The sequence below is a fragment of the Actinospica robiniae DSM 44927 genome (genome assembly GCF_000504285.1).
Lineage (GTDB): Bacteria > Actinomycetota > Actinomycetes > Streptomycetales > Catenulisporaceae > Actinospica > Actinospica robiniae.
This window is the reverse complement of the sequence record NZ_KI632511.1, coordinates 3,044,202-3,101,711: the sequence shown is the minus strand read 5'-3', so window position 1 is coordinate 3,101,711 and position 57,510 is coordinate 3,044,202. Positions and strand designations below refer to the sequence as shown.

Below are 57,510 nucleotides of genomic sequence, written 5' to 3'. Positions count from 1 at the left end.
GAACCTGCTCGGCTCGGCCATCTGGGTGTGGAAGAAGGCCTGCGGCGACCCGCAGACCGGCCGATCCGACCAGTCCTCCGGTGGTCTGAACCCGGTCGCCTGCCCCGCCGGCACCGAGCTGCCCGCCTCCGCCACCGAGACCGTCGCGCTCAGCCAGGCCTACCCCCGCTCCGCGCCAGGACGTCTAAATACCCTGACGTCCTCCGCCACCGGCGTGGACCTGCGGCTGGCCGGCAGCGGATCGGGAACGCTCGACGTGTGGATCCCGGGCTCCGCCTCGGCCCGGCCCGCCGTCGCCGTCCACGGCCTGACCGGTCTCGCCCTGGCCGCCCAACCCGGCGGCGGCTGGCGCCTGACCGCGCAGGCTGCCGGCGCCTACGACCTCACCGCGACGGCGTGAGCGGAGCAAGGCAGTAATCTGCGGCTTCCTCTCGTGTTGTATGGCGACCGAGGGAGGAAGCGTTGGACGCAGAGCACGAACGCGAGTTCCGCGACTTCGTGGCATCGCGCTCGAAGTCGCTGCTGCACACGGCTTATCTGCTCACCGGGGACTGGGAGCAGGGCCGCGACCTGTTGCAGACGGCGCTGGCCGGCACGGCCCGGCGGTGGGCGAGGCTGCACGACCGGCAGTCGCCGGAGGCGTATGTGCGCCGTGCGCTCTACCACGCGCACATCGACCGCTTCCGGCGGCCCGGCTGGGGACGGGAGACGGCAACCGCCGAGCCGCCGGAGCGCGCGCCGTCGGGGGCGGGCCTGGATCACGCGGATGCCGTGGCGCAGCGCCGGGATCTGGTCGCGGCGCTGCGCCGGCTGCCCAAGCGCCAGCGCGCGATCGTGGTCCTGCGCTACTTCGAGGACCGCCCGGACGCCGAGATCGCCGACCTGCTCGGCATCAGCGCCGGGACCGTACGCAGCCAGACTCACAAAGCCCTGACCACGCTGCGGGTGAGCATGCGCGACGAGATCCGGATCGAGGGATGAGGGAGATGGATGAGATGGAGACGATCACCGAACACCAGCTGCGCGAGCGGCTGTGGGCCAGTGGAGACAGCGTGGACCCCGCGAGCCTGGCCGGCCTGGCCGACGACGCGCTGCACCAGGCCCGGCGCCACCAGCGAGCGCTGCGCACCGGCGTGACGGCGTCCATGGCGCTCGTCGTGGCCGCGGTCGGAGTGGGCGTGAGCACCTTGGCCGGAAGTGCGGATCGACCGGCCTCCCAGGCCACGGCCGGCCTGGTGCGGCTGGCCACCCCGATCCTGATCGCGCCCGTGGTGTCCTCGACGGCAGGAGCCTGCGGCGGCGGCGGCTACCCGTCGATGGACATTCTGGGTTCGTCGGGCCCGGTGTGCTATCGGGTGGATGCGGCGCGGGAACTGTCGATCACCGAGGTCGAAGCCGTCTACGCGACACCGCAGATCGTGGAAGGACCCGACGGGAGCACCCGGACGGGAGCGGCGGGGAAGGGTGGCGTCGAGCAGTGGGAGGTACCGGTGACCTTGCTGAGCGACGACAAAGCCGCCTTTGCCCGCTTGACCGGCGCTGAGACCGACCAACAGGTGGCCGTCATCATCGATGGCAGAGTGCTGAACGCACCGGAGGTCATGGGCACGATCACCACCGGGACGTTCTCGATCGTCGGTGTCTCGCAGCAGCAGGCGGCCAGCCTCGTCAGGGAGCTGACGGGAAAATAGCCGCGACGAGCGGTGCGCGTCTCGCGATAATTCCGACATGAGTGCAGACAAGAAGGAAGTCAAGGTCGTCGTAGCCCATCAGGACTGTGCCACGCTGCGCGTCGGCGACGTGTTCCTGAAGATCGACGCCGATCAGACGCGCACCGACGTCGAGGTCGAGGCGATGGCCTTGGCACCGCTCCCGACACCCGAAGTCCTGTGGCGCAAGCCGCCCGTGCTCGCCATCGCCGCGGTCCGGGGCACTCCACTCGCCCGCCTCGGTGAGCCGTCGACCGCGTCGCCGACGGCTTGGGCCGCGGCCGGTGCCGCACTGCGAAAGCTGCACGACGCGCCACTGCCGCCCTGGCCCGGCCCGACGGTCGAGAAGGTCGCGGCAGACCTCGAACACGAATGCGACTGGCTCGTCTCGAACGATGTCCTGCCCGCCGAGTTGGTCGCGCACGCCCGCAGTGTCGGCGAGGTCGCGCTTCGGCCGTGGACACCCGTCTTCATCCACGGCGACCTGCAAGTGGCCCACGTCTTCATGGAGAACGACGAGGTCACCGGCGTGATCGACTGGTCCGAGGCGGCCCAGGGCGATGCGCTCTTCGATCTCGCCATCCTGACCCACGGGCATCAGGAGCACCTCGGCGACGTCCTCGCCGGCTACGGCGCCGACGTCGAGACCGACGTGGTGCGCGGGTGGTGGTCGCTGCGCAGCCTCCTCGCGATCCGCTGGCTGCTCCAGCACGGCTTCGACCCCTTCGATCCAGGATGTGAAGTCGATGTGCTCAAGACCGCTTACGCGTCTAGCATCTCCCGGTGACAGCATTCGTGCACGGTGGGTGAAGGGTCGTCGATGCGCTTCGCGTTGCTCGGTCCGGTACGGGTCACCGGTGTAGACGGACCGCTGGAGATCAACGGGACGCTGCGGCGAACGCTCCTCGCGGCGTTGCTGTTGCGGGCCAACGAAGTCGTCTCAGCTGATCAGCTGGCTGATTTACTGTGGGGCGACCAGCCCCGGCCGGCGACCGGGTCCCCGCTGCACAACCAGGTGACGCGGCTGCGTCAGGCGCTCGGATCCCATGGCGGCCGGATCAGGGCAGTGCCACCGGGCTACGTCGTCGACGTCGGTCCGGGCGAGCTCGACACCGCCGAATTCTCTGAGCTCTGCGATACCGCTGCGAAGGCCGCCGGTCAGGGCGATTGGGCCACCTCGGCCCAGGAGTACACCGCCGCCCTCGCACTCTGGCGCGGCGAGCCCTTCGCCGACGTCCCGGCGCTGCAGACGTTCGCGGCGGTCGAGCAGTTCGCTGAGGAGAGGCTCCTGGCTCTGCAGGGTCGGATCGAGGCCGATCTGCAGCTGTCCCGGCACGACCAGGTCATCGGCGAACTACGTACCCTGATAGCTGCGCATCCGTGGCGCGAGGCTTTCCACGCTCAGCTGATGCTCGCGCTGTACCGCTCGGGCCGCCAGCTCGAAGCCCTCGACGTCTATCGCGACCTGCGTCGTGCCGTCGCCGACGCATTCGGCGTGGAGCCGGGCAACACCATCCGTTCGCTGCACGACCGGATCCTGCGCTCCGACGCGACTCTCACGCCGCCGACCGCGGTCCTTCCGCCGGCCCGCGCCCGCCAACTGCCCGCCGACACTCGCGCCTTCACCGGCCGCGAGGCCGAGCTCGACACGCTGATCGCTGCCGCGCGTGGAGAAGCCGAAACGGACGCGGCCCCCACCGTCGTCATCTCCGCCATCAACGGCATGGGCGGGATCGGCAAGACCGCACTGGCGATCCGCGCCGCCCACCGCCTGGTCGCCCACTATCCCGACGGCCAGCTGTTCATCGATCTGCACGGCCACTCCGCCGACCTCGACCCGATCGCCCCACCGGACGCGCTCGACTATCTGCTGCGCTCCCTCGGCGTGGAACCGCGGGCGATCCCGCAGGATCCGCACGAGCGCGCCGCGCTCTACCGGACCAAGCTCACCGGTACCAGGACCCTGATCGTGCTGGACAACGCCCGCGGCCCGGCCCAGATCAAACCACTGATTCCAGCCGAGCCCGGCTGCCTGGTCCTGGTCACCAGCCGCAACCTGCTGACCGGCCTCGACGACGCGGAATTCCTCAGCCTCGACTCCCTGCCGCCGGCCGAGGCCGTCGCCCTGCTCGCCGCCGCGGCCGGCCCGGGCCGGATGGAGGTGCACGACCCGGCAGCCGCCGAGCTCGTCGAGCTGTGCGGAAGGCTCCCGCTCGCCATCCGCATGCTCGGGGCGCGCCTGCGCCATCGTCCGAAACTCTCGCTGAAAGCGCTGCTGGCCACACTCCAGACCGGGCGCGACCCGCTGGCGCTGCTCAAGGACGACGACCGGGACATCACCCGCGTCTTCGCCTCCTCCCTCGACGTCCTGCCCGAAGCGCAGCAACGTCTTTTCGCCCGCCTCGGCCTGATCCCCGGCCCCGACTTCGACGCGCTCGCCGCCGCGGCACTCGAGGACATCGACGTCGCCGAAGCCGAACGCCGGCTCGAGTCGCTCTACGATCACAGCCTGCTGATTCAGCACACGGAAGGCCGCTACCGCTTCCACGACCTCCTGCGCGCCTACGCCCGCACCCGCGCGGCCGAGGGCGACCCGGTCGAGAACCAGGCAGCGACGGAACGGCTGCTGGACTATTACGTGGAGACTGCGGCCAGCGCGAACGCGGCGTGGTTCGGCCGGCCGGCTGGCCCGCGGCCGGTCGGCCGCGTCGCCCCGGCCGCTGCGGGCGCCGTCGATGCCAAAGGCTGGTTCGCGGCCGAGAGCGCCGCTCTGCTTGCCGTCGTCGAGTCTGAGTCAGTCGAGCCACGGCGTAAGTTCGAGCTCGCCAAGAGCATGACGCCGTATCTTCACGAAAGCGGCCCGTGGGACCGGTTCATCGCACTGCAGTTGGCCAGGATCGAGATCGCCCGGGCCGAGCACGACATCTCCGCCGAGGCGGCAGCGCTGCGGGTGCTGGGGAATTCGTACAACGAGCGCGGCATGTCTGAAGAAGCTGTCGACTGCCTGCAGAGGGCGATCGAGGCCTTCCGTACTTGCGCCGACCTCATCGGCGAGGCGCACGCGCTCAGAAGCCTGGGTCACGTGCTCTCGTCGAGGCACGCCAACCTCGCGCTCGAATATACCCGGCAGGCAGAGCGCATCACACAGGCGGTCGGCAGCCCGTTCGATCATGCCTCGGTACTCAACGTGCTCAGCATCCTCGCTAACCACCACGGCCGGTTCGAAGACACGGTGGAACACAGCCGGATGATGATCGAACTCGGCCCTCAAATGAACGACCGGTTCCTCGAGGCCAATGCGCACTTCCATCTCGGCCACGCGATGTACGCGCTGGGTAGATTCGACGAGATCGAGCCGTGCCACCATGCAGCTCTGAAGCTGCTGATGAAGTCGGAGCAGTTCACGGCAAGCTTCCTGCAAGAGTTGGGGCGCCTGCGCATGATGCAGAACCGATACGCCGAGGCCACCGAGTACCTCGAGCAGGCATTGCAGAGCTTCGCCGGCTTCAGGCACGCGCTCGGCCTCGGCTACGCGCGTGGGGAACTCGGCCGCATCCGGCTCAGGCTTGGTGATCCCGAGGCGGCGATGGCGTTGCAGCAGTCAGCGCTCAAGATCTCCCTGGACTCCCGACAGTCCTATCTCGAGGCTTTCATCCGCACGAATATCGGCCACATCCATATTGCGAACGGACAGTTCGATGCTGCGGACGAGCAGCTGCGCAGCGCGCTTGAGCTCAGCGTGCGCGGTGGCTTCATGTTCTCTCAAGTGGAGGTCCGCGTCGGCATCTGCGCGCTCATCTTCGCCAGAGACGGAGCGGCTGCCGCGTTGGCGCACTACCGGGAAGCGGTCGAGTTCGCCCGCAAGGTACGCCACCCGCGTGAATTGGCATCAGCGCTCGTCGGACTCGGGCGCTGCGAGCTGGAGACCGGTGCTCAGGACTCCGGGGTCGCGCACCTCAACGAGGCGATCGACCTCTACCACCGCATGGGTGCGACGATGGACGAAGCCGAAACTCGGGCCCATCTGCCCGCATCAGAACACGATCGGTAAGACGAGCCGTGACGGGCGGGCCGGGTCACAGTGGACGGTCTGGCGTGCCGCAGGGGTGAGATCCCAGCGGGGGAAGCAGCTTCCTGTTACCTGCAGGCGGATGCGATGCCCGGCTGCGAACATGTGCGCGATAGACCATAGGTCGATCACGTGCTCCTGCGCGTCCGGTTGATGCGTGCGCAGGATGCCGTCGCTGATGTTGCGCGAGACGCCGTCGCTGTCGACGTCGCAGAGCCTGGCCACCCAATCGGTCACCGGCGCAGTGGATTCTCCCGTCAGGTATACGCGGACGCGTCCGATGACCTCCAGCGGCGCTTTCAGCGGCTCGCTCGTATATACGAGCACGTCTTCGCGCTCTTCGACCTGTCGCTGGTCGTGTGGACCGGCCGGAAAGTCCTGCGTCAGCAACACTGCGCCGCCGTGCGTGACGACAGGATCGTCGGGGTCACGCAGGAAGACGCCGCCGTCGTGCAGAAACCACGAGGTCTCGGCGGATTCCGGGGGCCAGTGCGGCATCCGGCGCCAAGCGTCGGCGCCCGTGACGTACACCAGGACGTACTGCTCCGGTGCAGGCGTCTCCGGCCCGAGCTGCTGGAGGACCCAGTCCAGCTCATGGTCCAGCAGCGGGTCTCCGCACACGCGGTGGGCCTGGCTGCCGTGCGCCCAGGGCCCGACGATGAGCGAGACCGGTGTGCCGTTCGTATGTGCCCTGATGTATCGGTCGAGACTGCCTTGAAGGAAGCAGTCGTACCAGCCGGCCACGATCAGCGCGGGGACTCCAGCTACATCTGCTTGTTCAGTGGGACGCGGCCGCGGCAGAGGCAGCCGCAGCTCGCGAATCGCGTCCTCGGAAGGGAATGCGGCGAACGCGGCATCCACCTGCGCGAGCGCTCGACGAAGTTCGCCTGGCCGGCGTGCGAATCGCCGTTCCAGAACATTGACTCCCAGCCCCAACGTCCACTGCGTCACCAGGCCTATCTCCTTGGTGCCGCCGCGCGCGAGTAGGCCGTCGAACGGGTCGTCCCAGGTGAATTCGGGTACGACGACGCGCAACGCGGGCGGCCCGGCCGAGGCGGCCGCCCACTGGGTGTGGCCGAGGTAGCTGGGCCCGTACATCGCGACCCGGCCGTCCGCGTCCGGCAGGCGGGCTGCCCAGGCGATGGTGTCGTAGCCGTCCGCGGCCTCGTGCGCGAGCGGCGTCCAGTCGCCTTCGGATCCGAACCGACCGCGGCAGTCCTGGATGACCACCAGGAAGCCGCGGCCGGCCGCGCGATCCGGGTCGAGACGTTCGAGCACGCCGGCGTCCGAACGCCCGTAGGGCGAGCGGGCCAGCAGTACCGGCCACGGGCCGTCGCCCGTCGTCGGCCGGTACACGTCGGCACGCAGGACCGTGCCGTCGCGCATCCTCGTCTCGACCTCGGATCGCGGCATCGTCAGCTGATCGTCAGGTCGTCGAGGTAACCGCGGTAGCCTCCGGTCGCGTTGGGATCGTCGAAGCCGACCAGGATCCTGCTGATCTGCTTGTTGGCGTTGTTGGTGCCCAGGTTGACGGTGACGTGGTTCCACGCGTCCAGCGTCAGGTGCCCGCATTGCGACGCCGGATGGATCTTGTTCCCGTTCTGGTCCACGGCGCCGGAGTCCCGCAGGGTGCTGCCATCGGTGAAGATCAGGTCGACGGCGACGCACGTGCTGTTGGTGGAGCCGGCCGAGACCCAGGTGGTGGTGGCGTTGCTCTGCGGGTAGATCCAGTAACTCAGGGTTTTGCCGCTGCCGACGGCCAGCGGGCTGCCGCTCAGGTCGTAGACCTTGAGGTAGGCGTGCACGTTGGTGCCGCCCTGCGCCAGGCCCGAGTACATCAGCGAGCCGCTGCCGGTGTGCGAGGTCTCGCCGGTGCGGATACCCGCCTCCGGTCCGGTCAGCCCGCAGCAGATGCCGGCGACGCCGGCCGAACCGCCGCCGGTGGTGTCGACGGTGTCGGTCCAGGTCGGCGCCGGGCCGGTGGACTCGAAGCCGGAGCTGAAGCTGCTGCTCGTGGTCTGCTGCAGCGGCTGGGACAGCTCGGTCTGGATGGTGGGGAGTGATGTGCCCGCCGGCGCGAGGTCGACGGTGTCGCCGGCCGAGGTCGCGATGGTGAGCTTCGCGCCGGAGACGGCGCCGGTGTCGGTCCCGTTCTTGTAGACCTCGACGTTCGAGCCCGACCACGGGTTGGTCACCACGAGGTTCCCGCCGTGCTGGCTCACCGCCCGGATGTACTGGACGCTGTTGGCGGACATGCTGCTGGAGATCAGGAAGTCACCGTAGGCCAGCAGGTCGCCGAACTTCGCGTTCGTCCCGGTCGGCCAGTCCGCGAACACCTTCACGTCGTTCTGGAACGACTGCAGCAGCATCTCGTCCAGGCCGGAGGTGGTGACGTTCAGGTTCTCGATGCCGCCGCCGCTGTGGTGCACGGCCATGTTCGGGTAGCTCTGGTTGGCGGCCTCGTCGTGCAGGTTCGTCAGGATCGTGTTCGGGTTGTATCCGACCCGGGCGGCCGCGGCGTAGAACGTGGCCGGGGCGTTGCCGCCGTCCCAGGCGTTGGTCAGCGCGCCGATGGTGTTGCGGCCGTCCGTCAGCAGGGTCGAGCTGCTGTCCAGCCCGATCAGGCTGCCGGGGTAGATCGCCTGGGCGTCGATGTCGTTGCCGTCGTTGATGAAGTCGCTGCCGGTCTGCGTCTCGCGCAGGATGGTCTGGCCGTTCTCCGTCATCGTGGACAGCGGGCTGAGGTGGGTCTCGATGTTCTGCCAGGTGGTGCGGGTGCTCGAGTCCTGGCCGAGGGCCGTGCTCATGTCGATCAAGCCCTGGAAGAGCAGGTGCACCAGGCCGATGGACATGCCGCTGTCGGTCTGCGGATAGCTCTGGTCCTCGTGCGGCGCGTCGTTGAGGATGTCGTAGGTGCCGGTGGTCGCGTTATAGCTGAGGTAGTTCTGCCAGAACAGGCCCACCTGCTTGAGCCACGGATAGACCTCGGCCGCGTACGTGCTGTCGTCGGTGTACTCGTAGCGCATCACCATGTCGCTCGCGAGGTTCACCGCGTCCGACTTCTGGTTGTGCAGGTTCATGTCCGCGCTGGTGCCGCCGGGTGAGATCCCGACCGGGTAGAGCACGCCGGTGTACCCGTTCTGCGTCGCCAGGCTCTGGCCCCCGGACTGCCAGTCGAGGACGGCTTTGTCGTAGGAGTCCATCTGCGCGATGTGGTTGGTGGACAGCGCCGAGTAGAACGGCGCCTCGTAGTTGTAGTTCGTGTGGAAGTCGCCGTTCCAGCCCATGGAGCCGGTGATCCAGTCGCCCCAAAGCCCGGGCGCGGTCTTCCCGGACCGGGACACGCACGCGAGCAGGTAGAGCGAGCCGTACCAGCTCTTCTCGACGGACTTGTCCGGGATCTCGACGTACGACTGGTTCCAGTAGGTCTGCCACCAGGAGCGGTGCGCGGACTGATGGGTGTTCACGTCGCTCTGGCTGAGGCTGCCGACGAGCGAGTCGGCGCTCGACTGCCAGCTCGAGCTGTCGATGCTCGAGACGATCCCGGTTACCAGGGTGGAGGTGGTGCCCGGCTGGATGGTCAGGTTGATCTTGTTACCGGAGATCGACTGGGTCTGGCCGATGGTGCGCGCGGCGATCCGGGCGTGCGGGTCGCTGCCGGAGCCGGTGTCGGCGTAGACGTCGGCGTCGAGGTCGCTGCCGGTGGTGGTGACCGTGGGCGTGCCGCCGGAACCGTTCTGCAGGGTGATCCCGATGGTCTGCGCGCTGCCGCCGGTCAGGGTGAAGGAGGTGACGAACATGCCGGCGTTCGCGTCCACCCAGCTGCTGGTGGCCAGGGTCTGCGCGCCGAGCGTGTAGGTGCCGTCCACCTCGGCCTGGGCGATGTTCTGCACCACGTGGTAGGACGAGCCGGACATGGCGGAGTCGGTGACGACGATCCGGCCGAGCGGCTTGATGGCGTGGGTGGAGGAGGAGAAGAAGTCGTTCTTGCCGATGTACATCGTCTGGTCGGCGATCGAGCCGCCGACCGCCACGCCGATGTCGCCGTTGCCCAGCATCGGCGCGTCGACGGTGTTGCCGTTGGTCAGGTTGGTCGGCGGGCTGGTCCAGACACCGGTGTACTGCTGGACGATCCGCCAGGCCTGTCCGGCGGTCACCGAGTCCGCGCGGGCGGTGGGCGCCAGCGCGGTGCCGAGCGTCGTCGCGGCGAGCGCCGCGACCATCATCGTGCCCACGGTCCGTCCGGACCGCGCACCTCGTATCATCTAGCTGACCTCTCATCTTTGAGATTCAGGTCCGCGTCGGTATTCTCGGGCAGGGGGCAGCGAGCCCGGACCCTCACGCGGGCGGGCGGCTTCGACGGACCCTGGGGCCCGTTCGAAATAACGTTATCCGGAAGAGTGGGGGCTGGCGTTGGCGTCTGTCAAGGGCCCGCGGGGTTCCGGAACCGGCGCCGCGAGCGCGCCCGCCCCGCCGGGCCGGGGATCAGGCGCGCACTTCCCCCGAGCCGCGCACCTTGAGCTCGAGCGGCACCACCACGTTCTGCACCGGCCGGCCCGGCTCGGCCATCCGCTTGCGCAGCAGCTCGACCGCGGTGCGCCCGATGGTCGCGGTGTCCTGGGCGACCACGGTGAGCGCGGGCTGGAGCAGGTCGGCCAGCGGCACCTCGTCGAAGCCGACGATCGCGATCCGGCTCGCCGCCTCCCGCCCGAGCAGCCGCAGCACCGCGATGGTGCTGTCCATGTTGCCGGTGACCAGCGCCGTCGCCGGCTGGGCGCCGTGCAGCGCGCGCTCCAGCGCCGCGCCCACCCGCTCGGTGGTCAGCTCGCCCGGGTGCACCAGGTCCTCGACCGGCTGGCCGTGCGAGCGCAGCGCGGCCCGGAAGGCGGCGGCCCGCTCCCGGCCGGAGAAGACCCGCTCGCCGTCGCCGATGTAGGCGATCCGCCGGTGGCCGTGTTCGTGCAGGTGGTGGAAGGCCATGCCGATGCCGGAGGCGTTGTCGGAGATGACGCAGTCCACCGAGATCCCGCTCATCGGCCGGTCCATCGAGACCATCGGCATGCCCGCCTCGAGCTCCGGCTCGAGGTAGCTGTGGCTCTCCCCGATCGGCTCGAGGATGATCCCGTCCAGCCGCTGGCGGCACATCGAGATCAGGATGTCGCGCTCCCTGGCCTCGTCGAAGTCCGTCGAAGAGGCGAGCAGGGTCAGCCCGCACTCGCGCGCGGTCCGCTCGATCGCGGCCAGCTCCGGGTTGACCTCGGCGATCCGGCGCACGGCCGCGCCGATCGTGCCGGTGACGCCGGTGCGCAGCTGCCGGGCCCGCTCGTCCGGGCGGAAGTTGAGCGCCGCGATCGCGGCCTGCACCTTCACCACGTACTCCGGGCCGACGGTCGGGTCGTCGTTGACCACGCGCGAGACCGTGCGCAGCGCCACGCCCGCCTCGCGCGCGACGTCGACCATGGTCGGGCGCTTGGGCCGCGCTCCGGCTCCGCTCCCGCCCCGTGCTGGGCTCATCCCGGTCCCTCTCTCGTCCCTCGTGGCGGCGCCGTTATCGGATCGACTCTTGACACGTTCCGGCGTTCTGACTCTATCCTCGCGATAACGTTATCTCGGTCGGTGGCCCGGCGTCGAGCCCCACACCGTTCGGGTCACATCATCCCCCAGGAGACTTGAATGAGGCATCGTCGCCTTCTCGCAAGCACTCTCGTCGCCGCCGGACTCGCCTTCTCCGCCGGTTGCTCCGCCGCTGCGCCCGCAAGCCCCAAGGGCGATGTCACGCTGACCTACCTGACCTTCGAGACGCCGGACCTGACGGCGTCCTTCTGGAAGACCTCCATCGCCTCCGCCCAGGCCAAGGTGCCCGGGCTGAGCATCAAGGACGTCGTCTCGCCCAACACCGACCGGGACGCGTACGCCAAGCAGCTGCAGGCCTCCGGCCAGTTCCCGGACCTGCTGCAGTCGATCACCCCGTCCACCTTCGCCCAGGCCGGCCTGATCCAGCCGTACCCGCAGAGCTGGGTCAACGCCAACTTTCTGCTGCCGATGGGCAACGCGTACAAGGGCAAGGTCTACATCCCGCCGACCAACTCGCAGATCATTCCGATGGTCTTCTTCAACAAGTCCCTGTTCGCCAAGGCCGGCATCAGCGGCACCCCGAAGACCTGGTCCGACTTCATGGCCGACTGCGCCAAGCTCAAGGCGGCCGGCATAACCCCGATCGAACTCGGCGGCGGCGACTCGTTCGCGGCCTCGATGCCGCTGGTCGGCATCCTCTCCGCGGACGTGCTGGGCAAGGACCCGAACTGGCTGCAGGAGCGGTACCAGAACAAGGTCCACTTCACCGACCCGAACGTGGAGACGGCCGTCGCGAAGTACCGCACCATGGTCACCGACGGGTACTTCGAGCCCGGCGCCCTGAGCGTCAGCTACGCCGACTCGATCACCAACTTCACCTCCGGTAAGACGGCCATGTACATGATGGGCAGCTGGTTCCTCGGCTCCGTGCCCAAGGCCACCGCGGACGACTTCGGTTCGTTCATGACCCCGACCGACGACGGCACGCTGGTGGTGCCCTTCTCGGTCGGCGGCTCGATGGCGATCAGCGCCAAGACCCCGGACCCGGCCAAGGCCACCGCTTTCGCCGAGGACTGGTCGCTCGACCCGGCCAACCTCAAGACCCTGATCGAGGGCGACGGCGCGTTCCCGATGCTCAAGGGCAAGACGCTGGACGACTACGACGTGAACGTCACCCAGGTGTTCAAGGACTCGTACTCGTACGTGACGCAGGACAACACGAAGGTGTCGGCCATCGGCTGGGCCACCAACGACGACTCGATGCCCTCGGGCCTGAACGACGACTTCTACGCCGCCTCACAGGCGCTGTTCAACTCCAACGACGTCGCCGGGCAGATGGCCAAGCTCGACGGCGAGTGGAACACCGCGACCCAGTGATCCGGCCGCCGGCGCCGGGCTCGCGCAGCCCGGCGCCGGCGCCTCGTCCCCGCCCAGCCGATCTCCAGCCAAGGAAAGCGCCATGACCACCCGAGCCCGTCGCCGCCGCGGCGACCCCGCCCTCGGCGCCATAGCCGCCGTCGCTTTGGGGCTCTACGCCCTGTTCATCATCGTCCCGGTGATCATGAGCGCCTGGAAGAGCTTCACCGACGAGAACCCGCTGATGGCCCAGGCGAAGTTCGTCGGCCTGGCCAACTACCGGGAGATGACCCACGACAGCACGCTGGCCGCGAGCCTCGGCTTCACCCTGGCGCTCGCCGCGGGGGTGACCGTGGTGGCCAACGCCGCCGGCATCGGCTTCGCGGTCCTGCTGAACAAGACCTCGCTCAGCTTCCGGATGATGCGCACCGTCGCCTTCCTGCCGCAGGTGCTCTCCGGCGTGATCGTGGGCTTCGTCTGGCGCTACATCATGGCCGAGGACGGCATCCTCAACCACCTGCTGACCGGCCTCGGAATCATCTCCCGGCCGATCTCCTGGCTCGGCACCCCCGATTTGGCCATGTTCTCGGTCGGCGTGGTCGCCGCCTGGGTGCTGACCGGCTTCACCACGGTGGTGCACCTGGCCGCGCTCCAGTCCATCCCGCTGGAGATGTACCAGGCCGCGCGGGTGGACGGGGCCGGGCGCTGGCAGCAGTTCCGCCACATCACCTTCCGGATGCTGGCCCCCGGCACCACGATCAGCGTCACCATCTCGCTGATCACCATGCTCAAGCTCTACGACATCATCGCCGCGCTCACCGGCGGCGGACCCGCGTTCGCGACGCAGTCGACCGCGCTCTACATCATCAACCTCGCCTTCACCGACGACCGCTTCGGGTACGCCTCGGCCGTGGCCATGCTGCTGCTGGTCGTCTCCGCCGTGATCGCGCTGTCCGTGACCAGCCTGCTTCGCCGCCGGGAGGTGGACCTGTGACCGTCCTGACCACGCAACAGCGCCGCAGCGCGCCGCCCGCCGCCCCGGCTCCGGGCGCCCGGCGCCGGCCCTGGGCCTCGCGCGGCCACCTCATCGCGGCCGCGATGCTCACGCTCGCCTTCGTCAGCCCGATCTACCTCACCATCGTCAACGCGTTCAAGAGCCAGTCCCAGATCCTCGGCAACCCGGTGGCGCCGCCCGCGCCGCCGACGATGGCGAACCTGACCGACGCGCTGGCCCGCCCGGACCGGATCGTCCAGATCGGCCTGGCGAACTCGGCGGTCACCGTGATCGCCTCGCTGCTGCTGATCGTCCCGCTGGGCGCCGCGTTCAGCTTCTGGCTCACCGGCCGCTCCGCCCGGCTGCGCCGGATCGTGCTGGCGGTGTTCGGCGCGGGCCTGATGATCCCGCCCGCCGTGGTCCTGCTGCCGACCATCAGGATCCTGACCTTCCTGCACCTCGACCACAGCTACCCGGGCCTGGTCCTGGCCAACGTGGGCGGCGGCTACCTTTCCTTCGCGGTGTTCGTCTACTCCGGCTTCCTGCGCGCGGTCCCGACCGAGATCGTGGAGGCGGCGTCCATGGACGGGGCCGGCTCGCTGCGGATCTGGTGGAAGATCGTCATGCCGCTGCTGCGCCCGGCCACCGCCACCGTCACGATCTTCCTGTCGCTGTGGATCTGGAACGACTTCATGAACCCGCAGTTCATCCTCGGACCGCTCAAGGGCCAGACCATCACCACCGGGCTCTACCAGTCCCTGGGCCAGTACTCCACCAACTACGCGCAGCTGTTCGGCGTGATGTTCCTGGCCGCGGTGATCCCGGTCGCCGGATACCTGGCCCTGCAGAAGCAGTTCATCGCCGGCCTGACCTCAGGGGCCACCAAGTGACATCGAACCAGAGCACCGCGATCCCGAAGCAGGACACGGCGATCGAAGAGATCCTGGTGCTGCACCACAGCCATCTCGACGTCGGATACACCCACTCCCAGCCGATCCTGTGGCGGCTGCAGACGGAGTACATATCCCAGGCGATCGACTGGCTGGAGCGTACCGCCGACCTGCCCGAGGGCGCCCGGCCCAAGTGGACCTGCGAGGCGACGGAACCGGTGCGGCGCTGGCTGGCCGACGCCTCCGCCGAGCAGGTGGCCCGGTTCCAGGACCTGTGCCACCAGGGCCGGATCGGCCTGTCCGCGCTCCGCTGGCACGTGAGCTCCACCATCGACCGGCCGGGCATCCGCCGCCTGCTGGCCGGCAAGCGCGAGCTCGAGGACGTCGTCGGACGGCCGATCCCGGTCGCCTGCCAGCACGACGTCAACGGCATCCCGTGGCCGATCGCCGACGAGCTGCTCGACGCCGGAGTCGACCTGTTCGTGATGGCGGTCAACCGGCACCTCGGCGGGCCGGTCACCCCGAGGCCGGGGCTGTTCGCCTGGCAGACCCCGTCGGGCCGGCGCCTGCGCGTGTTCAACGGCAGCCACTACACGATGTTCGACCAGCTGCTCAACGCCTGGGACGACTCGGTGGAGCGGATGGCCGTCGGCTGGGACGCCTTCCACGAGCGCCTGCGCCGGGCCGGATACCGGCTGCCGTTCGTCTACCTCACCTCGACCTGCTCGCCGATCATGTGGGACAACGCGCCGCCGAACCCTTATCTTCCAAGCCTGATCCAGCGCTGGAACGAGCAGCAGCTCGGCCCGCGCATCCGCTACGCCACGTTCGACGATCTCAGGGAACGTGTACACGCGGTGCCCGAGGACGAGGTCCCGGTCCTCGACGGCGACTGGACCGACTACTGGAGCTTCGGCGTCGGCAGCATGCCGGCCGAGACCGCGCTGAACCAGGGCACGAAGTCGCTGCTGCGGACGGCGGAGGCGCTGCGGGCCGAGCCCGCGGCGATGGCCGAGGCGGCCGAGCGCGCCGACGCCTTCGACGAGCACACCGCGAGCCACTGGAACTCCGACCCGGCCAACCCGCAGGCCCGTTCGATCGAGGCGATGAAGCAGGCGTCCGCGCACGAGGGCCACGAACTCGCCGCGTTCGCCGTGATGGACGGGCTCGAGCGGCTGGCCGGGAATCCGGTCGCGGACAAGGGGATCGCCGGCGTCCTGGTGGTCAACCCCACGCCGTTCGAACGCACCGTCGCGCTGGATCTGCCGGAGAGCTGGTTCGCCGAACCGACCCCCGCCACCGAGCGCACGTACCGGGCCAGCCGCATGGCGTACGAGAACCGGCCGTGGCGGGTGCCCGGACCGGATGAGGCGCGCCGAGCGACCGGCCCGATCACCCTCGCACCCGACAGCTGGCGGATCCTCGACCTCGACCAGCTGCCGACCCCGTCGTTCGCCGGCCAGCCGACGCACGAGCTCGTCCGGCACCGGCACGCGGCCCGGGAGTTGAACTTCGCCACAGCGGTCAACCGCGTCGCGGCCATCGGCCGGATCGAGTCGCCGTTCCACGTGCTGACCTACGACTCCGACTCCGGGCGGATCCTGTCCCTGCTCGACCGCGGCACCGGACGCGAGATCCTGCGGCCCCGGCCGGGCATGGACCTGCTCTCGTTCGTCCAGGAGCGCCCGGACCCGCTCGTCGACGGCTCCCGCCGCGCGTTCTACCGGCGCGACCTGGACCGGGAGATGATCGACGAGTCCTGCTGGGAGCCGTGGACGCCGCGGCACGAGCCGGCCGAGCGGATCCTGAGCTGCACGGTCGAGCAGCGGGCCGGCCGGGTGCTGCTCGAGCGCCGGTTCGAGGCCCCCGGCACCCGCGGCGTCGTCCAACGCATCTGGCTGGACGCGCTCGACCCGCTCATCCGCGTCGACATCGAGGTGGATCTGGTCGGGGACGCCTCGCCGCGCGGCGTCTACTTCGCCCTGCCGCTGGCGCTGGAAGCGGGGTGGCAGGCCGAGTTCGACACCGCGGGCCAGGCCGTGCGCCTGGACGAGCAGCAGCTGCCGGGCGCCTCGCGCGGTTGGGTGACGGCGCAATCCACCGCGGCCATGTGGGACGAGACCGGCGCCGTCGCGCTGATCACCCCGGACGCGCCGCTGGTGCAGTTCGGCGGCTTCCACTTCGGGCCGCCGCCCGCCGCCGTCGACCGGGGCTCGGATCCGCTGCTGCTGAGCTGGGCGGCCAACAACTACTGGGACACGAACTTCCCGCAGATACAGCAGGGCACTGTCAAACTCCGCTACGGGCTGCTGACGCTCGCCGGGCCGGACCGGGCCGTGATCGCCGAGCACGCCGAGAAGCTGCGTCGTCCGGTGCTGGCCTGGCCGGTGACGACGGGCGGCAACCAGCCGTCCGAAGGAGAACTGTGACACCGGTGCCGAAATACGAAACAGAGCCCTGTCACGTCGTGGACGAGGCGGCGGTCGGGCTCGGCTATGCGACGGCCTCCGCGAGCCTCGCCCGCGGATCCGTCCTGTGCGTGGACGGGCCCGCAGCCGTCGCCTGGGACCTCGTCGCCGGCGAGATACGCGACGCGCTGGAGTATCGCGGCCTGCTGGTGAACCTGCTGGACATCCGCGAGCACTTCGCTCCCTGGCCGGAGATCCTCGCCGGCACCGCGTCCGCGGTGCTGGAGGAGGATCCCGACTTCGCCCCGCTCGCCGAAGCGGGCCTGGCCGATCTCCTCGGCCAGGTGCCGCCGGTCGCGGTCGAGGACGACGCGGTGACCATCGTCTTCGGCCCGGGTGCGGCCCTCGTCCGGCACGACCGGCTCTGGTACGCCGATCTGCCCAAGAGATACGCCGAAGCCGAGATCACCGCGGGACGCGGCCGCAACCTGGGCCAGCCGATCGGCACCGGCCCGGGCACGACGCGGCGCCTGTTCTACATCGATTGGCCCGTCCTGGACCGGCATCGGGACGAGATCGCCGGCGACATCGACCTCTGGCTCGATACGCAGGACTCCCGCACTCCGGCCTGGATCGAGGGCCCGGCGCTTCGTAAGGCACTGGCACACCTCGCGAACCGGCCGTTCCGTACCCGCCCCACGTTCAACACGACGTCCTGGGGCGGGCACTGGGCGCAAGAACGGCTCGCCTTCAACCGAGCCGCGCCCAACACGGCGCTCGGCTACGAGCTGATCGCCCCGGAGAGCGGCATCCTCGTCGGCAACCCGGACGGTCCGCGCGTCGAACTGCCGCTGCAACTGCTGGTGGCGCTGCATCCCGAGGAAGTCCTGGGCGGCGACGTCCACGCGATGTTCGGCACGTCGTTCCCGATCCGGTTCGACTACCTCGACACGGTCGGCGGCGGGAACCTCTCCGTGCACTGCCACCCGCAGCCGGACTACATGCGCAGCGTCTTCGGCTGGCCCTACACCCAGCACGAGACCTATTACATGATGGTCGGCGGACCGCAACGCCGTGTGTTCCTCGGCCTGCGCGAAGGAGCGGATCTCGAGGAGTTCCGGCAGGAAGCCGACCGCGCGGTGCATGAGGCAGTGCCTTTCGACATCGAGCGTTACGTCCAGACGTTCCCCGCCGAGCAGCACCAGCTGTTCCTCATCCCCGCCGGAACCCCGCACGGCAGCGGCGAAGGCAACGTCGTCCTCGAAATCAGTGCCACGCCATACCTCTACAGCCTCCGCTTCTATGACTGGCTGCGGACGGACCGCGAAGGCAGGCAGCGCCCGGTGCATGTCGGGCACGCGTTCGAGAACCTCAACCCGGACCGGACCGGCGACGCCGTCGCCCGAGACCTCGTCCAGCAAGCCAGGGAACTGCGTGCGGGCCCCGGTTGGCGCGAAGACCTCATCGGCCGGCTGCCGGAGATGTTCTTCGAGGTCCGCAGATTCGAACTTGATCCGCAGGCCACCGCGAGCGATGCGACGGCTGGGGCGTTCCATATCCTCAACGTCGTGCACGGAGACGGCGTTGAAGTGGAGACAGACAGTGGACATCGCTACGTTCTGGCATACGCCGAGACGCTGACCATGCCGGCGTCGGTCGGCGCGTACCGTGTAAGGGCCCTTGGTCATGGGCCGGTCCGCTATGTCAAGGCCCTCGTCCGGTGAACGCGGACGCTGATTCGGTCGTCGCGACCATGGACATCGGCGGCACGCACGTGACCGCCGCGCACGTGGCCGTCGGCAGCCGCGCGGTCGTGCCCGGCCGGAGCTGCCGCCTGCCGCTCGACAGCCATGCGGCTGCCGAAGAGATCGTCGGCGTCCTCGTCGAATGCGCATCGCGCCTGCCCGCGCTGCCGGGAAACCGTTGGGCGATCGCATTGCCGGGGCCGTTCGACTACGAAGAAGGCATCGGCCGGTACACCGGCGTCGGCAAGTTCGACGCGCTCAACGGCTACGACCTGGGCGCCGCGCTGGCGGCACGGCTGCACACCGACGCGTCGGCGTTGAGCTTCCACCACGACGCGGAGGCGTTCCTGGCGGGGGAGTGGTGGGCAGGGGCTGCGAGCGGGCACGAGACGGCCGCGGGCTTCACCCTCGGCACCGGCGTGGGCTCGGCCTTCCTGCACGAGGGCCGAAGCGTGCGCGAAGGCCCCGGCATCCCGCCGGGCGGACGCGTCGACCTCCTGCGATTCGAAGGCAGGCCGCTGGAGGAGACTGTCTCGCGCCAAGCCCTCCGGCAGGCTTACGCCGAGCAGACGGGCGAGCCCGAACCGCCCGACGTGCGCGGGATCGCCGAGCGGGCGCGCCGGGGAGAGCAGGCCGCGCGCGTCGTCTTCACCGAGACGTTCCGGGTGCTCGGCAGCGTCCTCGCGCCCTGCCTCGCCCAGTTCCAGCCCTCGATCGTCGTCGTGGGAGGGTCCATCGCGAGGGCCTGGGACCTGGTGGCCGGCCCGCTGCGTGCCGGCCTTGAGACCGGCGGCGTGGTCGGCACGCAACTTGAGCTCGCACAGCTCGGGGATGCCGCGGCGTTGCTCGGCGCGGCCGCCATGGCGCGCGAGGCCGTGCTCGGTTGAGGCCGTTCGGCGGCGGCTCAGGGCGCGTGTGTGCTGTCCGCGACCACTGATGCCGCCGCCACGGTCTTGCTCAGAGCCTGCTGGTCGGCGAGGGCGATGGCCAGTTCCCCGGCCGTGTCGGGGTGCATCGGGGCACTGTCGTGCAGACCCTGGACGAAGGGCTGGGCGGTGCACAGCTCGTGGCCGGTGAACTCGGGCTTGACCGCGGTGAACCCGAAGGTCTTCGCGCCGTCGCCCAGCACCTGGTTGAGCGTGCCCAGCCGGGCGAGCAGGGTCGCGGCCTTCGCCGACGTCAGCCCCTCCGAGCTCAGGCAGTCCAGCTTGGCGCCGAAGGGGGAGAAGTACTCGTTGATCAGCACGCGCGGATGTGCCGGCAGCGCGGCCAGGTCGTGCAGCAGCTGGTAGTAGTCCTGGGTGAAGGTGTTGAGGTTCGCCTGGAACATCGCCGCGGTGGCCTGGTCGTCGCAGCTCGGACCCATCGCGCACATCGCCGCCATCGCCTCCCACTGCAGGTCGTTCGCGCCGATCCCGACCACCACGACGGACGCGTGCGAGGCCTGCTCCAGGACGCCGAACTGCGGCGCCGCGATGCCGCTGCCGAGCTGCTGCGGGCCGAGGATCCCGTCCGCGACGGTCGCGCCGCTGCAGGCCAGGTTCAGCACGTTCCAGGCGTTGACCTCGGCCAGATCGGCCGCGTAGGAGTCGCTGCTGCGCCCGCAGGCGCGGTCGAGCGCGCTCGGGTTGCGCACCAGCGGGTTGCCCAGCCCGGCCGCAGTGGAATCCCCGAGCACCACCGCCTGCACGCCGGGCAGGCTCGCGCCCACCGGCTCAGGGGCGGCCCCGACCGGGGTGCTCCCGACCAGGTCGTCGAGCGAATGCACCTGCCGCAGCGTGCCCGGGGTGCCGGCCGCGAACGCGACGACGAAGCCGACGTTGAGCACCACCGCGGTCAGCGCGCCGAAGGCGACCAGCTTGATCGTGGTGCGGTGCGGATAGCGGCGCACCCCGGCCACCGCGAGCAGGAGCAGCACGGCGAAGGCGCCGGCGATCAGCGTCTGCCAGAGGAAGTAGTGCTCCCAGCCCTTGATCAGCGCGGAGGCCAGGTCGCCGGTCGTGCTGTGCTTGGCCGACGAGGTCTGGACGAACTGCGCGAGCTGGTTGTCCAGCGAGATGTGGGTCAGCTCGAGCTTGGGCCGGATCAGGCCGTGGAACTTCAGCGTGGTCGGCATGGTCTGGCCGAACAGGTCCAGCTCGCCCGGCCCGGACAGCGAGAAGTCCGGGTCGGCCGCGCCCACCTGCACGCTCTGGCCCGCGGTGGAGACGGTCTGGGAGGGGGTGACCAGCAGCGCGAGCCACGCGGAGGTGGTGCACAGGACCAGGATCGCGGCGGCGCCGAGCAGCCGGGCCCGGACGCGCCGGGGCGCGCGGGTCTCGGAGCGGGGCGGGCGTCGGCGGCGGAGGTGGAGTCTGGGGGGTCGCTTCACAGCGTTCGCCTCCCGTTCGTGCGTACAGCGGGCGGCCCCTGCGGACCTGAGGTCCAGTCAGCGCAGGGCAGCTCATCATCTCATAGACCGTGCGAAATCTGAACGATCTTCTCGAGCGCGGTTTCCCGGGCCAAAACGGTCCGGCCCCCCGATATCAGACGTTTCCCGCGCCGGCCGGCCCGGCCGGAAACAGCATGCGGAGTGCGAGGACTGCCACGCGCTGCAGCTGGGCGCGGGTGTGCCCGCTCGCGGCCTGCACCGCGATGCCGTCGGTGACGGTGTGGACCAGACGGGCGAAGTCCCCCAGATCGCAGTCGGGCGGGAGGTCGTCGGCGCGCTCGAAGCGCCGGCGCAGCGCGGTTTCGCCCGCCATCCGCCGGGCGACCGCCTCTCGGCGGATCGGTTCGGCGTCGGGGGCGCAGGCCTGCGCGCTGTCGACGCACAGGCACCCGGGCGGAGTGCGCGGCCCGGCGGTCAGCCCGACCGCCCCGAAGAGCAGCCGTTCGACGACTTCTCGCGCCGTGGGAGCCGCCAGTGCGTCGGCCGCGTATGCGCCGGGACCGGCGAAGTAGCGGTCGAGCGCGGCGCTGAACAGCTGCTCTTTATTGCCGAACGAGGCGTAGAGACTCGGCCGGTTGATGCCCATGGCCGCGGTGAGGTCGGCCAGCGAGCTCCCTTCGTAGCCCTGCCGCCAGAACACTTCCAGCGCCGCGTCGAGCGCCGCGTCCGGATCGAACGCGCGCGGACGGCCTCCGGGCATGGCGCTTCCTCCTCGGGTTTTTTACCTATCGGTACGTTACCCCTTGCGCCGGGGATCCGCGGCCCCTAGTTTTGTACCGTTCGGTATGAATCTAGCTCGGACGGAGCCCGGGGAGGGCACGTGATCAAAGTAGGAGTCGTCGGTGCGAGCGGTTGGGCGGGCGTCTCGCACCTGCCCGCCCTGGCCGGACTGCCGCAGTTCCAGGTGACGGCCGTGGCGACCACCAACCAGGCCACCGCCGAGCAGGCGGCGGCCGCCCACGGCGCCAAACTGGCTTTCGCGGACGCCGCCGCCCTCGCCGCCCATCCCGAGGTGGACCTCGTCGTGGTGTCGGTCCGGGCCGCGCGGCACGCGGACGCGGTACGGGCGGCGCTGGCCGCAGGTAAGCACGTGCTCTGTGAATGGCCGCTGGGTGTGGACGCCGCGGAAGCCGAGAGTCTCGCCCGGGAAGCCGACGCGGCCGGCGTCGCGCACGCCGTGGGTTTGCAGGGCCACTGGTCCCCGGACGCCCGGTTCGTGGCGGACCTGCTCGCCGACGGCGCGATCGGCCGGCTCGAATCGGCCGTGCTCGTCGCCGCCGGAGACCCGTTGGGCGGCCCCCGCATCGCGCCGGAACTGGACTGGTCCACCGACCCGGCCGGCGGCACCTCGCTGTTGACCGTCATGGCCGGCCACTTCCTGGCCACCCTCGCCCGGATCACCGGACCGCTGGTCGAGGTCTCCGCCCGGCTGCCCCGCGCCCACGACCGGGTCGAAGTCACCGGGACCGGCGGCCGCACGGTGCCCAACGCCGTGCCCTCGCAGGTCCTGCTCCACGGCGTCCTCGAGAGCGGCGCCACCGCCTCCGCCGTCGTGCACGGAGGCAGCGGCTCGCCCGACGGGTTCCTGATCAAACTGGTGGGTTCCGCCGGTACGGTCACGGTGACTCAGCCGAGGCCCGGTACCTACCTGCACTGGACGGACTGGGACATCCGCGTCGACGGCGAGCCGGTGAAGCCGCCCGAGAGCTACCGGACCGTCCCCTTCGACCCGGCCGCCGGGCCGATCGCCAACGTCGCAGCCCTCTACCGGGGAATCGGCCAAGCGCTGGCCGATGGACGCCGTCCGCAGCCGGACTTCCACGTCGGCGCGGCCCACCACCGCGTGCTCGACGCCATCGAGCGCTCCGCGCTCACCGGCGCCACGGAGAAGATCGCGGAATCCCTGCCTATGGATAAGTAGTGGATGCCTCGGCCGGCGGTTCGGGCTCGCCGCAGGACGCGTGCCCGGACGAGCAAAGGCGCACGCAGCACGCTTCCTCGTCGGGGTGCAGCACGGCGGTGGCGGCGCCGTCCGCGCCCAGGCCGCGCAGGAAGCCGGTGAGAAAGCGGTGGTTGATCCCGCAGACCAGGTCGGTCGAGGTGATCGCGAGCGGGTGGAACGGGCAGTTGCGCAGTAGCACCTGGTCGGGCGCGGTGCGTTCGGGTTCGAAGCCGAACTCCTCGAGGCTGCACGCGGCCAGGCTCAGTGCGCGTTCCGTGCCGAGGCGCCCGGGCCGGTGGCGTTCGCGTTCGTGCGAGCCGAACGCGTGGCCGCGGCGGTCGGCGACCTCCAAGGCCGCCTCGCGGGCCGGGCGGTCGGGCTCTTCTGCGGTGACCGCGGCGGCAAGGATTTCGGCGAGCAGTTCGTGCCGACGTTCGGGGATCGAGACCCGGATCGCGTCGGGCGCGGGCTCGTAGAGCTTCGGTGCGCGCCCCACCTTGCGCGTGCGGCCGGGGGCGTCGAAGCGGGTGCGCAGCAGGCCGACGTCCACGAGCTTGTCGAGGTGGAAAGCGGCGAGCTTGCGCGAGATCCCGACGCTCTCGGCCGCCTCCTCGCGGCTGACCGGGCGATGGGCGCGGCGGATGAAGGCGTACATGCCGCGGCGGGTGTCGTCGCCGAGCGCGCCGAGTGCGGCGAGCGCGTCGTTCTCTTCGGGGGCCACGGGATCAGGGTAACGCTTACGGGTGTATCCGGAACCGGCCTTTACAGCCGATGAGGGCTGGCCCCTGACTGCATTGGCAAATAAGGCCAACCCTCATTCGCGAAATGACGGTCAGCTGGCGGCGACCTGGTCCAGGGGCGTGTCGGCGTCGGCGAGCTTCGCCGCGTCGACACGACCGCCAGTCTGCACCAACTGCTGGATCTGCTTGTTCACATCCCAGATGTTGACGTTCATACCGGCCTTGACCCGGCCGTCCGCGAGCCAGAAGGCGAGGAACTCGCGGCCCTCGAGGTCTCCGCGCACCACGACGTCGTCGTAGCCGCCCGGCTCGATGTACCCGGAGTATTCCATGCCGAGGTCGTACTGGTCGGTGAAGAAGTACGGCACCCGGTCGTAGACGGCTTCCTCGCCGAGCATCGCTCGCGCGGCCACGGCGGGCTGCTTGCGGGCGTTGTCCCAGTGCTCGACCCGGATGTGCTTGCCCAGCAAGGGATGGAACGCGTTGGCCACGTCGCCGGCGGCGAAGACGTGCGGGTCGGAGCTGCGCAGTGAGGCATCGACCCGGACGCCGTTGTCGATGGTCAGGCCGGCCGCCTCGGCCAGGCCGATGTTGGGCGCCGCACCGATGCCGACGACCACCGCGTCCGCACCGATGCGCGTGCCGTCGGCCAGCAGCACGCCGCTCGCCCGACCGCCCTCGCTCAGGATCTCGGTGACGTGGGAGCCGGGGCGCAGGTCGACGCCGTGCTGCCGGTGCATGTCGGCGAAGACGCGGGCGATCTCCGGGCCGAGCACCCGCCCGAGCGGCAGCTCGTCCGCCTCGAGGACGACGGCCTCGATCCCAGCCTCGCGGGCCGCCGCCGTCACCTCCAGCCCGATCCAGCCTCCGCCGACGAACACGACGCGCGAGGCGGTCCGGAGTGTGGCCTTGATCTGCTCGCAATCCGGGATCCGGCGCAGGTAGTGCACGCCCTCGAGGTTCCCGCCGGGCACCGGCAGACGGCGCGGGCTCGAACCGGTGGCCAGCAGCAGCGCGTCGTACGCCACCCGGGTGCCGTCCGCGAGCGTCACGCTCCGCCCGTCCCGGTCGATCGCGGCGGCCGTGGTGCCGAGCCGGAGGTCGATGTCGTGGTCGCCGTACCACTCCGCCGGGTGGACGAAGGCCTTCTCAAGCTCCTGCTTGCCCTGCAAGTACTGCTTGGACAGCGGCGGCCGCTCGTACGGCACCTCGGTCTCGTCGCCGATGAGCACGATCCGGTCGCTGTAGCCCGCCTCTCGCAGCGCCTCGGCGCCCTTGGCGCCCGCCAGGCTCGCCCCGATGATCACGAACGTCGTCGATGCCATCCCCGTTCATCTCCCTCGCAGCGCTGCCCCCTGCGGCGACCCGCTACCACCCAGCCAAGCCCCCGCGGCCGCACCCGGCAACCGCAATGGCCCCGGTCCCGGCATGATCGCCGCCGACCGGGGGTAGCGCGCACACGTGAACGCTCACCACCACCCCGAGACGCCGACGGTCGACGGAATGGCCGGAGACGACGTCGGCTACGACAGCACCGAGTGGACGGCCGTGCACCCGCGCCGCATCGACGACGAGCAGTGGCAGCGCTACGAGGGCTACCTGCGGGAGATCTTCAGCGCGCTCGGCCTGCCGGGCGGCACCATCGCCACCGACCTCACCCCGCGCCGGTTCCTGCGCGCTCTCTACGACGCGACCAGCGGCTACGAGGGCGACGACAAGCTGGTCACCGCGTTCCCCACGGAGTGCCACGGTGGATCCGACTGCCGGATCAGCCAGGTGGTCGAAGGCCCGATCCCGTTCTTCTCCCTGTGCGAGCACCACAGCCTGCCGTTCTTCGGCAGCGCGTACATCGGCTACGTCGCGCACGAGCACATCCTCGGCCTGTCCAAGCTCACCCGCCTGGTCAGGCTCTTCGCCCGCCGCTTCTCCGTGCAGGAGCGCATCGGCCAGCAGCTCGCCGACGGGCTCGAACGGATCCTGCAGCCGCACGGCGTGGCCGTGCACCTCGAGGCCGTGCACCTGTGCACCCAGATGCGCGGCGTGTACGAGCTGAACTCGAGCACCCGCACCACTTATTGGCGCGGCAACTACGACGGCGACGCCCAGCTGCGCAACGACTTCTTCGAGCTCTGCAGTTCGGCGAGCTCCCACCGCGGCCGGTTCTGAGACGCCGTGGACGCCGAGCCGCTGGTCCGCCTCTATGAGGACCCTGATCTGCTGCGCGAACCGCTGCCGGCCGAGCTGGCCCGGCTCTACGGCGGCGAACTCGGCTTCACAGAGCCCTGTCTCTACGCCAACTTCGTCTCCTCGCTCGACGGTGTCGTCGCCCTCGGCCCGGAGTTCCCCTCGTCCGGATCCACGATCAGCGGCCACGCCCCGGCCGACCGGTTCACCATGGGGCTGTTGCGCGCCTGCGCCCATGCCGTGCTCGTCGGCGCCGGCACCCTGCGCGCCTCCGCCGACCACCGCTGGGTCCCCGAGTACGTCTACCCGGCCGCGGCCGACGCGTTCTCCGCGCTGCGCCGGGCACGCCGCCTGCCCGCCCAACCCGAACTCGTCGTCGTCACCGCGCGCGGCAATCTGCCCACGGACCATCCCGCCCTGCAATCCGGCGCCTTGATCGCCACGACCGCGAAGGGGGCCGCCGAACTGCGCGGCCGGTTGCCCGCAGGGTGCACAGTCGTGGAACTGGGCGCCGGGGAATCCGTCGACTTCGCCGCGCTCATCCAGGTCCTGCGCGAGCGCGGCCACACCACCGTCCTGTCCGAAGCCGGGCCGCACCTGCTCGCACAACTCATCGGCGCTTCGCTGCTCGACGAGCTGTTCCTGACCGTCTCGCCGCTCCTGGCCGGGCGCGACCGGATCCCGCGCGAAGGGCTCGTCGCAGGACTCGAACTGCTGCCGAAGTACCGTGAGCAGGCCGAGCTGATCAGCGTCCGCAATCAGGGCTCGTATCTCTTCCTGCGTTACCGCTTCCGCGGCCGGCCCGTCGAGACCGCCTGACGCCGCGGGCGCGGACGGCGACGAACGCTCCCCCGGTCTCAGCACGTGTGTGCTCGGCCGCTGGTCCCGTGGCCGGACCGCCCCGTTCCGGCTGGTACCCTGGTGCCAGCGAAGGGGAGTAGCCCCGCGCCGGGACGTCGACATACTGACCAGAGCCTTCGGGCGCGGTCCGGCCCCCGGGGGCGCCGGAAGTCGGGCGCTGGGCGAGACCTTCGGCACCTGCAGCCGTTCCACCGCTGCCGGGCCGAGGCGTCCCCATCCCGCGGGCCGGTTCGGCGCGGCCCGCCCCCGAAGGATCCATGTGAGTCTCGCCCTGATCGCCACCGTCTTCGGCCTGGTCTTCCTGGCCGAACTGCCGGACAAGACGGCACTGGCCAGCCTGGTGCTCGGCACCCGCTACCGCCCCTCGTACGTGTTCACCGGCGCCGCCGCCGCGTTCGCCGTGCACGTCGTCCTCGCCATCGCCGCCGGCAGCCTGCTCACGCTGCTGCCGCACCGCGTGCTCGAAGGCGTGGTCGCCGCCCTGTTCCTCCTCGGCGCCGTGCTCATGCTGCGCGGACGCCACGGCGAGGAGGAGGAAGAGCACATCGACATCAAGGGCGGCAAGGCGCCGACCTTCGCGCGCGTGGCCACCACCGCGTTCGGCGTGATCCTGGTCGCCGAGTTCGGCGACCTCACCCAGATCCTGACCGCCAACCTCGCCGCGCGCTACCACGACCCGATCGCCGTCGGCATAGGCGCGGTGGCCGGCCTGTGGGCGGTGGCCGCGCTCGCGATCGTCGGCGGCCGCGGGCTGCTCAAGCTGGTGCCGATGACGGTGATCACGCGGGTGGCCGGCCTGCTGATGCTGCTGCTCGCCGGCTTCAGCCTGGCCCAGGCCATCCGCGGCTGAGCGCTCGTCCCGCGTCGCCTCCCTGACACAGAGTTCTGACGCGTGGCCGGCTCGAACCGCCCGGGCCCGGCCGCCGTGTATCAGGACGCGGATCCGCGCGGCTCGCTTCGCCTCCCCGGCGCGGTCGCCGTCAGTCTTCTGCCACACTCGCGCCGAACTTCTCAGGCAATTCTCACATATCACAGTGAACCGGACGTCCGGTCGCGGCCGTGTGGAGGATGGGGCCCCACCCATCAGACCTCTCATTCACGGGAGACACGCAGATGACCAGCACCCTGACCCGGTCGCCGCACCGCCGGGCCGCACGTCTGGCCGCGGCCACCGCCGCCGCGGCGTTCACCGCCGCGCTGACCTTCACCGCCTCGCCCGCCTTCGCCAGCGGCGGCGGCGGTGGCGGGAACGGCGGTGGCGGCAACGGCGGCGGCAGCGTGACGCCGGCGCTCAAGTCGATCACCTTCACCCCGGCCTCGGTGACCGGGGGCGGCGGCGAGACCGCGACCGTGACCTTCGCCTCCTCGGCGAGCCAAGGCGCGGTCGTCCAGCTCGCCAGCAGCGACCCGGCGGTGGCCGGGTTCGACCCGAACACCCAGGACGAAGCCGTCGTCACCCCTGGCCACTCCAGCGTCGCCGTCGCGATCGACACCACCGCCGTCACCGCGCCGACCGCCGTCACCATCACCGCGACCGCGTTCGGGAACTCGATCAGCGCCACCCTCACCGTGAACCCCGGCAGCGCGCCCGCCCCCGACACCGTGCGGATCACCGAGTTCCGCTGGGACAAGGGCGTGCAGACCATCGCCGCCACCGACTCCAACCCGAACGCGATCCTGACCGTGTTCGACGCCGACGGCACCTTCACCGGCATCACCCTGACCAACCAGGGCGGCGGCCGCTACCAGGACCAGCGCGGAGAGGTCTTCGAGCCGGACCAGCCGATCATCGTCGAGAGCAACTTCGGCGGCTCCGCCACCGCGACCGTCACGAACTGATCCACGGCGAGTCTCCCCCGGCGGCCGGTGCGCGCTCGCGCACCGGCCGCCGGCCGCGCCGCACCGACTTACACGCCGGCTACCGGTGCCCTCGTTCGGGACGTCCCCCTTCGAGGTAACCTCCCGCGTGGCGAGACTCCGGCGAAGCAACCCCATGTGATGCTCGCGTTGCCATCAGACCGCTCGGGAGGTTCGCATGTCCCTGTTCCATTCCCGCCGCCCCGCGGCGAGCTCGCTCCGTCTCCGGCCGGCCAAACTCGGCCGCGCCGCCGCCGTGGCCGCCCTGACCCTGTCCATCACGGCTCTCGGCGGTGTCCAGCCGAGCTTCGCCGCCGAGCACGCCTCTGCCGCCGGCTCGGTGTCGGCCAGCGCGCTGCGCTTGCACGACCAGATGCGCGAACTGTGGGACGACCACATCACCTACACGCGCCTCGCGATCGTCAGCTTCGCCGGCGATCTGCCCGATCTCGGCCCCACCGAGACCCGCCTGCTGCAGAACCAGACCGATCTGGGCAACGCCTTCAAGCCCTTCTACGGCAACGCGGCCGGCAACCACCTCACCTCCTTGCTGCGCGTCCACATCCTCACCGCCGTCGACATCCTCGTCGCAGCCAAGGCCGGCGACGCCGCCAAGCTAGCCGCCGCCGAGCGGGCCTGGTACGACAACGCGAACGAGATCGCCGACTTCCTGCACAGCCTCAACCCCCGCCACTGGTCCGACGCCGACCTGCGCGCCATGATGAAGCACCACCTCGACCTGACCCTCAAGGAGGCCGGCGACCGTCTCGAGGGCCACTACGCCCAGGACATCGCCGACTTCGACCAGGTGCACCAGCAGGTCCTCGGCATGGCCGACATGCTCTCCGACGGCATCATCGAAGCCTTCCCGCGCGACTTCCGCCACTGAGCCTGCCCGGGCCGGCCCTGGCACGCGGTCGCGGCGCACCCCTATGATCCAGCGGTGAACATCAAGACTGTCCGCCAGGGAGCGCCGCGACCCGCCCCAGCCGCCGTCCTCAGTTGGGCCACAGTGCTGAACATGTACGCGCTGTACAACTTCTACCGCGGAGATCTCACTCAGCCCGGCGGCCCGTCCCCCGTGATGACGCTCCTCGTCGCGATCCCCGCCCTGCCGGTGTTCATGACCCAGCACGTCCACCGCGGCAAGGCCGCTCTCTTCACCGGCCTCGCCGCGGGCATCGCCTGCAGCTTCGCCGTCGCCGCGGTCCTCGGCTTCAACGAAGACTGGGCCGACTACACCGGCATAGCCGTCGGCACCCTCGTATTCGACGTTGTGTTCTGGGTGCGCAGCCACAGGCAGCTATAGGCGCGATCCCCGGCTCGGCGCGCCGAAACGGGCCAAGCAGTGCCAGACCTTCTTCAGGTCCTGTAGTTCGTAGCGGCCGCAGCGGGCCGCCAGGCCGATGATGCGCGGGTCCAATCGGCCGTCGATCGCGATTTCAGTGCCCAGATCCACGTACTGCCGGCCGCGGTAGTCCGGGTGGCGTTGCAACCGGTCGACGGTGAGCTGGAAACCCTGGTGCCACTCGATCGGGCACGGCAGGGCGTGGGCCGCCTCTTCGACTTGCGTGCCGCGGTAGCTGGGGTCGAGGACGAGGGCTTCGATATCGCAGTCGAGCCTGACGGGGCCGTGGATCTGGGCTTCGATGTGGCCGTCCAGGGCATCGACTTTCGCGGCCTCGGCGAGATCGATGAGGGAAAACCGTTCAGAGACGCCGAACGCACGCGGGTCGGCGGAACTGTCCGGATAGCAGAACGTTGCTCTGCCGAGGGCGGCTTCGGTGAGACGCAAGTGCGACGAGCCGAAGCGCGGTGCGGCGCCGGTCGGGTCGCGCGTGAAGTTCAGCGCGCCGTAGACGGGTCGTTCTTCGGGGTCGGCGGCATCGTAGGCGCCGGCGAAGATGCGGCTTTCCCAGAGCCATCGGTCGCCGCCCGGGTAGGCGGTCAGGCCGCCGTTGCTCGTGCCGGTCGAGAACTGCGAACGGTAGACGCCGTCATCGGCCATCTTGCGCAGGATCGGCCGGCCGCCGGATTCGCGGTCCGGGTGGAAGTTCATCGTCAGCCGCAGCCCGGGGTCCAGCGGAGTGCCAAGGGACAAGGCCGCGACGTGGTCGAGTGCCCTCTGGGCTGCGTCGCCGATCCGGCTCGCTCCCGGCGGACGTCCTCGAGGTGGCACGACCATGGTGACAGCCCCCTGTTTCCGCGGACATGCCATCATTATCATCGCCAGGTCCTCGGACCGCCTAGGACGACGATAAGGTTCACCGGAATGTCAAGCTTCGAAGAAGAACTGCCCGCCGCGGCCTCGCCGGAACGGATCGAAGCCGCCGTCGACGAGGTCGCCGCCTTTCTGCGGACCGGGGCGTCGACCGGATACGAGCGGGTTGATCTCAAGGCAAGGATGATCTCGGACGTGGCCGAATCGGACGCCTTCGAGTCGATGGCCGACGGGTCGACCAGCGCCGCGACGGTGGACGAGCCGCGGCTTTTCGAGCTTCTTCGGGAGCTGCGCGAGGCATTCTACGATCCGGATGACGACGGCACCTGGATCTCGATGCGGCTCTACGCGGTGCCGGACGGGGGACGGTGGCTGACGGTGAACCATTTCTGGGAGCCGGACTGGCGGGTCGCGCCGCCGGACGAGAAGTACCGGGAGGATCTGGAACGCTACCCCCGGCCGTATTCCGAGACGCCGGACTGGCTGTCCGCGAAGGTGGGGCAGTCCTAGCATGACTGTCGACATCGACTACGGTCCCCCTGAGGGTTCGAGCGCGCAGCGGCTGCCTCGGGAGGGATACCCGCAGGCTACGAAGCGTGTCGTCTGGAGTGTTCTGGCGGCGGCTCCGGTCGGCTGGAAGAGCGTGCGGCTCGAGTACCGCGGGGTGGGGCGCTACCACGAGTCCGAGGCCGAGGTCGAGATGCTCGACGGGTCCCGTGTTCCCTGGGAACTGCCCGCGCCGCTGAAGATGGCGATCAGTAACCTGCGACTGTCTCAGAGTTCCCCCTCGGGCACCTGGCATCGACTCAGCCTGACGGTCGAGTTCCCCATGACCGTGCCCGAGGTCGAGTTCGACTGGTACGGCGTACCCGAGTTCCACGGGCTCTGCCCGGCCGCCGAGTATCGCAGGGAGCTGTTTCATCGGTACCGGGCGCCCGAGTGGATTCCGGCCTGGCTCCCGGCGCGCGCCGTGCTCTCGGACAGCGCTCTGTCCGAATACACGTGGATTCCGGGCGAGAGCGTCGTGCCCGTACTCGATCTGGAGCCTCCGGTGCAGGTGTCGATGCCCGTGCCCGACGGCCTTCGCGCCGCGCTGCTCCCGCTGCTGCCCGAGGGCTGGGATTCGGTGTCCGGCGAGGTGCTGGTGATCGGCACCGTCCGGGAGTATCGGCTTCTCGCCACCGACGGTGAGGGGACGCGGCACACCCTCGAAGTCACGCCTGAGCTGATCGAGGCTTTCGCCGCGCACCGCAGCGAGGACTACACGCGGGAGCGCGGCGCCTGGCTGGGCCTCACGCTCGACCTGCATTCCGACGGCGCTTCCTCGATGCTGCTGGACTACTCGACCCGTCCGATGCTGCACGACGCGCCGCCCGTGGACGTCTACGCCGAAGAGCTGTGGCACTTCCCGCGGGCTGACGAGGCGATTCCGGAGTGGCTGCATTGGCGCGCCGGGTTGGAGCCCGCGGCTCAGAAGCGGCCGTCCATCCCGCGCGCAGAACTGCGGCTGAAGCGCACGAAGGAGACGGCGACCGTGTGGGGTGAGCGCAAGTACCACAAGCCCATCCCGGCCGAGGAGATCGTGCGGGTGGCGGCATACCTGCGCAGCGCGCCCGCGCTGCTGACGACCGTCGCCAGGGGCAAGGACCGGCTCTTCCGGGACCGGCAGGATCCGGTCCCGCTCGGTTTCCGCACGGACGGCGTTTGGATCTGGCCGGAGGACGTCGCCTACCACCTCGAGCAGGATCAGGCTTGTCCGGATCCCCCGCTGCTCAAGCACATCCGCGAACAGGACTTCACCGTGCCCGAAGTGCCCGCGGAGATGTTGAAGAGGGCTTACATCGAGCTGACCGACTCGATCGAAGGCTCGACCTGGCGCTGACCGAGGCGGCCGGCCCGGACGGCCGGGTGCTGACCCAGCTACGGGAGAAGGGGATGCGGATCGAGCGGGTCGGCGACGGCGCCGCGGCTGAGGCCTGAGGCAGGTCGACGCTCTCTGCGGCCGTGATCCTCGAGGTCAGTGGTCGAACGAGTGCCGGATCCCGATCCGCAGTACCGCGCTTCGTCGGCTCGGCCTGCTAGACCTGTGACGGGTCGTAGCCGCTCGGCGGCCAGGCCGGTCGGCCGCGTGGTGCGCTGACTGCCCGGGGCGGATGGCCCTCCCGGGTCGGGCCGGTCTGCGCCAGGCGCAACCGGCGGCGCTGCGGCGGGCCGCAAGAGAGAACCAAGGTGCAGCAGCACATGGTGGTCAGGGCCAGGTAGCCGCGGCTGAAGGCGAACCCGAAGTCACATCGGTCGCAATCGGCTTCGAGTACGTCCACCGCCCACAGTCGCTGCCCGGCCAGCGACACCAGGTCGGCGGGGTCGCCCGGGCGGTCGCCGAGGGCACGCCAGCCCTCGGGGTCACCGCGCCGGTCGGCCGACGCGGCGACGTCCACATCGGCGCGGGTGACGCTGTGAGCGTTGATGTGAAAGGAGAATTCGAGCTGCAGCCCTTCGAAAACGAACAGTAGCGGGGCGTGGCTGCCCCAGGCGCGCGTGAAGCGGCGGCCCAGCAGGCCGCTCGTCGGGGTCCACACTCCGGTCAGGCGCCGGCCGACGGCCTCCGTCAGCAGCGGGCCGTGCCGGTCTACCACCTCGTCGTAGTACTGGGCCCAGTCGGGAGCGGTGCCTGATCGCGGTGTCCACGTGGCGCTCACCGTCTCCATGATGCGCCCGGCCGGACGTGGGAGCCGCACTGCCGGCTCACGAAGACATAACGATCGTTGCCGCCGCGGACACGCATTAGGCGAGTGCTGATTCCGGCGCCTTCAGCACGCCGCGCACGGTTGCGGCGTGGCCCTTGACCTGGCGCAGGTGCTCGCCGCCGGCGTCGGTCTGCGCGGCGCCGGCGAGCGCTTCGAGCGGCGGGGCGCAGGCTCGCACGGCCTCGATCGCCGCCACCGCGGCCTGCATGCGCTCCCGTCCGCGCCGGCCCGCCCGCGTCAGGCCGACCATCGGCAGCGCGGACAGGCGGCGCAGGCCTTGGAACGTCGGGGCCACTTTCCCCAGCTCCGCCAAGGCGTCGAGGAACGCCGCGTGCCGCGCCCGCACCTGCTCCGGATCCCTCGGCGTGGCACGGAAAGCCTCGGTGAACGCGCCGAGCGCGGTCAGCGCGTCGGCCAGCCGGCGGCGCAGGACTGCGGTGCTCTTGATCGGCAGTACGAACCAGGCCACTGCGACGGTCAGCGCGCCGCCGATCAGGATCTGCTCGAGCCGCTCGCCGAGCAGGCCGATGTGGGTCTCACCGAAGTAGCCCTGCAGCAGCGAGAGCATCGAGGTCACGCACCCGGCCCAGTACGCGTAGCTGATCGTGCGCAGCCAGCCGCCGACGATCAGCACCACCAGGATGCCGACGACCGCGACATCGTCGCGTGGCGCGAAGGTGCCGGCGAGCAGCGTCGCCGCGACGGTGCCGACGCAGGCGCCGAAGATCCGTTGCAGGCACTTGTAGGCGACGTCGCCGCGTCCGCGGTTGCCGCTGTTGACGACGAACGCGGTCAGCACGATCCAGCTCCAGTGCGGCGCGAACGCCCAGCGCCCGATCAGGAAGGCCAGACCGAGGGAGAGCCCCGTCTGCACGGCCATCCTCGTGCTCGGCTGGATCCGCGCCTTGGACCTGCGCGGCGCGCTCGCCTCCGGCGCAGTCGGCAGCGCGCCGACGAGCCCGATCCGCTCGCCCAGCTCTTGGCACACCCACACCCATCCGAACGCGATGACGGCCGCGACCGCGCTCCACAGCATCGAGTGCCCGACCGTCGGCATCCCCGCCACGAGGCCGCTCGGCAGCACCGGCACCGGCGTCACCAGCAGCGCGATGAAGGGGAGCGCCATCAGCGTGCCCAGCCGCCGGCCGGCCGGGCCGAAGCGGCGAAGCCAGATCGAGAGCGCGAGCGCCGCCGTGAACAGCGTGTCCGCGACGTTCGGGTGCTCCGCGAACAGCCGCCCGATCTCGGTGCAGGCGACCGAGATCAGCGGCAGCGTGACCAGCGTCTCCAGGCGCCGGCGCAGCCCGCCGTGCCGCTGCGTGCGCCCGAGCGTCATCCCGAGCACGACCGTGAGCACCACGATGGTCGGCCCGAGCTGCTCGAGATGGTCGAGCGCCAGCCCCGAGCCGAAGCAGGCGAGCACCACGGCCGCCTGCAGCAGGGCCGGCCGTATATTACGCAGTGCGTAGGATAGAGAAGCCACTGGTGATACCGATCCCCTTCTTCAAGCGGCAGCCGCGTCCAAGCTCACCTTGAAGATAGTAAGTGATAGCGTAGTAATATGGCGAACGACATCTCCCCCGAGCTCGTCGCGCAGGTCCGGCGCGGCGCGACCCGGCTGGCCCGGCGGCTGCGGGCGGAGCGCCCGGCCGACGGCCTGAGCCTGAACAAGCTCGCGGTGCTCAGCCACCTGCACCGCAACGGCCCCAGCACGCCCGGCGAGATCGCCGTCGCCGAACGCCAGCAGCCGCAGTCGCTCACCCGCGTCATCGCGGACCTCGAGCAGGCCGGTCTGATCATCCGCGAGCGCGACGAGCGCGACCGGCGCCAGTCCGTCCTCTCGCTGAGCCCGGACGGGCTCGGCGCCCTCGCCGTCGACGCCTCCGGCCGCGACCGCTGGCTCGCTCAGGCGCTGCGTGAACTGAACGAGACCGAGCGCCAGGTGCTGCGCCTGGCGGCCACGCTGATGGAAGAGTTATCCGAGCTCTGATACACGGGTGTGCAGCTTAGCTTGCACGCGCAGCGGTGTCCGGGCGCCCTCACCGCGTGATACTCAGGTCGCTGACGCAAAGCACGAATACGTTTGCGGCCTGTGATCAACTCCCCGATCATGGCCGTGCTGCTCGCGGCTCAGGTCGGGCTGGTGTTCGCGCTCAGCGAGTACTTCGGGCTGGTGCACCGCGCCTCGGCCTGGGACATCGGGGTCCGGCTCGTCGCGCTCAACGGGTTCACGGTGCTTCTCAGCCCCCTGGTCGGGCGGCTGATCGGGCGCGTCGGCGCGGGCCTGCTGCTGTTCGCCGGGCTCCTCATCGCCGGCGGCGGCGCCCTGCTGGTGACCCGTTTGAAGGCCGACACCGGCACCGGCGTGGCCGCGCTGGTGATCGCGGTCTTCGGCATCGGCATCGCCCTCGCCATGGCGCCAGTGACCACGATCGCCGTCGACAGCGTGCCGTGTCAGTTCGCGGGCACCGTCGGGATCGGCCAACAGCACCCTGCGACAGATCGGCAGTGCGCTCGGGCCGGCCGTCTTCGGCGTTCTCCTGTCCGACCGCACCCTGGCCGCGCTTCCCGGCCACCTCGCCGCATCCGGCCTCAACCCCATAGACCAGGGCACCGTGCAGGGCATGGTCTCGAGCGCCGGCATCCAGGCCGGTGCGTTCCTGCAGCTCTCCACGCGGCGGGCCACGGCGCAGGCGCTGGGTGCATACGACGCCGGCTTCACCGACGCGCTGCACACCTGCGCGCTCGTCGGCGGAATCAGCATCTTGATCGCCGCGGCGGTCTCGCTCGTGCTGATCGGAATACGTTCCCGCAGATCAGGCGTCGAAATCGACTGAGCCGCGAGCGAGAGTACCGTGCCGCGCCGGAGGGTATGAGTAACTCGCTGCCGGGGGTTCGTTCCGCAAGGTGGGTTTGCGCAGTCCGCGGAGCAAGGAGGGGATCGATGTCCGAAGAGGGAAACGGCGTGTTCGGCCGGCGCAAGAGGCCGCAAGCCGCCGCGGCGGCGGCGCAGGCCGCCGACGGAGCCACCAACGGCGGCCAGAAACAGCCGAAGAATCCGCCGCAGCCGCTGCCGGTGGTTCCGAAGACGCCGTCGCCGACCGATCCGACCAGGAAGGTGAAGCCGGCCACGCCGCCGTCGAACGCGATCCTGCGGGCGTTCGGGAAGCGTGGACGCGGGCCCAACCTGCCTCAGGGATGATCGAGAGAGCCGATGCTGCCGAGCACTTTCGCCGGTCTCGTCGCGTTCGCGGTGCTGCTGCTGCCGGGCTTCGTGTACAACCTGCGGCAGGAGCAGTTCGCCAGCAGGGCGGACCAGTCCCCGCTCCGGGAAGCGGTGCAGATCGTCACCGCGAGCCTGCTGTGCGACGCCGTGGTCCTGCTCCTGTTCCTCCCGGTCAGGCTCTGGGCGCCGCGTCAGACACCCAGCCTGACGAACTGGTTCAAGGCGGGGAACGCGTACTGGCTGGCTCACGACAAGCTGATCGTCGAATGGCTCTTCGGTTACGTCGCAGTGGCCTGTGTCCTCGGATTCGTTTCGGCGCACGGAAGACTGCGTCATGGCGTGGTGCGGTCACTACAGCGTTTCGCAGAAGTCGAACCACCGGCGCAATCGGCCTGGGCCAAAGTGATGCGGCAATTCGACGACACGAAGTACAAGGTCTGCGTGTACGTCGGGTGCCACCTTGAAGACGGGCGCTTCCTGAGCGGGCCGCTCTTGTCGCTCAACGATCTCGTGGAGGAGACGCAGGATCGCGAACTCGTCCTTTCCCAGCCCATCTTGGTTCGGGAAGCCGGTGAGACGGCTCTGCGAGAGCTGACGGGTGTGGGCTTCGTCGTCATCTCGGCGCGGAAGCTCGTGAGCCTGGAGTTCTCGCACTTCGTCAGCCGGGACGACTTCCCCCGGGCCACGCGGGATCCGGTCGGCTCCCGGGGCGTCGGCCTCGCGACAGCGCAGCCGCTGCCCGGGCAGGGATGGCGACGCGTGGCCGGCCGGCGGGATCAGGGCCGCCGCCGCTGAGCATCGAGGGTGGGGCGCGGCCCGAGTTCACGTCGGCCCGCGCTCGCGTTCCCTGGAGCTCTTCGGGCCTTCGGCGGCTCAGCTGCCTTCGAGCACGATCCAGGTCCGGCCGGGCGCCAGGAGCATGGTGGCGCCCCCGACCGTGTAGTCCGTGGGCGAGGTGTCGCCCGCCTTGGACCACTGACCGTGCCAGACCTGGCCGCCGCGGTAGAAGTCGGCCTGGCCCGAGCCGGTGGTCTGGGAGAAGACCTCGTTGTCGGCGTGCCCGGCGTTGTGGTCGGTGAACTTGCCGGCGACGACGTGGACATGCTGGATGATCACGTTGTCCGCGCTCAGGCGCCCCTGCCCGGAACTCGTCGCCGCGCGCCCGTCCACACTCACCAGCCACTTCTGCCCGGAGGCGGTGAAGGCGAACGAGGCGCCGGGCAGCTGCGCCGCCGCGGAGGCGGCCGGCTGCCCGCCGTCCGGCGCGGCGCCGAACTGGAAGCCCACGTTCTGGGTCTCGGCGAGGTTCGGGTACGCGGAGAAGACCGCGGAGGTCTGGAGGTAGGTGGGGGAGGAGCCGCCGTTGCTGAACAGCTTCGGCGCGACCGCCGGGGTGATGTTCTGCAGGTTCGCCGCGGCGAGCTCGGGCAGCAGGCCGGAGATCGCGCCGGTGTAGGCGAGCCCGACCCGGCCGAACGGCGCGAGCAGCGGGATGTCCGTCTGCCGCGCGCTGCGCAGCGGCCCGACCCGGACGTCCGGCGCGGTCGAGCTGTCGAACACGGCCAGGTAGCGGCTCAGACCGCCCTCGACCTGGATGACGTAGACGAGATCCGCGGAGTTCAGTCCGGAGAGCTGGGTCTGCGCCGCGCCGACGTTGTCGATCTTCGCGGCGAGGACGTGGCCGCCGGAGCCCTGGCCGGTCAGCGGATTCGTCGCGGGCGAGCTGGACGAACACCCGGCCGCGGCCAGCAGGCCTGCGGCCGTGGCGGCCGCCGCCACGACGGCCGTCGCGAGCGCGGCGCGGCCTCGTCGTCGATAGCTGAGCCGGTTCGTCATCCGCGTGTCGCCTCGGGTTCTCATGCGCTTTCACCTGCCGGGTGCAGGTCTGCCTCGGCTGATGCGGCGTCAAACTTCCGCTGGTGCGATGGAGTGAGGCGTCCGGGCCCGCTACTGTCGAAGGTGGAGGAAGAAGGGGCCGGCACATGTGGGACTCGGATGGCGGGTTGGGTTCGTTCGGCGGGGAACTGAGTGAGCGCAAGCGTGGGCGGTTGCGGCGCGCGTCGCCCTCGATCGCCTGCCTGGTAGGCGCGGTCGTGTTGCTGGCGTTGATCGGCGACGCGGACGTGGACTCGGGCAACCTGTGGGCGATCCCGGCGCTCGCGCTGATGTGGACGGCGGTGACGATCCCGGCGTGGCGACGCGGCGGCGGCCCGCGCGACGCGTTCGGGCCGCAGGCCCTGCGCTTGCGCCGGTTGCACACGCGGGTGCACTTCCGCGCGACGATCCTGCTCGCGTACGCGTCGCTGGCGCTGCTGTGGGTGGCCAGCTATGCCCACTTCGAGTGGTCGGACGAGTACGACACGACGAACCCTGCGACGGACTCGGCGCACTACAGCTCCTATGCCGGGTGGAGCCTGTGGCTTCTCGCCGCTGCGGCGGTTCCGCTGCTGGTGCAGCCGCTCACCTGGCAGCTGTGGCCGAGGGCGGTCCGCATGGCGGTGCGCGGGGCGCGGATGGCGGCCAAGGACGCGAGGTCGGCCAGAACCCCTTTCATCCAGCGATGACGACGTCGGCGGCCTGACGGGGCCTGCGGCGTGTGGTGCGCGCAGGCCCCTGGCAACGCTCAGCCCTGCGCGGCGTGGGAGACGTGCTCCCAGTCGGCCCAGGTCTGCAGCCGCTGGGCGTAGACGTGCTGGACGATCTGCGTGGGCTGCGATCCGAAGAGCACGCGCAGCGGCGGGTTCTCGGCGTCGACGATCTGCAGCAGGGCCGAGCCGGCGGCGGCCGGGTCGCCGTACTGGGCCCCGCCGGCGCGGGCCGCCATCGCCTCGCGGATGTGGTCGTAGGCCGGGTTCGGGGTGGCGTGGACGGCGGAGGAACCGCCCCAGTCGGTGGCGAACCCGCCCGGCTCGACCAGGGTGACCTTGACGCCGGTCCCGGCGAGTTCCTGGGAGAGTGCCTCGCTGAGCCCTTCGAGGGCCCACTTCGAGGCGTGGTATCCGCCGAGCGAGGGGAACGCGGCGATGCCGCCGATCGTGGAGATCTGGACGAGGTGGCCGGCGCCCTGGGCGCGCAGGATCGGCAGGACGGCCCGGGTGACGAAGAACGCGCCGAACAGGTTCGTCTCGATCTGGTCGCGCAAGTGCTGCTCGGTGATCTCCTCGATCATGCCGAACAGGCCGTAGCCGGCGTTGGCAGCGCCGGCTCAAGGCCGCCTCGCCCGCCCTGGCCCAGTCCTCGAAGATCACCGGCGAACAGTTCGTCACGGACCTGCGCGCCTGGGCCCTCGCCCGCGCCGCCGGGACCGACGAGACGTCCGCGATCCTGCAGACGAATCTGGCCATGGCCGCGATGATCACCGCGTACGAGACCTGGCGCGAAGAGGAGAGCTTCGACGAGTACGCGCGGCGGGTCAAACGCTGCCTCGACCAGGCCCGGCCCGCCTAGCATGCCGCCGACGACCCCTCCGGCGCCCTCGGACGTACCGAGCGTGCCCGGCGTGCCCGCGGAGATCTGGCGGACGGAGGGCTTCCAGCGCTGGTACGCCGCTCAGCTGCGCGCCGGCAACGTCCTGCGCGCCGCACGGCTCGCGTGGGAGCTGCGAGCCGGCCCCGAGAACCTGCCGATTCTCTGGGTGCTGAGCGTGGCGGTCTTCGTCACCGCGGAGAACCGGGTCAAGGAGAACGAAGTCCTCGTCGCGCGCCCCGACGTCAGCGCCGTGGCGCTTTACCGCCCGGGCCCCACGCTGGACGAGACGGTCGTGGTGCTCATCCGCGAGTTCCGCAGCCCCGGGGCGACGGCCGACGGCTACGTGCACGAACTGCCGAGCGGCTCGGGCACGGAGCCCGGGCACCGCGCGCAAGCCGCCGCGGAACTGGCCGAGGAGACCGGTTTCGTGCTCGACGCCGACCGGCTCACCTCGCACGGCAGCCGTCAGGCCGTAGCGACGCTGTCCATCCACCAGGTGCACCTGTTCTCGGCGCGGATCGACGAGGCGGAGTTGGCCGAGCTTGTCAGCCTTCAACAATGCGCACACGGCGACGGGGTCGAGGAGCGCACCTGGGTCGAGGTGACCACGTTCGGCGAGATCCTGCGCAGCCGTTCCGCCGACTGGACCACGCTCGGCATGCTCGCCCAGGTCTTGCTGGCCAAGGGCTCCGGCGAATAAGGACCCTGCTCACGCAGGATCTCAAGCCCCGTGTCGGCGCCACTGCCGCTTCCCGGCGCCCTTCGCGGTGTAGAGCGCGATGTCGGCTCGGCGCAGCAGTTCGTGGGTGCGGAACGGGGCCGTGACCACGGCCAGCCCGCCGCTGACGGACGTCGTCAGCGGCCCCGAGTCGAGCACCACCGGCTCCCGGAACGAGGTGACGATCCGGTCGGCCAGCTGTTCGAGCTCTGCGACGTGATGGGCCGTGGTGACCAGCACGGCGAATTCGTCGCCGCCGAGCCGCGCCACGGTGTCCGCGGCCCGCACGGAGGACTCCAGCCGGAGCGCGATCCGTTGGATCAGCTCGTCGCCGGCCGCGTGTCCCAAAGTGTCGTTGACCTGCTTGAAGTCGTCGACGTCCAGCATCATCACGGCGACCGGCCGATCGCCGGCGTTCTCGGGCGCGAGCGCCTCGTCCACGGCTTCGAGGAAGCGGCGCCGGTTGGCCAGGCCGCTGAGCGGATCCTCGTGGGCCAGGTCCTGCAGCCGGGCCAGCAGTCGGCGCTGCTCGGTGACGTCGTGCAAGGTGATGGCCAACGCGCCGACCGTCGGCTCGTGCCGCAGGTCGGCGCAGCGCGTCTCGCTGTCCACGACGGACCCGTCCGCGGCGGTGAAGCGAAGGTCGATCGGACCCGCGTGCGGGCTGGCGAGCAGGTCGCGCACGGTGTCCTCGGCTCCCGCGGCGGCCAGCTCGGCCAGATGGACCCCGGGCGCGGCCCGCGGGCCGAGCATCCGCGCCGCGGACGGGCTGGCGTAGCGGATCGTCCCGTCGGCCTCCACGACGAAGATCACGTCGGACGTGTTCTGCACCAGCGTGCGGAAGTACGCCTCCTTCTCGTGCTGGCGCAGCTCGCGCTGCGACTTGAGCCGGTCGATGGCGAGCGCCGTCTGGTCTGCCAGGATGCGCAGCGGGCCGTCCAGCGCGGACAGTGACGCCCGGTTCGATGCGGCGATCATCGTCCCGATGGTCCGCTCGTGCCCGGCGGTTCCGGTGGCCAACGGGTACATCGTCACCGTTCGCCAACCGCCCAGATCAGCCGTCGAACCTTTGCCGCGGGACCCGTCCGGCCGGTGGTCGAGGAGCAGCACCACGTCGGTGTCGATGCGTGACGCGGTCAGCTCGGCGCCGGCGCGCGCGAGTCCCGCGGCGACCTCGGCGAGGCTCCCGGCCGACAGCAGCAGCGTCCCGGTCCGGCGCAGCGTCCGCTCGGTCGCCGTGGAGCGCAGCCCCTCCCACATCGCCAGAGCCAGGCGCGCGGCCACGGACGTGAACAGCACCAGCGCGACCGCCGTCTGGCCCGGGCCGTCGGTGAGCTGTCCGCGCACGTCCTGCACGAACAGGATGACCGGGCCCAGCAGGGCCGCGATCGTCATCAGGATGCTCCAGTCGCGCGGCGTGAGCGCCGGGCGCCGTTCGGCCGGATCGCGCGGAGCCAGCGTCGGATCGAGCACCGCGGCCGACCAGGCCAGCCGGGAGACCGCGAACCCGACGTACACCCCGGTCCCGGCCGGCGGTGCAGGGTCGGGGTGCGGCAGCACCGCGAACGCACCGAACACCAGTCCGACCGAGCCGATGACGAACAGGGCGCCGACCCGCACCCGACCCGTGTCCGAGCCCATCATCAGCACCGAGAGAGCCAGGACCGCGACATAGCCCAGCATGTAGACGAAGGCGATCACCTTGGGCTGCCAGGACGGCCAGACCGGGTGCACGCTGTCGAACAGCGCCAGCCACAGCAGCAGCGCCAGGGCGACCGCGACGATGCAGGCGTCGAGGATCGCCGACCAAGGCCGCTCGATCCCGGGAACCGTGAGCAGCGCCAGCGCCGCGATCATCAGGGGCAACGCCGCGATGAACCAGGCGTCGGTGACCGTGGGAAAGGTCCCGGGCCGTTCCGTCAGGCCCCCGTCCCGGAGGAACAAGATCAGCCCGATCAGCTGCGCGAGCAACGCCCCGACCAGCAGCATCCCCGCCCACAGATGGTGGCGCCCGAGCTTGCACGCTCCGACCACCGCTGCGACGACCGCCCCGGCCGCCAGCGCGACCGTCGCCGCGGACCGCGTCCCGGGCACCGACGCCAGCGCCGTCAACGCGACGAGCAGCACGAGATAGGCCGCAGATATCGGCCCGCCGTGGGGCGATAGGCGGCCCAGCCGTCCGCCGCGAGACCCCATGTCTCCAGCATCGGCCCCCGGCGCTCGCCCGAAAACCCGGGCGCGCCGGCCGAGTGACGCCGGACCAGGTCAAGGCGCCGGCGCGCGTTCAGCCGCCGGTGGCGAAGCCCGGAAACAGCGTCATGCCGCCGTCGACGAACAGGGTGCTGCCGACGACGTAGTCCATCAGGTCCGAGGCCATGACGGTGACGGCGTTGGCGATGTCGTCGGGCTCGCCGACGCGGCGGTAGGGGATGAGCTTCAGCAGCTCGGCCTCGGCCTGCGGGCTCGACCAGGCGTCGCGGTTGATCGGCGTCTTGATGGCGCCGGGCGCGACGGCGTTGACGCGGATGCCGTGCGGGGCGAGTTCCTGGGCCAGGGTCTGCATCATCATCAGCACGCCGCCCTTGGACGAGGCGTAGTTGACGTGGCCGGCCCAGGGGATGATCTGGTGCACCGAGCTCATGCAGATGATCTTGCCGACGCAGCGGGAGACCTCGGGCACGAGGCCGCGGCGCAGGAACTCCTTGGCCGCGGCGCGGGCGCACAGGAACTGGCCGGTGAGGTTGACGTCGATGACCTTCTGCCACTGGGCCAGCGTCATGTCGGTGACCGAGGCGTCGCGCTGCAGCCCGGCGTTGGCCACGAGGACGTCGATGGTGCCGAACTCGGACACCATGTGCGCGAACATCTCATCGACCTGATCCTCGTCGGAGACGTCCGCCTGGGCGGCGTAGGCGCGCACGCCGAAGGACTCGATCTCCTTGACCACCGCTTCCGCGTCTTCGGGTCCTGCGACGTAGTTGACCACGACGTCGGCGCCGGCCCGGCCGAGGGCGATGGCGGTGGACTTGCCGATGCCCGAGTTCGCCCCGGTCACCAGCGCCTTCTGACCGCGCAGCAGCGGCAGCGTCATCGGCTGCGCTCCACTCGCGCTAGCCGAGCCGTTCTTGTTGCTGGTCAACGTGTTCTCCCATCAGTGCGTGGTTGAGGTCGCGTATGGGTGGGGCTCAGGGCACGGCGCCGATCGGGACGGCCATGGCGGCCGCCTCGGTGGCGTCGGTGGGCACGGCGGCCTCCGACCGGCGCCGGTCCAGCACGATCAGCACGATCCCGGCCGCGCCCAGGTAGATCAGTAGGTTGATCAACGCCTGGCTGGTGCCGTGGCCGTCGAAGTAGATCGAGTGGTGCAGCAGGATGTAGGCGTTGCGCGGCGGCAGGTACGGGCCGATGTCGCGCCAGAACGCGGGCAGGTACGGCACTCCGCTCGCGCCGCCCGAGGACGGGTTGCCGACGAGGATCATGGCGACGACCGTCACCAGCGTGCCCGCGGGCCCGAGCAGCTTCTGCAGCACCGCGGCGACGAACGCGACCGCGGCGATGATCAGCGAGCAGATCGGCCAGACGATCCAGAACTTGCCGCTGGGGAAGCCGCGCAGCCAATAGCACACGATCAGGTCGACGAGCAGGCCGCCCGCGATGGCGAACCCGGCCAGCTGCGCGGCGCGCCAGTGGCCGGCCGCCCTGCCGGTGGCCGACATCAGCAGCGTCGAGCTCATGTACCCGCCGATCAGCAGCGGGACCAGCATGAGCGCCTGGACCAGGCCGAACGGGTCCTTCTTGGCGAGTGGGACGGGCGCGTACGGCTTCACCGTGAGCGTGTGCCCGGTCCGCAGCGCCGCATCCTCGAACCTCACCGTGAGATCGAGCGGAGCCAGGTCGCTCATGGACGGCACCACGAGCAGGGTCTGCGCGGATCCCGAGGAGATCAGCGCGCCGTAGATCTGGGCGTGGTCGATGGCTGACTTCGCGGCGGCCTCGTTCGGGTACGCGGTCACCGCGAGCGAGATGTCCCGCTCGGCCGCGGTGAGCACCGGTGACGTGCCGACCTGGCCGAACGGCAGGTTGGTGGCCATGGGCGCGTGCCCCGAGCTCATGTACGTGGTGGCGAAGAGGCACTGCATCACTGCGCAGATGCCGAGCGCCGCGAGCATCCCGATCACGGCCCGTCGTCGGCGGCCGGCGGGTACGGCCGTCGTCTCGGCGTCGCGATGCGGCCGGATGCGGCCGTACCAGCCGATGACGGCGACCCCGGCGGCGGCGTACAGGAGCAGGACGACGATGGGGGTGGTGATGTCGTTTCCGCCGAAGTAGATCACGTGGTTGACGAGCGTGATCGCGTTCTGCGGCGGGAGCGCCACGCCGATGTTGCGCCAGTAGACCGGCAGCAGGTACGTGCCGGGACCACCCGCTCCGGCGCCGCCGATCACGATGAAGAACACTGCCACCAGCAGGGTGCCGAGTTTCCCCATCACCGCCTGCACCGCGGCGGACGCCAGCGCCACGGCCGAGGTGATCAACCAGAAGCACGGCAGCAGCGGCCAGAATCGGCTGCTGGAATACGCGCCGATGCCGAAGCCGACGATCACGTCGGTCAGCAGCGCGCCGACGAGGGCGTACCCGATCAGGATGAGGCCGCGCCAAGGTGCCGCCGCGACTCCGTGCGCCGCCTTGTAGACCAGCACGGCGGCCAGATAGCCGCCGATCAGCAGCGGGAGCAGCAGCAGCGAGGTCACAGCGCCGGTGGGATCGCGGGACGGGAGCGGCGCGACCGTCTTCACCGTGACCGGCCGGCCCAGCTTGTGCGCGGTGGCGAGGAAGGCCGGTTCCAGCTCGGTCTGGGCGAAGAAGCTCTTCGCCGGCACCACGACCAGGGTGTCGACCTTCGCGCCGGTCATGAACGCGCCGTAGAGCCGACCCTGCTCGGCGGCGGCGGTCACCGCCGCGGCGTTCGGATACGAGGCCAGCGCCAGGCCCTCCTTCGCGGCGACCTCGGCGGTGATCTCGGACGGCTTGCCCACCACGCCGAAGGGCATGTTCCGCGGCACGAGCAGCTGCTGGGCGCTGATCAGGCAGAGCGCGAACAGCGCCTGCGTGACGAGCACGAGCCCCAGTGCGACGACCACCTTCACCGCGGCTTGCTTCGTCGCGGATTGCGGCTGAGCCACCATCGGATCGCGTTCCTCCTTTGCAGACCATCAGGCCATGGGCCCGGGGGCCCGGCAACCCGGGTCCGGCCGGAGGATGAAGCCGCGGACTCATTCGTCCTTGACGGTTTCGTCCTTGACGGTCCGCGGCCGAGCCGAGCTGCCCGCTTCGAACGCCCGCTCCCGGCGGATGTCCCGGGTGAACGCGTAGGACCAGGTCAGGATCGCGCCGAGGCGGTTGCGGTAGCCGGTGAGGAAGGCGATGTGGATGAAGAGCCAGCCGAACCAGCCGAGCAGGCCGCTCAGCTGCAGCGGTCCGGCGCTCAGCACCGCCCGGCCGCGGGAGATGTAGGCGGCCGACCCGAGGTCGCGATACCGGAACGCCTTGGCCTCGGTCCGCCCCTCGGCCAGACCCTTGATACGCAGGCCGGCGTAGCGGCCGGCCTGCATGGCCACCTCGGCCACGCCGGGCAGCTTGTCCAGGCTCATCATGTCGCCGACGACGCTGATCTCCGGATGCCCGGGCACGGTCAGGTCAGGCAGGACCTTGATACGCCCGGCTTTGTCGCTCTCCGCCCCGGTCGCCTTGGCCAGCGTCCCGGCCATGGCCGGCGCCTGGACCCCGGCCGTCCACAGCACCGTCCCGGCGTCGTAGCGCCCGCTGCGCCCGTCGCGGTCGCGGGCGAGCAGGCCGTGGTCGTCGACCTGAGTGACGAGGGAGCCCATGTGCAGTTCGACGCCGAGCGCGTGCAGCGAGCTCGCCGCCTTCGCGGACAGCTTCGGCCCGAACATGGCCAGCGGGGCGTCCCCGCCGTCGAACAGCAGCACCCTCGCGTCTTCCGGGTCGATCGAGCGGTACTCCGCGCGCAGGGTGTGGGTGGCCAGCTCGCGCAGCTGGCCGGCCAGCTCGACGCCGGTCGGGCCCGCGCCGACGAGGGCGAAGGTGAGCCAGCGGCGCCGCTCGGCCGGATCGGTCGCGCTCTCGGCGAGCTCGAACGCGCCGAACACCTTGCGCCGGATCGCCAGGGCGTCGCTGAGCGTCTTCATGCCCGGCGCCCATTGGGCGAACTCGTCGTGCCCGAAGTAGGACTGGTGCACGCCGCCGGCGACGATCAGGTGGTCGTATGGCAGGAAGACGTCCTCGCCGCCCTCCCTCCGGGCTAGCACCCGGCGCCCCGCGGTGTCGAAGTCCCGGACCTCGGCCATCACGAACTCGACATTGCGGTGCCGCTTGAACAGATCGCGCAGCGGCGCGGCGATCTGGCCCTCCGACATGATGCCGGTCGCGCACTGGTAGAGCAGCGGCTGGAACAGGTGATGGGCGACCCGGTCGACCACGGTGACGCGCACCGGGGCGTTGCGCAGCGCGCGGGCCGCGAACAGCCCGGCGAATCCGCCGCCGATGATCACCACGCGTGGCTGCGCGCCGTGCTCGTCGCTGTGTCCGTTGCTGTGTTCGTTCATGGGAGTTTCCGGCCTCAGCTCAGTCGCTCGGCGATACGGTCGCCGACGCGCAGGGCGTTCGCGATCGCGGTCAGCGAGGGGTTGACCGCGCCGATGCTCGGGAAGAAGCTCGTGTCCACGACGTAGAGGTTGTCCAGGTCGTGGGCCTTGCAGTCGACATCGAGGGCTGAGGTGCTCGGGTCCGTGCCGAACCGCACAGTGCCGGCCTGATGCGCGGTGGCGCCGATCGGCATGGACTTGTGCAGGTACAGCAGGTTCGGCATCAGGTGATGCGGGTGCATGCCGAGGTCTTCGAGCATGCCGTGCAGCTTGTGTTGCAGCCTCCTGACACCCTCGACGTTGTTGTTCTCATCGAGCGTCAGGTGGATCCGGCCCTCGCTGTCGAGGGTGACGCGGTTGTCCGGAGCGGGCAGGTCCTCGCCGCACAGCCAGAAGTCCACCGCGTGGTGCGCCATCACCTCGAAGGGCATGTCCGGGGAGGACATCCCGGCCCAGCGCGGCGCGTTCCCGCGGATCTGCTCGTCGTCGGACTTGCCGAGCATCTGCAGCCCGCCGAGCGGATAGTCCCAGTCGTCAGAGCCCAGATACCAGTCGTTCATGGCGAGGGTCTTCTGGAACTGCGTGTCGTTGGGCTCCTTCGAGACGGCCATCACCGCGAGGTTGTTGTGCCGCATGTAGTGCCGGCCCACCACATCGGAGCTGTTGGCCAGGCCGTCGGGATGCCGCTCGTCGGCCGAGCGCAGCAGCAGCGCCGCCGAGTTCACCGCGCCGCAGGCGACCACGACGATGTCGCCGTGGTACTCGGCCGGGGTGCCGTCCGCCAGCTCGGCGAACACCGCGGTCACGGTCCGGCCGCTCGAGTCCGTATGCAGCCTTCTGACATTCGCGCCGGTGATCATCGAGACGTTCTCGTGCTGCAGTGCCGGATCGACGCAGATCACCTGCGAGTCGGACTTCGCTCCGAGCAGACAAGGGAATCCGTCCACCCGGTCGCAGCGGATGCACGCGCTGGTGTGGGTGGCCCGGCCGTTCTCGCCCTGCGTCATGTCGACGCCGATGGGCAGGTGGAACGGGTGCAGGCCCTGCTTCTCCAGGTCGTCGCTGAGCTGTTCGATGCGCGGCTCGTGCTCGACCGGGGGACGGGCGTACTGCGCGCTCGCCGGACCTTCGGTCGGATCTTCGCCGTGTCGGCCGTGGACGAGGTAGAGGTGCTCGGCCTGGGTGTAGTACGGCTCAAGGTCCTGATAGTCGATCGGCCAGGCCGGGGAGACGCCGCCTTGGTGGCGCAGTTCGCCGAAGTCCTCCGGGCGAAGCCGGAACAGGGCGGCGCCGTAGAACTTGGTGTTGCCTCCGACGTAGTAGTTGACCTCGGGCTGGAACTGGTCGCCGTGCTTGTCGTACCACTGTTCGGCCGGAAGGTACTTGCCCTTGACGAAGACCGCGCTCGACTCCCAGTTGTCCCGCTCGCGCGGCAGATAGTCGCCGCGCTCGAGGATCAGGATTCTCTTCCCGGTGGGGGCCAGCCGGTGGGCGATCGTCCCGCCGCCGGCCCCGGTGCCGATGATGATCACGTCGAAATGCCGGTCGTCGCCCACGTCAGGTTCCTCTCGGGTGGTGCACGGCGCTGCTCACAGGATGGCTATTGGATTCACCGGCGAGCCCGTGCCGTTGGCGACCCGGAGCGGCGCGACGACGCACAGGAAGGACCAGCGTCCTTCCTCGGCCAGCAGAGGCAGCAGCTCCTCGAACTGCAGGTAGTCCAGCATGTGCAGGCCGAGCGCGTTGATGGCGAGGACGTGCACGGGGAAGTCGACGCCCTCGACACCGCTCGGGGCCACGTCGTTGTTGCCGTCGCTGCCCAGCACCGCGATCCGCCGCTCGGCGAGCAGCTCCAGCGCCGCCGGATGCAGCCCGGCCCGGTGCCGAGCCGCGTCCCACGGACCGAGCTCGTCGCGTCGGGCCCGGTGCCCGACCCGGATGAAGAGCAGGTCGCCCGCGGACATCTCCACGCCCTGCGCCCGTTCGGCCGCGAGCAGATCCTCGGCCATCACCTGCTCACCCGGTTCGAGCCAGCGCACGCCGCGCAATGCTGGGATGTCGAGGAGCAGACCCCTGCCGACGATCCCGTCGGCCGCGACGGCGATGGACAGCGGCGAGGACTCGATCACCTCCGTCGAGCCACCTGGCACGTCGTTGTAGAGCGTGCGGTCGAAGATCACGTGCGAGAGCGCGTCGATGTGGCTGTCCACGTCGCCGTGCACGTTCAACGCGATGCGGTCCAGGCCGAAGTCCAGCCCGTGATCGGCGGCCCCGCCCGCGCCCGGCCCGATGATTTCGTGCCGGGCCGGGTCACGGCCGTCCCGGGTCGGCCGGGTCTGCACCGGAGCCGCGAGCGAGACGCTGCGCCCGGTGCGCACCAGGGCCGCGGCGGCCCGCACCTGCTCGGCCATCAGATGGTTCAGCGCCCCGCGCCGGTCCTCCGGACCCCAGGGGTTGCCGTCGCGCAGACGCTGGTAGAGCACCCGGAACTCGCGCTCGTCGAGCGGCTGCGCGGTCACAGCCGGCCTCGGCGCGCCGCGGTGTCCAGCGCCTCGTCGAGCGTACTCGCGGCCATGATCAGGGCGAGGTGGGTGAACGCCTGCGGGAAGTTGCCCAGCTGCTCGCCGCGCGGGCCGATCTCCTCGGCGAACAGACCGACATGGTTGCAGTAGGTCTGCATCTTCTCGAACGCGTACCGGGCCGGAGCCAGCCGCCCGGACTGCGCGAGCGCGTCGACGTAGAGGAAGCTGCACAGGCTGAAGGTGCCCTCGGAACCGCGCAGCCCGTCCGGCGAGGCCGCGGGGTCGTAGCGGTAGACGAGGCTGTCCGAGACGAGCTTGCGTTCCATCGCGTCGAGGGTGGAAAGCCAGGCCGGATCGCCGGGCGCGAGGAACCCCACCCGCGGAATGAGCAGCAGCGAGGCGTCCAGCACATCCCCGCCGTACTGCTGGACCAGGGCGTTCTCCTTCTCGCTCCAGCCGCGCTCCATCACCTGGTCGCGGATGGTGTTGCGGGCCTCGGTCCACCGGGGGATCTCACCGGCCAGGGCGAACTCGGTGGCCAGCCGGATCCCCCGGTCGAAGGCGACCCAGCACATCACCCGGCTGTAGGTGAAGTCCTTGCGGCCTCCGCGGGTCTCCCAGATGCCCTCGTCCGGCCGGTCCCACGCGTCGACGAGCCAGTCCAGCGTCCGGGCCATGGACTTCCAGCCGCGGTAGCTCGACCCCTTCGCGATCTCGCGGCCCTGGGCGAGCGCGTAGAGCGCCTCGCCGTAGATGTCGAGCTGGAGCTGGTCCGAGGCCGCGTTGCCCACCCGCACCGGCGCCGATCCACGGTAGCCCTCGAAGTGCTCGAGGATCTCCTCGGTCAGGTGCGGGTCGCCGTCCACGCGGTACATGATCTGCAGCGGCTCGCCGTTGCGGCCCTCGCTCTCGCGCAGGCGCTCGGCGAGCCAGTGCACGAACGCCGTGGCCTCCTCGACGTAGCCGAGGTCGAGCAGGGCGCGCACCGACAGGGAACCGTCGCGCACCCAGGTGTAGCGGTAGTCCCAGTTGCGTTCGCCGCCGACCTGCTCCGGCAGGCCCATCGTCGCGGCCGCGACGGGGGCTCCGGTGGGCGCGTATGTCAGCAGCCTGAGCGTGACGGCCGACCGCGCGACCATGGACTGCCACCGGCCGGAGTAGGTCGAGGTGCGCACCCACTTCTGCCAGTAGTCGATCTCGTCCCACAGCATCTCGGAGATCCGCTCCACGCTCAGCGGCTCCGGCGGCGTCGCGTCGGCCCCGTCCACGGTGAACACCACCGCGGCCAGTTCGCCCTCGTTCAGCACGGTCTCCCCGTGCACGTCGTCGCCGTCGCGTTCCAGCGGGAAATGGGTGCCCTGCAGGAACGCGGTCATCCCCTGGGCGTGGAAGGCCGCCACGTCGGGCTTGAGGTCGAGCTCGTGCCTGCCGCGGGCGTAGTCGAAGCGCGGGCGGCACTCCAGGCTGAAGCGCATGGTCCCGCGCACCACCCGGACGGCGCGGAAGAGCGTGTGGCGCTCGGTGGCCACCGCCTTGCGGTCGGCGGGCATCCAGTCGATCACCTCGCCGATGCCGTCTTCGGTGGTGAAGCGCGTGACCAGCACCGACGTGTCCGGGTAGTAGAGCTGCGCCGCGGTGGTGCCGGGGCCTTCCGGGCTGAGCCGGAAGTACCCGCCGCCGTCGTGGTCGAGCAGCGCGGCGAACAGGCTCGGCGAGTCGAACCGCGGCGCGGCGAACCAGTCCACCACGCCCTGGGAGGTGACGAGCGCGGCGGTCTGCAGGTCGCCGATCAGGCCGTGATCGGCGATGGGCGGGTAACGGTCCACGGCGACTCCCGAGGAGTTCGGTCTTCCGCTGTCGTGACCACTATCCGTCCGAAATGCGACCTTCGCCCGTCGGGGGCTCAGGCGGCGGCCGGGGCCCGCCTCGCCGCGAGAAGCGCCACGACGAGGGCCAGGAGGGCGAAACTCGTCCCGAGCGCGCGCGTGCGCGGCACGATGGGCAGTACCGCAGTGGCCACGACGCCCAGAACGTACGCGGCGTTCTCGGCGAGGTTGATCGGGAGGTCGTAGTCGTGTTGGCGTCTCATAGGCCGAATAGCGCGATATCTGAACTCTGTTGTCAAAGTAAGAGCACCGTACGCATTGCGCCCGCCCGTACACTGAGCGTTGATGGGTGGACACTCCATGGAGGGGGAGTCGATGCTGTTCAAGCACAAGCACCTGTTGGAGGAACTGCGCCGTAACGGCCGCAAAGCGACCGGCGAGATCCTCTCGATCACGACGCTGGGGGCGGCATCCGGCCTCGGCGGGGCGTTCGCCCCGGACGAGGACCTGTCGCACACCTGGTACGACTGCCGGATGGTGCTGCGGGTGGTGCCGGAGGATCGGGCCGAGCCGCCGTTCGAGGCGACCGTGCTCACCCGGACCCACACCCAGAAGTTCCAGGGCGCGCACGTGCCGGTCTGGTTCGATCCGGCGGACCACGGGAAGGTCGTCGTCGACTACGAGGCCGACCTCGAGCGGATCATCACCGCCACCGCGGAGGTCAAGCGGCTGAGCGGGATCTCAGATCGGTCGCGGCACCGCACCGAGCAGCGACTCGGCGTCGCCTGGACGCCGGTGGACGACGTGCTCGTGCCGATCGAGGCCGCCGCCCGGGCGGGCCGGGGCCGCGTGCAGGTCACGGACTGGCCGGTCGATGCCGTGCATGAGGCCGCGAACGAGGCCGTCGCCTTCGTGCGCGCCCACGCGGCCACCCTCCTTCCGCCGCGCGACGGCGGCTGGGACGCCTGGTTCGCCGGCCACGACTTCCGGATCTTCCAGAGTTACGGCCCGGTCCCGGCCACCGAGGGCGCCCTCGACACCGCGAACGTCCAGGTCGGAGTGGCCCTCGCGGTGCTCTCGGCGCTCACCGGCCGGATGGTGCGCTTCGAGGTGTCCGTGGCCGGCGTGCTCGCGCCCTCCGGCGAATTGCTGCCGGTCGCCTCACTCCGGGACGTGGCGCACACGGCCAAGCAGGCCTTCGCTCAGCGCCTGGTCGCATCCGTCGGCAACGAGCACCAACTCGGCCAGGTGTCCGCCAAGGTGAAACAGAACATTGAGATCATCTTCGCCGGAAGCCTCGGCGAGGCGATGCGCCTGGCGCTCACCAAGCACGTCACCAAGGGCTTCCAGCCGATCTGACCTCGCGTCAGGATGCTGAGCAGCTGACGGTCGGGCTGGACGCGGAACCGTTGGCGGTGAACCCGAAAGTGGTCGAGGAGCCGGCGGTCAACGCGCCGTTGTAGGAGGCGTTGGTCACTGTGACGTTCGAGCCGCTGGTCGTCAGCGTGCCGTTCCACAGCTCGGTGATGGTCTGTCCGCTGACAAGTGTCCACTTGACGGTCCAACCGGTGATCGCGGAACTGCCCGCGGTCACCGTCACCAGGCCTTGGAAGCCGCCTGACCACGAGGTCTGAGTCACATACGCAGCTGCGCACGCACCGGACGGCACCGGCGTGGTGGCTGATGCGGACGGGCTCGGCGGCGCGCTCGCGGACTTGCTCGGTGACGGGCTCGGCGATGGGCTTGCCGAGCGACTGGCCGACGGGCTCGGCGAGGCTGACGCCGTCACCGACCCGGTCTCGAAGGCGCCGAGGTCCGGGGCCGAGCCGTTGTAGGGCAGGCCGACGTTGACGCCCTTGTCGATCAGCGTGCTGTTCGCGGCCAGATGCAGGTAGGGGAGTGCCGGCAGCGAGCCGTCGGACTGGCGCGCCGCGTCCCATCCCGTCGTGGACACGCTCTGGAACTGCGAGTCCGACATCGTCACGCTCAGGTTCCACGAGTTGTCGGCCGCGTTCGTGCCGGTCATGTTCGAGGTCAGACTCCCGGCGTACGCGATGTTGTTGCGCAGGTTGCCGATCCCGATCGCCGCGCCGCTCGAGGAGATACCCAGCATGTTGAAGTCAGGGTGGTTGTCGTAACCAGTGTTGTTGTAGAAGTTGTCTGCCACGGTGTGGTGGTTCGCGTAGAACCCGGCCGCGGAGTTGTCGAAGGCCACGCTGTCCTCGACGGTGTGTACGACGCCGTTGCCGACGTAGACGCCGCCATAGCCGCCGGCCTTGAACCCGTTGCCGTTGCCGGACGGCGCGACCGTGGTGGTCTCCGGCAGGTAGCCGTTGCGCCAAGCCCAGGAATCCTCGATCGTCACCGACGAGTACGCGTTGATCAGGTCGAACCCGTCATCGGAGTTCCACCACGCCCGGTCGCCGCGGAACACGTTGCCCGGGTAGCCGGCGGAGATGTGCGCGCCGAAGCCGTCGGCGTTCTGGCCGGCGCCGTCCGAGCTGTTGGGGTCGTAGTTGTCGTGCGAGTCCGAGTTCAGCACCAGGTTGCCGCCGCCGTTCTGGATGAACAGGCCGGGACCCATGTTGTTGTGCAGGTTGAGCTGCTCGAACACGTTGTCGCTGCCGGTGATCCAGATGCCCCAGGACTCGTGGTTGAGGTCGTTGTTCTGCGGCACTCCCTCGACCTCGAGGCCCTTGAGGTGGATGTAGCTGCCGGTGACGTCGAAGCCCTTGATCCGGCAGTCGTCCGCGTCCTTCGAGAAGTCGAAGACCGGGTGCTCGCCCGGATAGGCGACGTAGTTGATCAGGTTCCCGGAGCTGCCGCTCTTGTTCAGGGTGATCCCGTCGACGCTCGCGGTCTCGCTCGAGCAGCTGCTGTCGGCGTGCGTGTACGTGTAGGTCCCGCCGCGGAAGTAGACCGTGTCGCCCGGCTGTGCGACGGACTGCGCGTGCGCGAAGGTCGCCCAAGGTGCTGCCTGCGTCCCGGCGGCGCTGTCGCTGCCGGTCGGGGCGACGTAGTAGGCCGCGCCGGCCGCGTTGCCCACGTCGGCAATGCCCGCGACGAGCCCGCCGGTACCGGCTGCGACCGCGCAGGCCAGCAGGATGCGTGCGGTGAGTGCGCGTCTTCTCATGCTGACTCCGGCTGCGTGATCGCCCGTCGCGCTCCGTGGTGTGAGCGCTCCCGGGGAGAGTAGGAGCGGGGCGGCCGTTCGGCAAGGAAGGCAACGCTGATGCAAGCGCTTACTAGCGCAGCACGGCGTCGAGTCGACCTAGATGCGGGCACTGATTCGCCGAAAACATTCCTATTTGCGCTGGTATGTAGAGCCATCTACCTGCCGGAGTGACCTCGCTCCCGCTCTTGTCACATCCGATGTCTGTCGTGTACGTTCACCAGACAGCAAGCGCTTACTACCCTCATCTCCCGTATCCCAGGGGAGAGGAAAGGGAACTTCGATGCTACGAACCGATTCCGCTCGGACGCGCTGGACGCGGCGGTTGCTGCCCGGCGTCGCGCTCAGCGCCGCCACCGCGATGGCCCTGCCGGTGACGGCCGAGGCCGACACCGCGACTCCACCGCAGTACACGGCCACCGGAACCGCGCACCTCAACGGCGAACTGCTCAGCGACATCGCCGGCTCGGCGTTCATCGGGGCCGACGGCCAGTTCCACTGGACGACCGGCGACACCCCGTACGACACGAACCCGGCACACGCCTGGGCGAACACGTTCACCAACACCGACCTCGGCGCGGTGAGCGCCGGCGTCGGCGGCAGCACCACCCAGGCGACCGCCGACGCGTACTACGGCGACCCGGGGTCGGTCTGCTACCAGGTCGACGGGTCCGCCACACATCCGATCCCCTCGCCGCAGGAAGACGACCACTGCGACGTCATCGGCGTGTGGGTGGACCCTTCATCCGGGACCTGGCACGCGCTGCTCAACGACGAATACCAGTTCGACCCTTGGGACGTGAAGGGCGCCGGCGCGACCGTCGCGGAGAAGATCTCGACCGGCCTGCACAACGACCGGATCCTGCTTGCCACCTCGAAGGATCAGGGCCAGTCCTGGCAGTACGCCGGGCCGGCGCTGACCTCGGCCTGGGATGACGATCAAGTGGTGGACACCACCTCGTCGCCGGGCACGACGTACCCGTTCGGCGACTCGGGCTGCCGGCTCTTCGTGGACTACTCCACCGGGTACTTCTACATCACCTACAACGTCAAGATCTACAAGAAGCCCTCCGCCTCCACCGTCGCCAGCTGGACCGAGATGGCGCGCGCGCCGATCAGTGGCGGCATGGCGTCCGGGACTTGGCAGAAGTGGTACGACGGCGCGTGGTCGCAGCCGGGCGTGGGCGGCGTCGACGGCAACGTCGGCTCGGTCGGCGGACTGAACGTGGCGTACTCGCCCACCACGGACGCGGTCACCTGGAACGGCTCCGGCGCGAACGCCTCGGCGTCCTACCAGTCGACGAACGTGCCGAGCAACCACCTGTTCGACTTCTCCGACGGCAAGGGCGACACCTACACGGTGAACTCGCTCGCGCACACCGTCGTGGACGACGCGACCGGCCAGTCGATGACCCAGGGCGTCAGCTACACCGACCCGGTGACCGGCCAGAACATGAACGTCCTGGGGGTGGCCGACCAGTACGTGAACGGCGTGAAGATCACCGGCGGGATCCGGATCACCGAGACCGACCCCGTCTCCGGCGCCGCCAACGTCGAGACGCTCATCACCGGCAGCCAGTTCTATCAGGACCCGAACTCGAAGCTGATCTACCTTCCCTCGCTCAACAACGAGTCGGCGATCAGCTACGACGCCTACTCGCAGACCTACCGGATCGTGGGCTACGACGGCAACGTCTACGAGACCACGAACCTCGGCGACCCGGACTCGTGGACGATCGTCGGCCTCAGCCCGTCCGGCTCCGACGGCGGCTACCTGACCACGCTCGACGACGGCAGCCTCACCAACCAGAACGTGACCGGCCGCTCGTTCCTCACCATCTCCGACCTGTCCGGCGCCGTCTACGACGTCGACCAGGCTGCCGTCGCCGACCCGACCGGCCTCTCGGCCGAGCACAAGGCGCTCGACACCGCCGGAGACGCCGTGGACTCGACGACCTCATACATCCTGCGGGTCGGCGGCAAGGCCGTGAACGCGAACGGCGGCCCCGGCCTCGTCGGCGGCGACGGCAAGGCCACCAGCTCCTCGTCGTGGCAGCTGGTGCCGGTGGCGGACCCGAGCTCGCCCGGGAACGACAGTGGCTTCTACCGTCTGGTGAACCCGGAGACAGGCCAGGACCTGCAGATCTCCGGCGATACGGCGGCCACGCAGCGGGCCATCGGCGCC

The 57,510-nt window shown here is 70.2% G+C and carries 49 protein-coding genes and 2 pseudogenes (2 of these 51 running past the window's edge); 28 read left to right on the top strand and 23 right to left on the bottom strand.

The window, feature by feature from the left end; genetic code table 11:
- The 5 genes from ACTRO_RS45645 to ACTRO_RS13300 all read left to right on the top strand — a co-directional run.
- Positions 1-400, top strand: partial view of a glycoside hydrolase family 5 protein gene (locus tag ACTRO_RS45645; RefSeq protein ID WP_051450777.1) — the 3' end only. 2,189 nt of this gene lie to the left of the window's left edge; 400 of the gene's 2,589 nt are visible here — the last part of the coding sequence; its start codon lies beyond the left edge, outside the window; it ends in the stop codon at positions 398-400.
- A 62-nt stretch (positions 401-462) separates the two neighbouring features.
- Positions 463-981 (top strand): SigE family RNA polymerase sigma factor, encoded by a 519-nt coding sequence (locus ACTRO_RS13315; RefSeq protein WP_034263439.1) that lies wholly within the window; start codon positions 463-465, stop codon positions 979-981.
- 5 nt (positions 982-986) lie between these two features.
- On the top strand, positions 987-1,691 hold the full coding sequence (locus ACTRO_RS13310; protein ID WP_034263438.1) for a SecDF P1 head subdomain-containing protein: 705 nt from the start codon (positions 987-989) through the stop codon (positions 1,689-1,691).
- A gap of 37 nt (positions 1,692-1,728) precedes the next feature.
- On the top strand, positions 1,729-2,496 hold the full coding sequence (locus ACTRO_RS13305; RefSeq protein WP_034263437.1) for a phosphotransferase family protein: 768 nt from the start codon (positions 1,729-1,731) through the stop codon (positions 2,494-2,496).
- A 33-nt stretch (positions 2,497-2,529) separates the two neighbouring features.
- Positions 2,530-5,760 (top strand): AfsR/SARP family transcriptional regulator, encoded by a 3,231-nt coding sequence (locus ACTRO_RS13300; RefSeq protein ID WP_051450776.1) that lies wholly within the window; start codon positions 2,530-2,532, stop codon positions 5,758-5,760.
- Here ACTRO_RS13300 and ACTRO_RS13295 read toward each other — a convergent pair.
- From ACTRO_RS13295 to ACTRO_RS13285, 3 genes are all read right to left on the bottom strand, one after another.
- Entirely contained in the window at positions 5,743-7,191 is a 1,449-nt protein-coding gene (locus ACTRO_RS13295; protein ID WP_034263436.1) for a CocE/NonD family hydrolase, read from the bottom strand. The two genes, ACTRO_RS13300 and ACTRO_RS13295, sit on opposite strands and share 18 nt — an antisense overlap.
- Before the next feature lie 2 nt (positions 7,192-7,193).
- Complete coding sequence (locus ACTRO_RS13290; RefSeq protein ID WP_245594673.1) at positions 7,194-10,004, bottom strand: glycosyl hydrolase family 95 catalytic domain-containing protein; 2,811 nt, start codon at positions 10,002-10,004, stop codon at positions 7,194-7,196.
- Positions 10,005-10,263: 259 nt separating this feature from the next.
- Positions 10,264-11,292, bottom strand: a complete 1,029-nt coding sequence (locus ACTRO_RS13285; protein ID WP_051450774.1) for a LacI family DNA-binding transcriptional regulator — start codon at positions 11,290-11,292, stop codon at positions 10,264-10,266.
- 159 nt (positions 11,293-11,451) lie between these two features.
- On the opposite strand from ACTRO_RS13285, the gene ACTRO_RS13280 reads away from it, so the two are divergent.
- The 6 genes from ACTRO_RS13280 (at position 11,452) to ACTRO_RS13255 (ending at position 19,632) form a co-directional block, all read left to right on the top strand.
- A complete protein-coding gene (locus ACTRO_RS13280; protein ID WP_034263433.1) occupies positions 11,452-12,729 on the top strand; it encodes an ABC transporter substrate-binding protein in 1,278 nt (425 codons plus the stop codon).
- 82 nt (positions 12,730-12,811) lie between these two features.
- Complete coding sequence (locus tag ACTRO_RS13275) at positions 12,812-13,702, top strand: carbohydrate ABC transporter permease (protein WP_034263432.1); 891 nt, start codon at positions 12,812-12,814, stop codon at positions 13,700-13,702.
- Positions 13,699-14,592, top strand: coding sequence for a carbohydrate ABC transporter permease (locus tag ACTRO_RS13270; RefSeq protein ID WP_245594367.1), 894 nt, complete (start codon positions 13,699-13,701; stop codon positions 14,590-14,592). The genes ACTRO_RS13275 and ACTRO_RS13270 overlap by 4 nt, the downstream gene beginning before the upstream one ends.
- The gene (locus tag ACTRO_RS13265; protein WP_245594366.1) at positions 14,589-17,021 is read left to right on the top strand and encodes a glycoside hydrolase family 38 N-terminal domain-containing protein; all 2,433 of its coding nucleotides are present in this window, start codon (positions 14,589-14,591) and stop codon (positions 17,019-17,021) included. The genes ACTRO_RS13270 and ACTRO_RS13265 overlap by 4 nt, the downstream gene beginning before the upstream one ends.
- Positions 17,018-18,724: a class I mannose-6-phosphate isomerase gene (locus tag ACTRO_RS13260; protein ID WP_425394859.1), complete on the top strand. Its 1,707-nt coding sequence runs from the start codon at positions 17,018-17,020 to the stop codon at positions 18,722-18,724. The genes ACTRO_RS13265 and ACTRO_RS13260 overlap by 4 nt, the downstream gene beginning before the upstream one ends.
- On the top strand, positions 18,721-19,632 hold the full coding sequence (locus ACTRO_RS13255; RefSeq protein ID WP_211244224.1) for an ROK family protein: 912 nt from the start codon (positions 18,721-18,723) through the stop codon (positions 19,630-19,632). The genes ACTRO_RS13260 and ACTRO_RS13255 overlap by 4 nt, the downstream gene beginning before the upstream one ends.
- Before the next feature lie 17 nt (positions 19,633-19,649).
- Here the strand turns inward: ACTRO_RS13255 and ACTRO_RS13250 are convergent, their stop codons facing one another.
- Together ACTRO_RS13250 and ACTRO_RS13245 are read right to left on the bottom strand one after the other, a co-directional pair.
- Positions 19,650-21,116: a GDSL-type esterase/lipase family protein gene (locus tag ACTRO_RS13250; protein ID WP_211244223.1), complete on the bottom strand. Its 1,467-nt coding sequence runs from the start codon at positions 21,114-21,116 to the stop codon at positions 19,650-19,652.
- A 154-nt stretch (positions 21,117-21,270) separates the two neighbouring features.
- Positions 21,271-21,876, bottom strand: coding sequence for a TetR/AcrR family transcriptional regulator (locus tag ACTRO_RS13245; protein ID WP_034263429.1), 606 nt, complete (start codon positions 21,874-21,876; stop codon positions 21,271-21,273).
- A gap of 120 nt (positions 21,877-21,996) precedes the next feature.
- Here ACTRO_RS13245 and ACTRO_RS13240 point away from each other — a divergent pair, with 120 nt between their 5' ends.
- On the top strand, positions 21,997-23,097 hold the full coding sequence (locus ACTRO_RS13240) for a Gfo/Idh/MocA family protein (RefSeq protein WP_084316227.1): 1,101 nt from the start codon (positions 21,997-21,999) through the stop codon (positions 23,095-23,097).
- Here ACTRO_RS13240 and ACTRO_RS13235 read toward each other — a convergent pair.
- Positions 23,084-23,839 carry a helix-turn-helix transcriptional regulator gene (locus ACTRO_RS13235; RefSeq protein ID WP_034263428.1) on the bottom strand — a complete coding sequence of 252 codons (756 nt, stop codon included), beginning with the start codon at positions 23,837-23,839 and terminating at the stop codon, positions 23,084-23,086. The genes ACTRO_RS13240 and ACTRO_RS13235 overlap by 14 nt on opposite strands.
- A 111-nt stretch (positions 23,840-23,950) precedes the next feature.
- Positions 23,951-25,183 (bottom strand): NAD(P)/FAD-dependent oxidoreductase, encoded by a 1,233-nt coding sequence (locus ACTRO_RS13230; protein WP_034263427.1) that lies wholly within the window; start codon positions 25,181-25,183, stop codon positions 23,951-23,953.
- A 136-nt stretch (positions 25,184-25,319) separates the two neighbouring features.
- Here ACTRO_RS13230 and folE point away from each other — a divergent pair, with 136 nt between their 5' ends.
- The 6 genes from folE to ACTRO_RS13200 all read left to right on the top strand — a co-directional run bounded on the left by folE (position 25,320) and on the right by ACTRO_RS13200 (position 30,069).
- Positions 25,320-26,024: a GTP cyclohydrolase I gene (gene folE, locus ACTRO_RS13225; protein WP_051450773.1), complete on the top strand. Its 705-nt coding sequence runs from the start codon at positions 25,320-25,322 to the stop codon at positions 26,022-26,024.
- A gap of 6 nt (positions 26,025-26,030) precedes the next feature.
- Positions 26,031-26,861: a RibD family protein gene (locus tag ACTRO_RS13220; RefSeq protein WP_051450772.1), complete on the top strand. Its 831-nt coding sequence runs from the start codon at positions 26,031-26,033 to the stop codon at positions 26,859-26,861.
- 301 nt (positions 26,862-27,162) lie between these two features.
- On the top strand, positions 27,163-27,753 hold the full coding sequence (locus ACTRO_RS13215; RefSeq protein ID WP_034263426.1) for a TMEM165/GDT1 family protein: 591 nt from the start codon (positions 27,163-27,165) through the stop codon (positions 27,751-27,753).
- Positions 27,754-28,016: 263 nt separating this feature from the next.
- Complete coding sequence (locus tag ACTRO_RS13210; protein ID WP_034263425.1) at positions 28,017-28,742, top strand: hypothetical protein; 726 nt, start codon at positions 28,017-28,019, stop codon at positions 28,740-28,742.
- Between the two features lie 196 nt (positions 28,743-28,938).
- The gene (locus ACTRO_RS48860) at positions 28,939-29,649 is read left to right on the top strand and encodes a hypothetical protein (protein ID WP_211244222.1); all 711 of its coding nucleotides are present in this window, start codon (positions 28,939-28,941) and stop codon (positions 29,647-29,649) included.
- A 54-nt stretch (positions 29,650-29,703) separates the two neighbouring features.
- Positions 29,704-30,069 (top strand): hypothetical protein, encoded by a 366-nt coding sequence (locus tag ACTRO_RS13200; protein ID WP_157436141.1) that lies wholly within the window; start codon positions 29,704-29,706, stop codon positions 30,067-30,069.
- On the opposite strand, the gene ACTRO_RS13195 is transcribed toward ACTRO_RS13200, so the two are convergent.
- Positions 30,064-30,819 carry a DUF3626 domain-containing protein gene (locus tag ACTRO_RS13195; RefSeq protein ID WP_051452371.1) on the bottom strand — a complete coding sequence of 252 codons (756 nt, stop codon included), beginning with the start codon at positions 30,817-30,819 and terminating at the stop codon, positions 30,064-30,066. The two genes, ACTRO_RS13200 and ACTRO_RS13195, sit on opposite strands and share 6 nt — an antisense overlap.
- A 213-nt stretch (positions 30,820-31,032) precedes the next feature.
- Between ACTRO_RS13195 and ACTRO_RS13190 the strand changes: the two genes are divergently transcribed.
- Both ACTRO_RS13190 and ACTRO_RS13185 read left to right on the top strand, forming a co-directional pair.
- On the top strand, positions 31,033-31,491 hold the full coding sequence (locus ACTRO_RS13190) for a hypothetical protein (protein WP_051450771.1): 459 nt from the start codon (positions 31,033-31,035) through the stop codon (positions 31,489-31,491).
- Position 31,492: 1 nt separating this feature from the next.
- Positions 31,493-32,863, top strand: coding sequence for a hypothetical protein (locus ACTRO_RS13185; protein ID WP_034263422.1), 1,371 nt, complete (start codon positions 31,493-31,495; stop codon positions 32,861-32,863).
- A 196-nt stretch (positions 32,864-33,059) separates the two neighbouring features.
- On the opposite strand, the gene ACTRO_RS13180 is transcribed toward ACTRO_RS13185, so the two are convergent.
- Together ACTRO_RS13180 and ACTRO_RS13175 are read right to left on the bottom strand one after the other, a co-directional pair.
- On the bottom strand, positions 33,060-33,680 hold the full coding sequence (locus ACTRO_RS13180; RefSeq protein ID WP_157436139.1) for a hypothetical protein: 621 nt from the start codon (positions 33,678-33,680) through the stop codon (positions 33,060-33,062).
- An 85-nt stretch (positions 33,681-33,765) separates the two neighbouring features.
- Positions 33,766-35,211 (bottom strand): FUSC family protein, encoded by a 1,446-nt coding sequence (locus ACTRO_RS13175; protein ID WP_034263419.1) that lies wholly within the window; start codon positions 35,209-35,211, stop codon positions 33,766-33,768.
- Positions 35,212-35,289: 78 nt separating this feature from the next.
- Between ACTRO_RS13175 and ACTRO_RS13170 the strand changes: the two genes are divergently transcribed.
- Entirely contained in the window at positions 35,290-35,718 is a 429-nt protein-coding gene (locus tag ACTRO_RS13170; protein ID WP_034263418.1) for a MarR family winged helix-turn-helix transcriptional regulator, read from the top strand.
- Between the two features lie 63 nt (positions 35,719-35,781).
- On the opposite strand, the gene ACTRO_RS47180 is transcribed toward ACTRO_RS13170, so the two are convergent.
- The gene (locus ACTRO_RS47180; RefSeq protein ID WP_157436137.1) at positions 35,782-36,213 is read right to left on the bottom strand and encodes a hypothetical protein; all 432 of its coding nucleotides are present in this window, start codon (positions 36,211-36,213) and stop codon (positions 35,782-35,784) included.
- A gap of 139 nt (positions 36,214-36,352) precedes the next feature.
- Between ACTRO_RS47180 and ACTRO_RS48855 the strand changes: the two genes are divergently transcribed.
- The 3 genes from ACTRO_RS48855 (at position 36,353) to ACTRO_RS13150 (ending at position 37,749) form a co-directional block, all read left to right on the top strand.
- On the top strand, positions 36,353-36,565 hold the full coding sequence (locus ACTRO_RS48855; RefSeq protein ID WP_211244220.1) for a hypothetical protein: 213 nt from the start codon (positions 36,353-36,355) through the stop codon (positions 36,563-36,565).
- Between the two features lie 107 nt (positions 36,566-36,672).
- Positions 36,673-36,930: a hypothetical protein gene (locus ACTRO_RS13155; protein ID WP_034263416.1), complete on the top strand. Its 258-nt coding sequence runs from the start codon at positions 36,673-36,675 to the stop codon at positions 36,928-36,930.
- Between the two features lie 12 nt (positions 36,931-36,942).
- Positions 36,943-37,749, top strand: coding sequence for a DUF6338 family protein (locus tag ACTRO_RS13150; protein ID WP_034263415.1), 807 nt, complete (start codon positions 36,943-36,945; stop codon positions 37,747-37,749).
- A 78-nt stretch (positions 37,750-37,827) separates the two neighbouring features.
- On the opposite strand, the gene ACTRO_RS13145 is transcribed toward ACTRO_RS13150, so the two are convergent.
- Complete coding sequence (locus ACTRO_RS13145; RefSeq protein ID WP_034263414.1) at positions 37,828-38,814, bottom strand: DUF3048 domain-containing protein; 987 nt, start codon at positions 38,812-38,814, stop codon at positions 37,828-37,830.
- Between the two features lie 122 nt (positions 38,815-38,936).
- Between ACTRO_RS13145 and ACTRO_RS13140 the strand changes: the two genes are divergently transcribed.
- Positions 38,937-39,518 carry a hypothetical protein gene (locus ACTRO_RS13140; RefSeq protein ID WP_034263412.1) on the top strand — a complete coding sequence of 194 codons (582 nt, stop codon included), beginning with the start codon at positions 38,937-38,939 and terminating at the stop codon, positions 39,516-39,518.
- 59 nt (positions 39,519-39,577) lie between these two features.
- Here the strand turns inward: ACTRO_RS13140 and ACTRO_RS13135 are convergent.
- A pseudogene (locus ACTRO_RS13135) lies at positions 39,578-40,138 on the bottom strand (SDR family NAD(P)-dependent oxidoreductase); the annotation flags it as partial.
- Positions 40,139-40,453: 315 nt separating this feature from the next.
- On the opposite strand from ACTRO_RS13135, the gene ACTRO_RS13130 reads away from it, so the two are divergent.
- Positions 40,454-41,122: a hypothetical protein gene (locus ACTRO_RS13130; RefSeq protein WP_157436133.1), complete on the top strand. Its 669-nt coding sequence runs from the start codon at positions 40,454-40,456 to the stop codon at positions 41,120-41,122.
- 21 nt (positions 41,123-41,143) lie between these two features.
- On the opposite strand, the gene ACTRO_RS13125 is transcribed toward ACTRO_RS13130, so the two are convergent.
- From ACTRO_RS13125 to ACTRO_RS13090, 8 genes are all read right to left on the bottom strand, one after another.
- Complete coding sequence (locus ACTRO_RS13125; RefSeq protein ID WP_157436131.1) at positions 41,144-43,336, bottom strand: sensor domain-containing diguanylate cyclase; 2,193 nt, start codon at positions 43,334-43,336, stop codon at positions 41,144-41,146.
- A gap of 88 nt (positions 43,337-43,424) precedes the next feature.
- Positions 43,425-44,231: a glucose 1-dehydrogenase gene (locus ACTRO_RS13120; protein WP_034263410.1), complete on the bottom strand. Its 807-nt coding sequence runs from the start codon at positions 44,229-44,231 to the stop codon at positions 43,425-43,427.
- A 94-nt stretch (positions 44,232-44,325) separates the two neighbouring features.
- Positions 44,326-46,326 carry a hypothetical protein gene (locus tag ACTRO_RS13115; RefSeq protein ID WP_034263409.1) on the bottom strand — a complete coding sequence of 667 codons (2,001 nt, stop codon included), beginning with the start codon at positions 46,324-46,326 and terminating at the stop codon, positions 44,326-44,328.
- Positions 46,327-46,413: 87 nt separating this feature from the next.
- Entirely contained in the window at positions 46,414-47,766 is a 1,353-nt protein-coding gene (locus ACTRO_RS13110) for an NAD(P)/FAD-dependent oxidoreductase (protein WP_051450766.1), read from the bottom strand.
- 14 nt (positions 47,767-47,780) lie between these two features.
- Complete coding sequence (locus tag ACTRO_RS13105) at positions 47,781-49,361, bottom strand: GMC oxidoreductase (RefSeq protein WP_034263408.1); 1,581 nt, start codon at positions 49,359-49,361, stop codon at positions 47,781-47,783.
- Positions 49,362-49,394: 33 nt separating this feature from the next.
- Complete coding sequence (locus ACTRO_RS13100) at positions 49,395-50,324, bottom strand: cyclase family protein (protein WP_034263407.1); 930 nt, start codon at positions 50,322-50,324, stop codon at positions 49,395-49,397.
- The gene (locus tag ACTRO_RS13095) at positions 50,321-52,153 is read right to left on the bottom strand and encodes a glycoside hydrolase family 15 protein (protein WP_034263405.1); all 1,833 of its coding nucleotides are present in this window, start codon (positions 52,151-52,153) and stop codon (positions 50,321-50,323) included. The genes ACTRO_RS13100 and ACTRO_RS13095 overlap by 4 nt, the downstream gene beginning before the upstream one ends.
- A gap of 77 nt (positions 52,154-52,230) precedes the next feature.
- A complete protein-coding gene (locus ACTRO_RS13090) occupies positions 52,231-52,416 on the bottom strand; it encodes a hypothetical protein (protein ID WP_034263404.1) in 186 nt (61 codons plus the stop codon).
- 82 nt (positions 52,417-52,498) lie between these two features.
- Here ACTRO_RS13090 and ACTRO_RS13085 point away from each other — a divergent pair, with 82 nt between their 5' ends.
- Entirely contained in the window at positions 52,499-53,512 is a 1,014-nt protein-coding gene (locus ACTRO_RS13085) for a S16 family serine protease (protein ID WP_084316226.1), read from the top strand.
- Positions 53,513-53,519: 7 nt separating this feature from the next.
- Here the strand turns inward: ACTRO_RS13085 and ACTRO_RS50940 are convergent, their stop codons facing one another.
- Positions 53,520-53,822 carry a cellulose binding domain-containing protein gene (locus ACTRO_RS50940; protein ID WP_342673762.1) on the bottom strand — a complete coding sequence of 101 codons (303 nt, stop codon included), beginning with the start codon at positions 53,820-53,822 and terminating at the stop codon, positions 53,520-53,522.
- A gap of 126 nt (positions 53,823-53,948) precedes the next feature.
- A pseudogene (locus tag ACTRO_RS13080) lies at positions 53,949-55,286 on the bottom strand (right-handed parallel beta-helix repeat-containing protein); the annotation flags it as partial.
- Positions 55,287-55,608: 322 nt separating this feature from the next.
- Here ACTRO_RS13080 and ACTRO_RS13075 point away from each other — a divergent pair.
- Positions 55,609-57,510: the 5' portion of a hypothetical protein gene (locus ACTRO_RS13075; protein WP_157436128.1), read on the top strand. It continues 252 nt past the right edge of the window; only the first 1,902 of its 2,154 coding nucleotides appear in the window; the start codon lies at positions 55,609-55,611; the stop codon falls past the right edge of the window.

What these genes read in the sequence shown, in the direction of transcription:
- ACTRO_RS48860 (WP_211244222.1), top strand. Translation starts at nt 28,939, where the DNA reads ATGTCCCTGTTCCATTCCCGCCGCCCCGCGGCGAGCTCGCTCCGTCTC.
- ACTRO_RS13275 (WP_034263432.1), top strand. Translation starts at nt 12,812, where the DNA reads ATGACCACCCGAGCCCGTCGCCGCCGCGGCGACCCCGCCCTCGGCGCC.
- ACTRO_RS13295 (WP_034263436.1), bottom strand. Translation starts at nt 7,191, where the DNA reads ATGCCGCGATCCGAGGTCGAGACGAGGATGCGCGACGGCACGGTCCTG.
- ACTRO_RS13245 (WP_034263429.1), bottom strand. Translation starts at nt 21,876, where the DNA reads ATGCCCGGAGGCCGTCCGCGCGCGTTCGATCCGGACGCGGCGCTCGAC.
- ACTRO_RS13125 (WP_157436131.1), bottom strand. Translation starts at nt 43,336, where the DNA reads ATGGGGTCTCGCGGCGGACGGCTGGGCCGCCTATCGCCCCACGGCGGG.
- ACTRO_RS13285 (WP_051450774.1), bottom strand. Translation starts at nt 11,292, where the DNA reads ATGAGCCCAGCACGGGGCGGGAGCGGAGCCGGAGCGCGGCCCAAGCGC.
- ACTRO_RS13110 (WP_051450766.1), bottom strand. Translation starts at nt 47,766, where the DNA reads ATGAACGAACACAGCAACGGACACAGCGACGAGCACGGCGCGCAGCCA.
- ACTRO_RS13185 (WP_034263422.1), top strand. Translation starts at nt 31,493, where the DNA reads ATGACTGTCGACATCGACTACGGTCCCCCTGAGGGTTCGAGCGCGCAG.
- ACTRO_RS13140 (WP_034263412.1), top strand. Translation starts at nt 38,937, where the DNA reads ATGTGGGACTCGGATGGCGGGTTGGGTTCGTTCGGCGGGGAACTGAGT.
- ACTRO_RS13115 (WP_034263409.1), bottom strand. Translation starts at nt 46,326, where the DNA reads ATGGTGGCTCAGCCGCAATCCGCGACGAAGCAAGCCGCGGTGAAGGTG.
- ACTRO_RS13155 (WP_034263416.1), top strand. Translation starts at nt 36,673, where the DNA reads ATGTCCGAAGAGGGAAACGGCGTGTTCGGCCGGCGCAAGAGGCCGCAA.
- ACTRO_RS13190 (WP_051450771.1), top strand. Translation starts at nt 31,033, where the DNA reads ATGTCAAGCTTCGAAGAAGAACTGCCCGCCGCGGCCTCGCCGGAACGG.
- ACTRO_RS13280 (WP_034263433.1), top strand. Translation starts at nt 11,452, where the DNA reads ATGAGGCATCGTCGCCTTCTCGCAAGCACTCTCGTCGCCGCCGGACTC.
- ACTRO_RS13310 (WP_034263438.1), top strand. Translation starts at nt 987, where the DNA reads ATGGATGAGATGGAGACGATCACCGAACACCAGCTGCGCGAGCGGCTG.
- ACTRO_RS13210 (WP_034263425.1), top strand. Translation starts at nt 28,017, where the DNA reads ATGACCAGCACCCTGACCCGGTCGCCGCACCGCCGGGCCGCACGTCTG.
- ACTRO_RS48855 (WP_211244220.1), top strand. Translation starts at nt 36,353, where the DNA reads ATGGTCTCGAGCGCCGGCATCCAGGCCGGTGCGTTCCTGCAGCTCTCC.
- ACTRO_RS13300 (WP_051450776.1), top strand. Translation starts at nt 2,530, where the DNA reads ATGCGCTTCGCGTTGCTCGGTCCGGTACGGGTCACCGGTGTAGACGGA.
- ACTRO_RS13195 (WP_051452371.1), bottom strand. Translation starts at nt 30,819, where the DNA reads ATGAACTTCCACCCGGACCGCGAATCCGGCGGCCGGCCGATCCTGCGC.
- ACTRO_RS13290 (WP_245594673.1), bottom strand. Translation starts at nt 10,004, where the DNA reads ATGATGGTCGCGGCGCTCGCCGCGACGACGCTCGGCACCGCGCTGGCG.
- ACTRO_RS13230 (WP_034263427.1), bottom strand. Translation starts at nt 25,183, where the DNA reads ATGGCATCGACGACGTTCGTGATCATCGGGGCGAGCCTGGCGGGCGCC.
- ACTRO_RS13305 (WP_034263437.1), top strand. Translation starts at nt 1,729, where the DNA reads ATGAGTGCAGACAAGAAGGAAGTCAAGGTCGTCGTAGCCCATCAGGAC.
- ACTRO_RS13120 (WP_034263410.1), bottom strand. Translation starts at nt 44,231, where the DNA reads ATGACGCTGCCGCTGCTGCGCGGTCAGAAGGCGCTGGTGACCGGGGCG.
- ACTRO_RS13170 (WP_034263418.1), top strand. Translation starts at nt 35,290, where the DNA reads ATGGCGAACGACATCTCCCCCGAGCTCGTCGCGCAGGTCCGGCGCGGC.
- ACTRO_RS13085 (WP_084316226.1), top strand. Translation starts at nt 52,499, where the DNA reads ATGGGTGGACACTCCATGGAGGGGGAGTCGATGCTGTTCAAGCACAAG.
- ACTRO_RS13145 (WP_034263414.1), bottom strand. Translation starts at nt 38,814, where the DNA reads ATGAGAACCCGAGGCGACACGCGGATGACGAACCGGCTCAGCTATCGA.
- ACTRO_RS13150 (WP_034263415.1), top strand. Translation starts at nt 36,943, where the DNA reads ATGCTGCCGAGCACTTTCGCCGGTCTCGTCGCGTTCGCGGTGCTGCTG.
- ACTRO_RS13090 (WP_034263404.1), bottom strand. Translation starts at nt 52,416, where the DNA reads ATGAGACGCCAACACGACTACGACCTCCCGATCAACCTCGCCGAGAAC.